53 protein-coding genes and 2 tRNA genes (2 of these 55 cut by a window edge) are annotated in these 56372 nt (G+C 71.8%); 20 read left to right on the top strand and 35 right to left on the bottom strand.

The features are described 5' to 3' along the window. From ABZ464_RS16940 to ABZ464_RS16930, 3 genes are all read right to left on the bottom strand, one after another. Positions 1–289 carry the 5' end (the start) of an O-antigen ligase family protein gene (locus ABZ464_RS16940; protein WP_359277105.1) on the bottom strand. It extends 1010 nt beyond the left edge of the window, so 289 of the gene's 1299 nt are visible here — the first part of the coding sequence; it begins with the start codon at positions 287–289; its stop codon lies off the left edge, out of view. 8 nt (positions 290–297) lie between these two features. Further along, positions 298–1662, bottom strand: coding sequence for an exopolysaccharide biosynthesis polyprenyl glycosylphosphotransferase (locus ABZ464_RS16935; RefSeq protein ID WP_359277412.1), 1365 nt, complete (start codon positions 1660–1662; stop codon positions 298–300). Positions 1663–1724: 62 nt separating this feature from the next. Next, positions 1725–2900 carry a glycosyltransferase gene (locus ABZ464_RS16930; protein WP_359277102.1) on the bottom strand — a complete coding sequence of 392 codons (1176 nt, stop codon included), beginning with the start codon at positions 2898–2900 and terminating at the stop codon, positions 1725–1727. A 449-nt stretch (positions 2901–3349) separates the two neighbouring features. On the opposite strand from ABZ464_RS16930, the gene ABZ464_RS16925 reads away from it, so the two are divergent. The 7 genes from ABZ464_RS16925 (at position 3350) to ABZ464_RS16895 (ending at position 7332) form a co-directional block, all read left to right on the top strand. Further along, entirely contained in the window at positions 3350–3589 is a 240-nt protein-coding gene (locus tag ABZ464_RS16925) for a chaplin (protein ID WP_359277099.1), read from the top strand. Between the two features lie 78 nt (positions 3590–3667). Further along, positions 3668–3958 carry a hypothetical protein gene (locus ABZ464_RS16920; RefSeq protein WP_359277096.1) on the top strand — a complete coding sequence of 97 codons (291 nt, stop codon included), beginning with the start codon at positions 3668–3670 and terminating at the stop codon, positions 3956–3958. A gap of 134 nt (positions 3959–4092) precedes the next feature. After that, positions 4093–4596, top strand: a complete 504-nt coding sequence (locus tag ABZ464_RS16915) for a DUF5949 family protein (RefSeq protein WP_359277093.1) — start codon at positions 4093–4095, stop codon at positions 4594–4596. Positions 4597–4602: 6 nt separating this feature from the next. Continuing rightward, on the top strand, positions 4603–5211 hold the full coding sequence (locus ABZ464_RS16910) for a vitamin K epoxide reductase family protein (protein WP_359277090.1): 609 nt from the start codon (positions 4603–4605) through the stop codon (positions 5209–5211). A gap of 120 nt (positions 5212–5331) precedes the next feature. Next, positions 5332–5850 carry a hypothetical protein gene (locus tag ABZ464_RS16905; RefSeq protein WP_359277087.1) on the top strand — a complete coding sequence of 173 codons (519 nt, stop codon included), beginning with the start codon at positions 5332–5334 and terminating at the stop codon, positions 5848–5850. A 137-nt stretch (positions 5851–5987) separates the two neighbouring features. Then, positions 5988–6482, top strand: a complete 495-nt coding sequence (locus ABZ464_RS16900) for a tyrosinase cofactor (protein ID WP_359277084.1) — start codon at positions 5988–5990, stop codon at positions 6480–6482. Further along, positions 6466–7332, top strand: coding sequence for a tyrosinase family protein (locus ABZ464_RS16895; protein WP_359277082.1), 867 nt, complete (start codon positions 6466–6468; stop codon positions 7330–7332). The genes ABZ464_RS16900 and ABZ464_RS16895 overlap by 17 nt, the downstream gene beginning before the upstream one ends. A 116-nt stretch (positions 7333–7448) precedes the next feature. On the opposite strand, the gene ABZ464_RS16890 is transcribed toward ABZ464_RS16895, so the two are convergent. The 4 genes from ABZ464_RS16890 to ABZ464_RS16875 form a co-directional block, all read right to left on the bottom strand. Then, positions 7449–7799 (bottom strand): chaplin, encoded by a 351-nt coding sequence (locus tag ABZ464_RS16890; RefSeq protein WP_359277079.1) that lies wholly within the window; start codon positions 7797–7799, stop codon positions 7449–7451. A 141-nt stretch (positions 7800–7940) separates the two neighbouring features. Beyond that, a complete protein-coding gene (locus ABZ464_RS16885) occupies positions 7941–8219 on the bottom strand; it encodes a phosphopantetheine-binding protein (protein WP_359277076.1) in 279 nt (92 codons plus the stop codon). Beyond that, entirely contained in the window at positions 8216–9361 is a 1146-nt protein-coding gene (locus tag ABZ464_RS16880; protein ID WP_359277073.1) for an HAD-IIIC family phosphatase, read from the bottom strand. Before ABZ464_RS16880 ends, ABZ464_RS16885 begins: the two co-directional genes overlap by 4 nt. Continuing rightward, positions 9358–11256 (bottom strand): GNAT family N-acetyltransferase, encoded by a 1899-nt coding sequence (locus tag ABZ464_RS16875; RefSeq protein ID WP_359277070.1) that lies wholly within the window; start codon positions 11254–11256, stop codon positions 9358–9360. The genes ABZ464_RS16880 and ABZ464_RS16875 overlap by 4 nt, the downstream gene beginning before the upstream one ends. Positions 11257–11680: 424 nt before the next feature. Between ABZ464_RS16875 and ABZ464_RS16870 the strand changes: the two genes are divergently transcribed. Together ABZ464_RS16870 and ABZ464_RS16865 are read left to right on the top strand one after the other, a co-directional pair. After that, a complete protein-coding gene (locus ABZ464_RS16870) occupies positions 11681–12061 on the top strand; it encodes an S-adenosylmethionine decarboxylase (RefSeq protein ID WP_055639048.1) in 381 nt (126 codons plus the stop codon). A gap of 29 nt (positions 12062–12090) precedes the next feature. Further along, a complete protein-coding gene (locus ABZ464_RS16865; RefSeq protein ID WP_359277067.1) occupies positions 12091–12756 on the top strand; it encodes a 4'-phosphopantetheinyl transferase superfamily protein in 666 nt (221 codons plus the stop codon). Positions 12757–12762: 6 nt separating this feature from the next. On the opposite strand, the gene ABZ464_RS16860 is transcribed toward ABZ464_RS16865, so the two are convergent. Next, a tRNA-Arg gene (locus ABZ464_RS16860) sits at positions 12763–12839 on the bottom strand. An 81-nt stretch (positions 12840–12920) separates the two neighbouring features. After that, the gene (locus ABZ464_RS16855) at positions 12921–13118 is read right to left on the bottom strand and encodes a hypothetical protein (RefSeq protein ID WP_359277064.1); all 198 of its coding nucleotides are present in this window, start codon (positions 13116–13118) and stop codon (positions 12921–12923) included. A gap of 159 nt (positions 13119–13277) precedes the next feature. On the opposite strand from ABZ464_RS16855, the gene ABZ464_RS16850 reads away from it, so the two are divergent. From ABZ464_RS16850 to ABZ464_RS16840, 3 genes are all read left to right on the top strand, one after another. Continuing rightward, positions 13278–13457: a hypothetical protein gene (locus ABZ464_RS16850; protein ID WP_359277062.1), complete on the top strand. Its 180-nt coding sequence runs from the start codon at positions 13278–13280 to the stop codon at positions 13455–13457. Between the two features lie 159 nt (positions 13458–13616). Next, positions 13617–13976, top strand: a complete 360-nt coding sequence (locus ABZ464_RS16845) for a hypothetical protein (protein WP_359277410.1) — start codon at positions 13617–13619, stop codon at positions 13974–13976. A 76-nt stretch (positions 13977–14052) separates the two neighbouring features. Further along, positions 14053–14199, top strand: coding sequence for a hypothetical protein (locus tag ABZ464_RS16840; RefSeq protein ID WP_359277059.1), 147 nt, complete (start codon positions 14053–14055; stop codon positions 14197–14199). Between the two features lie 27 nt (positions 14200–14226). Here the strand turns inward: ABZ464_RS16840 and ABZ464_RS16835 are convergent, their stop codons facing one another. From ABZ464_RS16835 to ABZ464_RS16825, 3 genes are all read right to left on the bottom strand, one after another. Continuing rightward, positions 14227–14802, bottom strand: coding sequence for a VOC family protein (locus tag ABZ464_RS16835; protein ID WP_359277057.1), 576 nt, complete (start codon positions 14800–14802; stop codon positions 14227–14229). A 71-nt stretch (positions 14803–14873) separates the two neighbouring features. Continuing rightward, on the bottom strand, positions 14874–15428 hold the full coding sequence (locus ABZ464_RS16830) for a YciI family protein (RefSeq protein ID WP_359277054.1): 555 nt from the start codon (positions 15426–15428) through the stop codon (positions 14874–14876). Positions 15429–15507: 79 nt separating this feature from the next. Beyond that, positions 15508–16086: a hypothetical protein gene (locus ABZ464_RS16825; protein ID WP_359277051.1), complete on the bottom strand. Its 579-nt coding sequence runs from the start codon at positions 16084–16086 to the stop codon at positions 15508–15510. Positions 16087–16281: 195 nt separating this feature from the next. Between ABZ464_RS16825 and ABZ464_RS16820 the strand changes: the two genes are divergently transcribed. Then, the gene (locus tag ABZ464_RS16820; protein WP_359277049.1) at positions 16282–17421 is read left to right on the top strand and encodes an ABC transporter substrate-binding protein; all 1140 of its coding nucleotides are present in this window, start codon (positions 16282–16284) and stop codon (positions 17419–17421) included. Between the two features lie 56 nt (positions 17422–17477). Here the strand turns inward: ABZ464_RS16820 and ABZ464_RS16815 are convergent, their stop codons facing one another. After that, the gene (locus ABZ464_RS16815) at positions 17478–18527 is read right to left on the bottom strand and encodes a macro domain-containing protein (protein ID WP_359277046.1); all 1050 of its coding nucleotides are present in this window, start codon (positions 18525–18527) and stop codon (positions 17478–17480) included. 241 nt (positions 18528–18768) lie between these two features. Here ABZ464_RS16815 and ABZ464_RS16810 point away from each other — a divergent pair, with 241 nt between their 5' ends. Next, positions 18769–21249, top strand: a complete 2481-nt coding sequence (locus ABZ464_RS16810; protein ID WP_359277044.1) for an SIR2 family protein — start codon at positions 18769–18771, stop codon at positions 21247–21249. A gap of 19 nt (positions 21250–21268) precedes the next feature. Here ABZ464_RS16810 and ABZ464_RS16805 read toward each other — a convergent pair whose 3' ends face one another. The 4 genes from ABZ464_RS16805 to ABZ464_RS16790 form a co-directional block, all read right to left on the bottom strand. Continuing rightward, the gene (locus tag ABZ464_RS16805; protein ID WP_359277041.1) at positions 21269–22687 is read right to left on the bottom strand and encodes a thioester domain-containing protein; all 1419 of its coding nucleotides are present in this window, start codon (positions 22685–22687) and stop codon (positions 21269–21271) included. A 271-nt stretch (positions 22688–22958) separates the two neighbouring features. Then, entirely contained in the window at positions 22959–23420 is a 462-nt protein-coding gene (locus ABZ464_RS16800; protein WP_359277038.1) for a single-stranded DNA-binding protein, read from the bottom strand. Between the two features lie 268 nt (positions 23421–23688). Further along, a complete protein-coding gene (locus ABZ464_RS16795) occupies positions 23689–25578 on the bottom strand; it encodes a YfjP family GTPase (RefSeq protein ID WP_359277035.1) in 1890 nt (629 codons plus the stop codon). Positions 25579–25581: 3 nt separating this feature from the next. Further along, positions 25582–27186, bottom strand: a complete 1605-nt coding sequence (locus tag ABZ464_RS16790) for a dynamin family protein (RefSeq protein ID WP_359277032.1) — start codon at positions 27184–27186, stop codon at positions 25582–25584. A gap of 321 nt (positions 27187–27507) precedes the next feature. On the opposite strand from ABZ464_RS16790, the gene ABZ464_RS16785 reads away from it, so the two are divergent. From ABZ464_RS16785 to ABZ464_RS16765, 5 genes are all read left to right on the top strand, one after another. Beyond that, positions 27508–27580 (top strand) — tRNA-Arg (locus tag ABZ464_RS16785). Between the two features lie 1072 nt (positions 27581–28652). Further along, positions 28653–29384, top strand: coding sequence for an L-2-amino-thiazoline-4-carboxylic acid hydrolase (locus tag ABZ464_RS16780; protein ID WP_359277029.1), 732 nt, complete (start codon positions 28653–28655; stop codon positions 29382–29384). Between the two features lie 253 nt (positions 29385–29637). Beyond that, entirely contained in the window at positions 29638–31302 is a 1665-nt protein-coding gene (ettA, locus tag ABZ464_RS16775; RefSeq protein WP_359277026.1) for an energy-dependent translational throttle protein EttA, read from the top strand. A 6-nt stretch (positions 31303–31308) separates the two neighbouring features. Beyond that, complete coding sequence (locus ABZ464_RS16770; protein ID WP_359277023.1) at positions 31309–31719, top strand: thioesterase family protein; 411 nt, start codon at positions 31309–31311, stop codon at positions 31717–31719. After that, the gene (locus ABZ464_RS16765) at positions 31716–32396 is read left to right on the top strand and encodes a hypothetical protein (RefSeq protein WP_359277021.1); all 681 of its coding nucleotides are present in this window, start codon (positions 31716–31718) and stop codon (positions 32394–32396) included. Before ABZ464_RS16770 ends, ABZ464_RS16765 begins: the two co-directional genes overlap by 4 nt. Before the next feature lie 18 nt (positions 32397–32414). Here ABZ464_RS16765 and ABZ464_RS16760 read toward each other — a convergent pair whose 3' ends face one another. The 6 genes from ABZ464_RS16760 to ABZ464_RS16735 form a co-directional block, all read right to left on the bottom strand. Next, entirely contained in the window at positions 32415–33857 is a 1443-nt protein-coding gene (locus ABZ464_RS16760; RefSeq protein WP_359277019.1) for an SLC13 family permease, read from the bottom strand. Then, positions 33854–34768 (bottom strand): NAD(P)-dependent oxidoreductase, encoded by a 915-nt coding sequence (locus tag ABZ464_RS16755; RefSeq protein WP_359277016.1) that lies wholly within the window; start codon positions 34766–34768, stop codon positions 33854–33856. The genes ABZ464_RS16760 and ABZ464_RS16755 overlap by 4 nt, the downstream gene beginning before the upstream one ends. A 200-nt stretch (positions 34769–34968) precedes the next feature. After that, positions 34969–35820, bottom strand: a complete 852-nt coding sequence (locus tag ABZ464_RS16750) for a class II fructose-bisphosphate aldolase (RefSeq protein ID WP_359277013.1) — start codon at positions 35818–35820, stop codon at positions 34969–34971. Beyond that, complete coding sequence (locus tag ABZ464_RS16745) at positions 35811–37202, bottom strand: four-carbon acid sugar kinase family protein (RefSeq protein ID WP_359277010.1); 1392 nt, start codon at positions 37200–37202, stop codon at positions 35811–35813. The genes ABZ464_RS16750 and ABZ464_RS16745 overlap by 10 nt, the downstream gene beginning before the upstream one ends. A gap of 160 nt (positions 37203–37362) precedes the next feature. After that, positions 37363–38064, bottom strand: coding sequence for a FadR/GntR family transcriptional regulator (locus tag ABZ464_RS16740; protein ID WP_359277007.1), 702 nt, complete (start codon positions 38062–38064; stop codon positions 37363–37365). 166 nt (positions 38065–38230) lie between these two features. Next, entirely contained in the window at positions 38231–38635 is a 405-nt protein-coding gene (locus ABZ464_RS16735) for a globin (protein WP_359277004.1), read from the bottom strand. 114 nt (positions 38636–38749) lie between these two features. Here ABZ464_RS16735 and ABZ464_RS16730 point away from each other — a divergent pair, with 114 nt between their 5' ends. Beyond that, positions 38750–39769 (top strand): methyltransferase domain-containing protein, encoded by a 1020-nt coding sequence (locus ABZ464_RS16730; protein ID WP_359277001.1) that lies wholly within the window; start codon positions 38750–38752, stop codon positions 39767–39769. A 21-nt stretch (positions 39770–39790) separates the two neighbouring features. On the opposite strand, the gene ABZ464_RS16725 is transcribed toward ABZ464_RS16730, so the two are convergent. The 12 genes from ABZ464_RS16725 to ABZ464_RS16670 all read right to left on the bottom strand — a co-directional run. After that, positions 39791–41539: an FHA domain-containing protein gene (locus ABZ464_RS16725; RefSeq protein WP_359276998.1), complete on the bottom strand. Its 1749-nt coding sequence runs from the start codon at positions 41537–41539 to the stop codon at positions 39791–39793. Between the two features lie 48 nt (positions 41540–41587). Then, positions 41588–42934, bottom strand: coding sequence for a VWA domain-containing protein (locus ABZ464_RS16720; protein ID WP_359276995.1), 1347 nt, complete (start codon positions 42932–42934; stop codon positions 41588–41590). Positions 42935–43019: 85 nt separating this feature from the next. Continuing rightward, positions 43020–44315 carry a PP2C family serine/threonine-protein phosphatase gene (locus tag ABZ464_RS16715; protein ID WP_359276992.1) on the bottom strand — a complete coding sequence of 432 codons (1296 nt, stop codon included), beginning with the start codon at positions 44313–44315 and terminating at the stop codon, positions 43020–43022. Beyond that, entirely contained in the window at positions 44316–47141 is a 2826-nt protein-coding gene (locus tag ABZ464_RS16710; RefSeq protein WP_359276989.1) for a tetratricopeptide repeat protein, read from the bottom strand. It lies immediately after the preceding gene. Between the two features lie 2 nt (positions 47142–47143). Further along, the gene (locus ABZ464_RS16705) at positions 47144–48469 is read right to left on the bottom strand and encodes a hypothetical protein (protein WP_359276986.1); all 1326 of its coding nucleotides are present in this window, start codon (positions 48467–48469) and stop codon (positions 47144–47146) included. Between the two features lie 72 nt (positions 48470–48541). Further along, the gene (locus ABZ464_RS16700; RefSeq protein WP_359276983.1) at positions 48542–49573 is read right to left on the bottom strand and encodes a glutamate ABC transporter substrate-binding protein; all 1032 of its coding nucleotides are present in this window, start codon (positions 49571–49573) and stop codon (positions 48542–48544) included. A 14-nt stretch (positions 49574–49587) separates the two neighbouring features. Next, positions 49588–50961 (bottom strand): hypothetical protein, encoded by a 1374-nt coding sequence (locus ABZ464_RS16695; RefSeq protein WP_359276980.1) that lies wholly within the window; start codon positions 50959–50961, stop codon positions 49588–49590. A gap of 154 nt (positions 50962–51115) precedes the next feature. Beyond that, entirely contained in the window at positions 51116–52087 is a 972-nt protein-coding gene (locus tag ABZ464_RS16690) for a BadF/BadG/BcrA/BcrD ATPase family protein (protein ID WP_359276977.1), read from the bottom strand. Beyond that, positions 52078–53343 carry a 6-phospho-beta-glucosidase gene (locus tag ABZ464_RS16685; protein ID WP_359276974.1) on the bottom strand — a complete coding sequence of 422 codons (1266 nt, stop codon included), beginning with the start codon at positions 53341–53343 and terminating at the stop codon, positions 52078–52080. Before ABZ464_RS16685 ends, ABZ464_RS16690 begins: the two co-directional genes overlap by 10 nt. A gap of 6 nt (positions 53344–53349) precedes the next feature. Further along, complete coding sequence (locus ABZ464_RS16680; protein ID WP_359276971.1) at positions 53350–54243, bottom strand: carbohydrate ABC transporter permease; 894 nt, start codon at positions 54241–54243, stop codon at positions 53350–53352. A gap of 1 nt (position 54244) precedes the next feature. After that, on the bottom strand, positions 54245–55186 hold the full coding sequence (locus ABZ464_RS16675) for a sugar ABC transporter permease (RefSeq protein ID WP_359276969.1): 942 nt from the start codon (positions 55184–55186) through the stop codon (positions 54245–54247). Between the two features lie 2 nt (positions 55187–55188). Continuing rightward, positions 55189–56372, bottom strand: partial view of an ABC transporter substrate-binding protein gene (locus tag ABZ464_RS16670; RefSeq protein WP_359276967.1) — the 3' portion only. Its footprint extends 169 nt past the window's final position; 1184 of the gene's 1353 nt are visible here — the last part of the coding sequence; the start codon falls outside the window, past its right edge; the stop codon is at positions 55189–55191.

Below are 56372 nucleotides of genomic sequence, written 5' to 3'. Positions count from 1 at the left end.
GGCCGGTCAGCCCCTCACCCGGCGAGGACGCCCCCGTCGCGGCGAGCGCGAGCCCCGCCACCGGCAGCCCCAGCACCACGGCGGCCGTACGGGACAGGGGGCGCCGCCGCTGCCGTACCAGCAGGACCAGGCAGAACAGCACAGCGAGCGCGGAGACCGCGTCCGCCGGCCCGGCGCCGCCCTCACCGCCGGGCGGGACGGGCAGGGCCAGCAGGGCGATCACGGCGACGACCGGCAGCACCGGCGACAGGGACCGGGCGGCGCCCGGCAGGGGCAGCACGTACGTCATGGGCGGGCTCAGCTCCCCGTCGGTCGCACGAGGGCGGCCGCGGTGCGCATCAGGATGCACACGTCCTGCCACAGCGACCAGTTGTCGATGTACGCGTTGTCGAACCGGGCCCGGTCCTCGATCGAGGTGTCGCCGCGCAGCCCGTACACCTGGGCGAGCCCGGTGATGCCGACCCGCATCCGGTGACGGGCCGCGTAACCCGGGTAGGTCTGGCTGAACTGGCCTACGAAGAAGGGCCGTTCGGGACGCGGCCCGACCAGGCTCATGTCGCCCCGCAGCACGTTCCACAACTGGAGCAGCTCGTCCAGCGAACTCTTGCGCAGGAACCGGCAGAACGGGTTCATCCGCACCTCGCCGGCCACGCTCCAGCGGGTGGCGGACTCGTGCTCGTCGACCGGCCGGTGGGTGCGGAACTTCAGCAGCGTGAACGGAAGCCCGTCCTTGCCGATGCGCTCCTGACGGAAGACGACCCCCGGCCCGTCGGTGCACCGCAGCACCGCCGCGCACACCAGCAGCAGTGGGCTGATCAGCAGCAGCAGCGCCCCCGAGACGGAGATGTCGAGGAGCCGCTTGCCGAGGCTGCCCCGCTGCCCCGACCCCAGGTCCAGCCGACGGCAGTCGAACCCGGCGAGCTGCTCCCGGCGGGTGTACGAGGGCGAGTCGGCGTCGACCTCCCACACCGTGCACCCGGAAGCGGACAGCGCCCGCAGCAGCGGCCCCTGCTTGGAGCGGACGCCGGGGTGGACGCACAGGACGTCCCGGACACCGTTCTGGATGAGGGCCCGCTGCACCTCCTGGCCGGTGGTCAGCACCGGCAGCCCGTCGGCGCCGTCGGCCCGCTCCGCGACCACGCCCACCGGCCGCACCCCGCAGCGCGGGTGGCGCAGCAGCGCGGCGGCCACCCGCTGGGCGGTCGCGGCGGGCCCGATGACGAGCGCGGCGCGCGGATGCCGGACCATCGCCCGGCGGCGGCGCAGATGGACGAGCGCCCGCCCGGCGCAGGCGGCCAGGGCCTGCGCGGCGAAGCCGGTGGCCAGGGTGTGCGCGCTGAGCGCGTGCGCCGGCTGCCAGGCCGCGGCGAGCGCCCCGAGCGCCAGCCAGACCACCGCGATCCGGCCGCAGACGGTGGGCAGTTCGTCCAGCACCCCTCTCACGGGTGGCCGCCATCGGGGCCGCACCGCTAAGGCCAGCGCCGCCAGCACGGCCATCAGGGCCCGGTGGTGGCCCACCCCGAGCAGCACCGCCCCGCCCGCCAGCGCGGCCAGGCCGTCGGCGAGCAGCAGCAGCGGGGGCGCGGCGGCGCGGACCGGCGGACGCCGGGCGGGGAACCGGAGGCCCGCGCCGGTGCTCTCCGGGCGGGGGATGACCGACAGGGGCGGATAGCCGCCCTGGACGCCGGACGGGGTGACGGTCGATTGCGCAGTGCTTTCCGCGGTCACGGGTGGATGGACTCCCTGGACTCGGTGGGCACGACCTGCGGCGCGGGCCTCGGGCGCAGCAGGTCGCGGTACACGTCCGCGACCGCGGCTGCCGTACGCCGCACATCGTGCGTGGACAGGACGTGACGGCGCCCCTGCTCACCGAGCGAGGTCCGCAGCGGCGCGTCGGACAGCAGGGCGGCGACGGCCCGGGACAGCCCCGCCGGATCGTCGACGGGCACCAGACAGCGGGGGACGAGCGCGGCCGGCAGGCTCTCCCGGGCGCCGTCCGTCTCGGTCACCACCACCGGCCGTCCGCAGGCCAGCGCCTCCAGCGGGGCGAGCGCCATGCCCTCCCAGCGGGAGGGCAGCACCACCAGGTCGGCGGCCCGGTACCAGGGGACGGTGTCGTCGACGGCACCCGCGAACAGCACCGACTCCGGCGCCCCGGCCCGCAGCCGCTCCCCGTCCGGCCCGTCCCCGACGAGCACCAGCCGCGCCCCGGGGACCTTCCGCACGACGTCCGCCCAGGCCTCGAGCAGCACGTCCTGCCCCTTCTGCCGGCACAGCCGTCCGACGCACACCGCGAGCGGCGCGGCCGGGTCGACATCCGGCAGCAGGGCGGCGCGTACGGCGTCGGCGGCACCGGGACGGAACCGCTCGGTGTCGACGCCGTTGGGGACGACGCTCCACCGGCCGGTGATCCCGGCGCCGAGCCCGGTCGCGCGCTCCGCCTCGCTCACGCACACCAGCCGGCCGGCCCAGCGGGCCCCGAACCGCTCCCAGCCGAGGGCGAGCGCGGCGGTGGTCCCGCCGACCGCCTCGAACGACCAGGCGTGCGGCTGGAACACGGTCGGGATCCGCCCCCGCACGGCGAGCCGGCCGGCCAGCCCCGCCTTCGCACTGTGGGCGTGCACCAGTGCGGGGCGTGCCTGGTCGAGCAGGCGTACGAGCCGGCGTACCTCACCCGGCAGCGACGGCCCGGGGGACCGGGTCGCCTCCCAGCGCCGCACCCGGGCGCCCAGTGCGCGCAGGCCGTCGGCGAGGGCGCTGTCGGGGCAGGCCACGGTGACGTGCAGCCCGGCCGCGAGCTGGGCCCGCGCCAGGTCGGTGACGACGCGGGCGACGCCGCCGTCCACGGGCTGGGTGAGATGCAGGACCCGGGTTCCGACGTCGGGTTCTGGCTGGTGCATCGCGCGGTTTCCTCGCTCATGGTGGCGCTCGGGACGGGCGGGAACGCGCCGACGTCTTCGTCCGTGTCCCGGTGGCCGCGAAGAGCGCCCCCGGTCCACGTCGCGTCCCGGTGGAAAACGAGCCTGAACGTCCGCTGGTCACCACCGGGTCGCAACCCGCGCCGAGATCGAACACGTCACCGCAACGGCCCACGGCGTGGGCGTGCGCCGGGATGTGCGCCGCCGGAGCCGCCCCGGCCCGCTGATCACCGTGTTCAACACATCGTCGGATGGGTAGACCGGTCGGCCGGACGGCGGGACGGGAGGGGTGCGGCCGGGTGACGGTCGGCCATATGAGCGAATCAGTTCACTCCTTTGGCGGCACAACCCCGGGCGGCGCAGCGCGTTGACACAGCGCCGGGCATCCCCGCCCGGGTGATTGGTGTCAAAACCCCAAGGAGCACTTCTCCATGTCGCGTATCGCGAAGGGCCTGGTCCTGACCTCCGTTGCCGCTGCGGCCGTCGCCGGCGCCTCCGGCATCGCCACCGCCGACAGCGGTGCGCACGGTGTCGCCGAGCACTCCCCGGGCGTGCTCTCGGGCAACGTCGTCCAGGTTCCGGTCCACATCCCGGTCAACGTCTGCGGCAACACGGTCAACATCGTCGGTCTGCTGAACCCGGCCTTCGGGAACACCTGCGTCAACGACTGACGTCACGTCCTCGTCGAACGGCCGCCCTCCCCTCCGGGAGAGCGGCCGTTCGACGTCAGCAATCTCGAAAGGAACCCGATGAAGTCCCTCAAGGCCGCAGTCGTCGTCGCGGGGTCCGTCGTCCTCGCCGGCGCCGCCGCACCCGCGTTCGCCCACGACACCGCGGACCTCACGCCCACCAGCCTCGACGGCGGCGTGAACACCCTCACCAAGGGCGATCTCACCGCCCGGGACGTGATGCCGCTCCAGCAGCAGTCGAACGCGCTCGACACCGAGAACAAGGGCTCCCTCCTGAACACGGTCAACGGCGCGGCGAGCGCCCTCAACCAGCACACCCAGCTTCTCGGCGGGCTCCCCCTGAACGGCTGACGCACCCCGTCCGCAGGGCCGGTCCCGTACGGGCGGGACCGGCGTCCCTCGTTCGTGTGGAGCACCACCCGGGCGTCCCCCGGTCGGGTGAGAACACCCCCGTCCGCCCGCCGCGGCGCTTATAAGGTCGCGCGGTGACCTCAACCCCAAGCACAACCCGCCCCTTCAGCGTGGCCGACCTGGGCACCCTCGTCGTGATGCCGTGGAGCGGCGAGGGCCCCGACGGCAGCGACATGCCGTACCTGCTCGCCTACTCCCTCGGCGACGCGGCGGACGGCGGCGCCGAGACCACCGCCGTCGCCATCGAGCGTCTGCTCGCCGACAACGGCCTGCCCGTCGGCGGCGACCTCGTCGACGGCACCGAACGGCCCAGCCTGCCGGTCACCCTGCTCGTCATGGCCGGCGCGGCCGTCCTGAACATGCCGATGCTCAACGCCCAGTGCGTGCCCCCGCCCGAGTGGCTCGACGCCGTCGAGGCCCGCGGCTACGCCTACCTCGTCTTCACCACCCGCCCGTGGCCCGAGGGCGTCCCCGGCAAGGCCGTCGAGCCCGAGGCGCTGGCCGCGTTCGCGGGCGCCGAGGAGACCCTCACCGCGGCGGCCCACATCGTGCTGCCCGCCCGCAGCCTGCGCGGCTGACCCCCGGTGGCCCCGGCCGAGCACAGCGGGACGGCGGGTGCGACGGGCGCCGGCCGCGCCTACGCCGTGCTGCTCGTCCTGTGCGGCGCGGCCGGGCTGCTGGCCTCCTGGGTCATCACCCTCGACAAGTTCAAGCTGCTGGAGGACCCCGGCTTCACCCCGGGCTGCAGCCTGAACCCGGTGGTGTCCTGCGGCAGCGTCATGAAGAGCGACCAGGCCTCGGCGTTCGGGTTCCCCAACCCGATGCTGGGCCTGGTGGCCTACGGCATCGTCGTGTGCGTCGGCATGAGCCTGCTGGCCGGCGCGGCCTTCCCCCGCTGGTACTGGCTCACCTTCACCGCCGGCTGCCTCTTCGGCGTCGGGTTCGTGTCCTGGCTGCAGTTCGAGTCCCTGTACCGGATCAACGCGCTGTGCCTGTGGTGCTGCCTGGCCTGGATCGCCACGATCGTGCTGTTCTGGTACGTCGTCTCCCTCGACGTACGCCGGGAATTCCTGCCGGCGCCACCGGCCCTGCGCACCTTCTTCGCGGAATTCACCTGGGTCCTGCCGCTGCTGCATCTCGGCATCGTCGGAATGCTGATCCTGACCCGCTGGTGGGATTTCTGGACGAGCTGACGATGTGGTCGTGGCAGTACTGCGGCAACCGGGGGAATTGTGCGCTGAAGGCGATTTCCGGCTCGTTACCCGCTACGGACGCACAGCCCCCAGAACTTGACGAAAGGGCCCGTACCCGAGATGAAGCCGACCACCCGAGGAACCCTCGCCGCCGTACTGACGTGTGTGGCCGCCGCGGCCGGAGCCGCCGCCGCGACCCCCGCCGCGGCGATCGGCACGGTCCCCGTCCCCGTCCCGCTGAACGGCCTGGAGAACTCCCTCGGCATGGAACTGCCCGAGATCGGCGGCGAGATCCCGCTGCCGGCGCCGGGCTCGCCCGAGGGACCGCGCTATGTCGAGGGCCGGCTGATCCCCGAGCGGGCCGTCCCGCAGCTCCCCGTCGGCGCCGGTCTGCCCGGCGCCGGCGTCCGGGCGCCCCTGCCGCAGATCCTCGGAAACGGCTTCGACCACCTCGGCCTCGACGTCCCCGCCACCGACCTGCGCACCCTCGGCCCCGGCCTGGCCCTGGACGCCCCGCTCACCCCGCCGAACCCCGACAACTTCGGCCTGCCCGACCCGAAGCTGCCCCAGGCGGGCGTGCTCACCCCCGTCCTGCAGGCCGTACCGGCCGCGAACCTCGGCCTGGGGCAGGGCCTCTAGCACCCGCGCGGACGACGGCACCGTGAAAACGGGCCCGGACGGTCTCCCGTCCGGGCCCGTCCGTGTGCTTCGTGGTGACCCGGGGGGCCGCCGGGCGGTTACCGCTACGGACAACCGCACACGAGGAGGAGCACCCCATGGTCGTCAACGCCGACGGAGTACCCGTACCCACGAGGCAGCCCGGGCCGACGAGAGCCGGTACCCGGCGGGAGCTGCTGCGCGGGCTGCTCGGCGTCGCCGCCGGCCTCGCGCTCGTCCCGGTCGTCGCCGCCTCCTGGCCCCCCGACCCGCTGGACGGCACCGGCGACACCGGCGACACGGCCGGCACCGGCTTCGACGAGATGTACCGCGGCCGCCGTATCCAGGGCGTCCTCACCCCGCTCGGCCGCTCGGCCGCCGACGGCGCCCAGTGGGAGGTCACCGTCGACGGCCGCCCGCTGCACCTGATGCGCCGGGCCGACGGCACCTGGCTGAGCATGGTCGACCACTACCGCTCGTACCGCACCCCGCTGGAGGCCGCCCGCGCCGCCGTGGACGAGCTCGGACCGGGCGAGATGCTGCGCGAGAGCGACGACCCGGCGGACGGCGGCCGCCTGCACGACATGGGGGGACGCCATGGTCTATACGCGTAAGGACGTCAGCACACTGACCGTCGGCGAGCGCCAGCGGTTCGTGAAGGCGATGCTGGAGGTCAAACGGCGGGGCGAGTACGACGAGTTCGTACGGATGCACATCGACTACTACGTCTCCGACGGCGAGGGCGGCCTGCGTACGGCCCACATGGCGCCCTCCTTCCTGGCCTGGCACCGGCGCTTCCTGCTGGAGCTGGAGAAGGCGCTGCGCCGGGTCGACTCCTCGGTGACCGTGCCGTACTGGGACTGGACGCGCGACCGCACCGCGACCGCCGCGCCCTGGACCGCGGACCTCCTCGGTGGCAACGGACGTTCCTCCGACCGTCAGGTCACCACCGGGCCGTTCGCCTACGCCACCGGCAACTGGACCCTCAAGGAGAACATCACCGACGGCGAGTTCCTCACCCGCGACCTCGGCCGCGCCGCGAACCCCATCGAGCTGCCCACCCCGGCCGAACTGGAGTGGGCCCTGAAGGACCCCGTCTACGACACCGCGCCCTGGGACTCCACGGTCACCGAGGGGTTCCGCAACAAGCTGGAGGGCTGGGGCACCGGCCGGGGCAGCGCCGCCTGGCGCAACCACAACCGGGTGCACCGGTGGGTCGGCGGGGAGATGCTGGGCGGCGCGTCCGTCAACGACCCCGTGTTCTGGCTCCACCACGCCTTCATCGACCTGGTGTGGACCCGCTGGCAGGCCCGGCACGGCAGCCACCGCTATCTGCCCGCCGAACCGCCCGGGCCGGCGAGCCGGCAGTACCGCCGGGTCGTCGCCCGCAAGCAGAAGCTGCCGCCGTGGAATGTGACCCCGGATCAGCTGGAGGACGTGTCCGGGATCTACCGGTACGCGTAGGTCTGTAGGCCTGTAGGCCTGTAGGCGTTAGACCCACAGGCGGAGGGCGCGTGGACGCGCGAGAGCCCCGGCGCTCGAGGTGCCGGGGCTCTGCCGATGCGTGGGGGACGCGTGCGTCAGTCGCCGTAGCCGGCGCCGCCGTGCTTGCCGCCGCCGTTGCTGGAGCTGCTGCCGTGGCGGTCGTGACCGTAGTCGCCGCCGTGCTCCTTGCCGCCCTTGTCGTGGCCGCTGACGTTGGCGCAGGTGTTGCCGAAGGCCGGGTTCAGCAGGGCGATGACGTTGACGGTGTTGCCGCAGAGGTTGACCGGGACGTGGACCGGAACCTGGACGACGTTGCCCGACAGGACACCCGGCGAGCCAACGGCCGCACCCTGCGCACCCGCGTCCGCCATGGCCAGGCCGGCCCCACTGACCACCGCGGCGCCGGTGCCCAGGGCAACGGCCGCCACCTTCGCGATGCGAGACATCACGTTCTCCTTAAGTGACTCGGTTCGCGCGACAGCAGGGAACGCCGTCGCACACGCCGTTCAACGCGGCCACCCCGGCCGGGTCACGGCGCGTCGGTCCGGATCACCCTTTTTGAACAGGAGAGACGTACAGACGGGTGCCTAGGCGGACCGGAGGTGTGTCGCCACGAAGCCGGCGAGCGTGGCGATGGACTGCAGGCTGTCCAGGCTCAGGTCCAGCGCGGCGACGTCCACGCCGAACCGGGCGTCGATCGCGCCCAGCAGGGTCACCCCGGCCAGCGAGGTGAGCGCGATCTGCGGGCCGAACAGCTCGGTGTCCGCGGGGAGTCCGCCCACCCATTCCGGGTCCAGCCGGGCGGCCCCGGCGATCATCGAGCGCAGTTCCCGCTCCACGCCGGCGGGGTCCTGGATGTCCGTCACGCCTGGGCGTCCTCTCGGTCGGATACGTGCAGATAGGGGGGCGGCTGCGGGAGATCGCCGTGCAGCGGGCGGCCGAGGACGGCGGAGTCGGCCGTCGCGCCCTCGGTGTCGTCCATCCGGCGCAGGCCCGCCTGGCGCAGCAGGATCCGCATCTCCAGGTTGGCGTCCGTCGGGCGCAGGGTCACCCGGAACTCCTCGGCGCCGGCCCGCCGGGCCCGTTCCATCAGCCAGAACAGGAAGGCCGCCGCCGCGCCCCGCCCGGCGACCCGACAGGAGAGGGCGAGCAGCGGGACGGACCAGGTGGCGGGGGCGGTGCTGGGGCCGGTGCCTGTGCTGGTGCTGGGGCCCGTGCCCGTGCCCGTGCTGGTGCTCGTGCCGGTGCCGGTGCGGTCCACGAGTGCGGCGCCGATGATGCCGTACGCGCCGAAACGGTCCGTCATCCGTGCCGTGTACAGCTCGTGCCCCTCCGAGGCGGCCAGCTCGCGCAGCCGGCCGGGGGTGAGGCCGGAGGAGTTCAGCCGGTGGGTGCGGGCGGCGAGCTCCAGGGCGCGCGGGATCTCCTCCGGCGCGGCCGCGCCGACCGTGAGCCGCATGGCGCACCAGCTCAGGAACTCCTCCCGGCTGCCCCGGAAGCGTTCGCCCTCGGCCCGGCGGGCCTCCTCGGTGCGGTAGCGGTCGACCCGGGCGCGTGACTCGGGGGTGACCTCCCGGCCCTCGAACGCGGCCAGCAGCGCGGGCACGTCCTCGGGCGCGAGGGTCCGTACGGCGGGCAGCAGGGCCTCGACCTCGGCGCGCTCGTAGGGCGAGTCGTCGACCAGGACGAGGGCGTCCACGGCGATCCCGAGGTTCTCGGCGATCCTGCGCAGCGACTCGCTCTTGTCCTGCCAGGACACCTGCGGGGCGAGGAACCGCTCGCGCACCTCCGGCAGGCCGGCCGCGAGCCGGTCGAGCACGGCGGGCGCGCTGCGGCTCGCGATGCTGCTGAGCACCCCGCGGGCCGCGAGCGCGTCGATCGCGGCCAGCATCTCGGGGCGGGGGACGGGTGGTTCGTCGGTGGGGGACTCGACGGCGATGTCGTCCCAGAGGGTGCCGTCGAGGTCCCAGACGACGCACTTGACGTGGTCGGCGTCGACGGCGGTCATCGTTCACCCCGGGGCAGGAACAGCTTCATCGAGAGGCTGGTGGGGTCGAAGCCGAACTTGCGGTAGACCGTGCGCATCGGGACGTTGCCGACATGGACCCGGCCGGTGACCTCGGTGATCCCGCCCGCCAGGCAGAACTCCAGGCCCGCGGTGAGGAGGAGTTCGGCGACGTCGCTGCGGTTGTCCACCGGGGAGACCGCCAGGGAGCGGAAGTTGGCGTAGCGGTCGCCGGTCATCGCGTTCTGGTTGATGCTCACCCAGCACCAGCCGACGGGGTCCTCGCCCGGACGCCCGGCGACGATCATGCCCTCCTTCGACTTCTCCATCGCCTTGCCGAGGCGGGCCGCCCAGCGGACCGGGTCGTCGATGGCGTCCTCGCCGAAGGAGACCCGGGCGATCTCGGCCTCGAACGCCCCGATCGCCGGAAGATCGCGCTCGTCGGCCTGCCGGGTGAGATAGGGGTACGCGCGCTTCTGAAGGGCGGCACGGTCCTCGGGGGCCGGGGGGTGCCAGCCGATGGTGCGGGTGGAGGGGCTCGAGGGGGTGATGGGGCTCGAGGGGCTAGCGGGGGTGGCGGGGGTGGCGGGGGTGATGGGGGTGGCGGTGCCGACGGGGGCGGGGGCGCTGGCGGTACCGGCGGGGGCGGAGGGGCTGGCGGGGGTGAGGGGGTTGGCAGGGCCGGCGGTGTCGGTGGGTTCCGTCGGCGGGGCCTCCGAGACCAGCCGTCCCGGCCGGAACGGCCCCTTCCCGCAGTTCGGGCAGCCCTCGGCGCGCAGGGCCGCGACCGCGGCCCAGCGGGCGCCGGGGCCGACGCGCACCTTGTGGCCACAGGCCACGCACTCGTACTCGCGCTGCCGGGTCCGCTTGTCGCCCGTGTACAGGGGGCCGCCGTAGTCGCCCTGGCGGGAGGCGGTGGAGGTGGTGGTGAGGAGCTGCTGGAAGAAGCCGACCCCGCCGAGGATGCCGCTGCCCTCGTACTCGTTGAAGTTGCGGATGTAGCCGTTGGTGACCAGGCCCAGGCCCATGATCTCCCGCTGGACCTCGAGCATCTCGTCCGGGCTCTTGCCGCCGAAGGAGAAGAAGATGCTGTGCGCGGGACCGGGCCGCAGCCCCTCCACGGCGCGGGACAGGAAGAGGCGCGCGCCCTCGGGGGTGTACGGCGGGTCGGTCATCGCGACGTCGTGCCGCCCGTGCAGCTGCTCGGGCAGCGGCTGGCGCAGATCGTGCTGCACCGTCTCGACACGGGTGCCCAGCCCCCCCGCCACCTTCTGGATGTAGTCGAGGATCTCGGCGGAGATGTCGACCACGGTCACCCGCTCGACGATCGGCCCGCCCAGCACGTCGCCCACGACGGCCACGGCCAGCGACACCAGGTCGTCGTCGCCGATGAGCAGCAGCGAGCCGCCCGGCAGGGCGCCCGCCGTCAGCAGCGCCAGCACCCGGCGCACCTTGGTCTCGGCCGTGCAGTGCGACTGGTCGATCGCCATGTCGGCGGCGGGACCGGACTCCATGAGCGCCCGCAGCCGTCGTACGGCCTCGTCCAGCACCTCGGGGATCACCAGCTCACGGCCGTCGCAGGTGCGGCAGGTGGCGTCCATGGTGAGGTCCATGCCGAGCTCGGCGACGAGGTCCGCACCGGCCTCGGTCAGCCGGGACGGGCGCTCCTTGGTGACGAGACCGCGGCGCCGCAGCTCGTTCCCCAGGGCGGCCACGATCGGCACCGGCAGACCGGTGGCACGGCTGAGGTCCTTGGTGGAGGCGGGGGCCAGACGGCGCAGCGCACGCAGCACGGACCGCACTCCGGGCGGGCCCTCCTGAAGCCGGACGGCGTCCGCGACTTCCGTGAGCAGTTGATCGGCGGTGGTACTCCGGGGGTGCCGACGCGCGTTCGTCACAATGCTGCTCCAGGGAAGCTGATGGATTCCGGGGGTATCGAGTATACGGGCTGGTAGGCGCCCCGATCGGACTCGGTACGACGGCCGGGAATGCGAATGGGCAAGAGGAATTCCGGCGACGATCCCGCACTGTTCCGGCGGACGGCATTCCACACCCCTGGGCGGAAAGGTTTACCGGAATTCACCACATCGCTTCCCGGTATCGTCCCGACATCGTCCCGGCAGTGTTTCCGGTCGAATATGCCCCCGGTCTTCGCGCCCCCTTGACGGGACGTGCTCGCGAGCCCCATAGCGCCCCGGATGCTAGGCTTGGCCCGACCGAGCGCCAGTCACCGGCCTCGCGACCTTCCTCTTCAGCCGCGCGGACCAGCGCTGATCTATCTGAAAGGAGACGGGGGCAGCGGTTCCTCACCCCCGGTTCCCCATGACCAACTCCACCGACCTCGCCACCGAGGGTATAAACGTCGACGATCTGTGCTCTTATGCCGTCGACGTATGGGTGAGCGACCACAGCATCCTGACCGACGAGGAGCGCCTCCTCCAGGTGCTGCGCACGGCCGCCGAAAAGGGAAACGCCACGGTACTCGGTGAGGCGTCGCACGTTTTCCCGAACGGCGCCGTGACCGCCATTCTCCTGCTTTCCGCCTCGCATCTGAGCATTCACACCTGGCCCGAATTCAGCCTGGCGAACGTCGACCTGCTCGCGTACGGCCGGCTGAACGGCGAACGGATGATGCAGAGCGTGGAGCTCGGCCTTTCGCCGACGAAGATCAACGTGACGCGCATGCTGCGCGCCGTGCACTAGTTCCTTCCGCACTCTCCCCGGTCTCCGTCGTGCATTCCGTGCAGGTCTCGTGGGCGCGCTCGGCCGACGCCCACGAGGGGCTGCTGGAAACACTCGCCCCCGTGGAGCGCGCCCGCTACGCGGCGACGGTGGACCCCGCCGCCCGGAACCGGTTCCTCGTCGGCTGCGCCCTGAGCCGCCGGCTCCTGGGCGAGCTGCTCGGCGTACCCCCCGGGGACGTACCCCTGCGGCGGGTCTGCCCGACCTGCGGCGGACCGCACGGCAAGCCCCGGCTGGCGGTCTCCGCCGGGTACGACTTCTCGGTCACCCACAGCGGCGACGTCGTCGGTGTGGCCGTGTGCCGGGGCGCGGAGGTGGGCCTGGACGTCGAGGAGGCCCACACCGCCCTCGACGTCGACGCCGCGGCCCGTACGGCTCTCTCCGCCCGTGAGTCGGCCGCCCTGTACTCCCTGCCCCCGGTCGAGCGTAAGCCCGCCTTCCTGCGGATCTGGACGCGGAAGGAAGCGGTGCTCAAGGCGCTTGGCGTGGGCCTGGGCGCCCCACTGCGGGAACTGGAGGTGTCCGAGCCCGGCGCCGCCCCGGCGGTGCTCGCATGGCCGGATCTGCTCGCCGACCACCCACGGGCGACCCTCATGGATCTCACCGTGGACGGCATCCATCCGGCGGCGGTGGCGGTGACGCCCGCAGGCGCCTGAGTGGCGTGTCTCCGGCAGAACTCGAACCTGCGGCCAAGCGCTTAGAAGGCGCCTGCCGTGTCCGCCGCGCACTGGCCACTGACCTGGGAAGCCGCCCCTTCGACACGCATTCGACACGTCCGGGAGCCGTTCTACAACGCTGACGGCTTCCCGGCTTCCCCGATCTACGGCCGCCGGTAGGCCGAGGGATCGACGCCCGCTTCCGGCGTCCTGCTGAAGGACACGTAGGCGGGATGCTCAGGGTCTCCCACCTGCATGAGGGCGAAGAGATCAAGGTCATGATTCACGAACCTGTGGAGGTATTGGAGGAACAGCTCCAACTCGTCGTCCGACAGCCGTTCGTCGTGCCTCTCGTTTCGCATGAGGTCAGGGTACGAGCCGAGAGGCCAGGGGGGACGAAACGGCGTGACTGCGCGGGGCTGCTGGGCGATGGACGCATCCCAGTCACGAAGTGCTGGCCGGTCTCGCTCTGATGCGGCCCCGGGAGGAGCATGAGAGAAGAGCTACCAATGGAGGCCGCAATGAAAACCGGAGCCTCAGATTACGACCGCTGGCTGTACTCCCACACTCCCTCCCAGGCCGAGGGCGAGCGCGACGAACCAGCCGAGCGTGCGGCCATGGAGCAGCACCCCGATGTCCCCAGGACCGAACCGTCCCAAGCGGAGGGTGAGCGGGTGGATGACATGATCGCCGATCAATGATCAATGAACGGCGCATACCGCGGAGCCCCGGCATCGTGCGACGGGGTCCCGGGGCCCGACGACGCGGTCACGTCCGCTGGTCAAAGACTGCTTCGTCCCGAAGCAACTTGGGGTCGCGGTACCTGGCTGCCGTACCGCAAGATCCAAACGGGGGTGACCATGGAACGGCATGTGCTGGAATCGCAGTTGGCCGGTGATGACGAGGCGTCCGTGAAAGCTCTGGCCACCCTCCGCAGCGGCGCCACCTACTGGGTGGCAGATCGGGCACAACCCGCGGGCCGGCATGCCGGAGTCTTCAAGCGCCGTCTTCAGCGCATGCGGATGCACGGACTCGAACCTCTTGGGCTGGAACGAGCAGTGCAGCTCATCCGCGAACATGGCCGGCCCGTGCGCACAGGGCTGATCGACTCTGCCGATCGGACATGGACCACTCTGCTCTTTCTCACCGAGGACGGCAGCGCACTAGTGGCCTGCGCCGGCTGGCCACTGCCGCTGGTTGTCAGGGAGCCACCGCTTTAGGAGTTCGATCCATGGGCCGTGCGGGCTGCTCGGGCACCTGCTCGCCGACCCATTCGGAATCCAGTCCGGGGGAGCCATGGCACTGGTCCGCAAGGGATCACGACGGATCGTCGTCGACGGCACGGCCCACCACTGGCGGCTGCGAGGCCGGCCGACGTACTTCCAGGCCCTGGCTTGGGCGCCGTGCACCTTCGCGGTCGAGCATGCGGACACGCCGGCATGACGCTCGTGGTCACCATGACAACAGGGCTCATGAGGCCTCCTGAGTCGCCCCATCTTGCCGGACGGCGCCAAGTGTCGGCGGTCTTGTAGGCGCGCTGCTGCGTCCGTGGCGGCGGCCGCTGAGCTCGGTGTCGAGTGTTTCCTGGGCCACGCGCATGGCCTCGGCGTACACGGGGTCCCGCAGCCGCTTCCACATCTCGTCCTCGGAGACGTCCTCGATGCGGCCGACCACCCACCAGATGTTGCCGAACGGGTCCTTGATTCGCCCTCCGCGCTGTCCGAACGCGCTGTCGGCCAGAGCCGTGACGACCTGACCACCGGCGGCGACGGCTCGTGCGAACGACGCGTCCGCGTCGGCGACGAACACACGGAGCAGGCTCGGCAGGGCGGGCCAGTCCGGGTGTCGGTCGAAGGCCAGCACGACGGTGTCGCCGACTCGGATCTCACCGTGGCCGATCAGGCCGTCCTCGGTCGAGACTCGTGCGAGCTCCTCACCGTCGAAGGCTTGAGTGACGAAATCGAGAAAGGCCCCCGTGTCGTCGGTGACGACCCAGGGGGCGACGGTGGTGTAGCCCTGCGGCGCGGCGGTGGTGTGATCGGTCATCGCGGTCCTCCCACGGCTCGTGAGCGATTGCCCGACAGCCACGGTAGGGGCGCGATAGGCCCGTCTCTGTCCTAATTGCCCGTCCGGCCGCCGGACTGCCACGGGTGGATCTCGATGTCCGCGTACCGGTCCGGGGACAGGACGGCGCGTGCCGTTTCCGGGTTCGGGGCTCGTACCAGGGCCGCCGTGCCCAGCCAGGTGTTTCCGTCGTCGGAGAGCAGGGGGCCGTAGGCGATCAGCTCGTCCCGGTCGGGGGGCGGGGTGGTGTCGGCGGGCGCGCCCGAGCCCAGACCGAGTACCAGGAATCGGTTGCCGCCCGTCAGCCCGCCGGGGAATTCCCACATCGTGCGCCCCAGCATGTTGTGCCACCGCCGCAGCAGTACGTCCCGGTACACACCGGCCTGGTAGCCGGGCTCCTCGAAGGCGAACGCACGGGCGGCTGCCGGGGTGGCCAGGTCGACGATGTGCACACTGCCGGTGGGCACCCCGTCGGCAGCGGAGAGCGTCGGCCCTCGGGCGATCATCTCCGCCGCGTACCGATCCATGTAGGACCAGTGGTCTTCGAGCAGCTCCTGGCGCAGCGCCAGTGAGCCGGGCCGGTCACGGTGGTAGCAGAAGAACTCCATGCCCGACAGTCTTTCGGCCCCCGGGTACCCGGTACAGCGGATATCGGCGGGACCGATGTCGGCGCGGTCCGGTGGCCGGTCAGCAGTCGATGTCGGCCGCGCCCCCGCCGAGGACCGGATCGGTGGCCGTGCCGTTGACCCGGAGGACACCGCCGTCCGGCCCCCAGTCCAGTTCGTATCTGCCCGCTTCGACGGGTCGGTCGCCGTCGTCGACCCGCCAGGATCCCGCCGTGCCCAGGGCCAGGCCGGTGCGGCCCACCGCGTAGGCCTCGCCGTTGCCGGCCATGAGGAAGGACGTCTCCCGCACCACGGCGGTGCAGCCGTCCGGCCCTTCCGGGGGCAGCACGTGGTACCGCACGTCGGAGATCAGGTCGTCCAGCGCTCCCGCCGCGATGCCGAGCACTGCCGTGCCGATCAGCAGACCGATGCCGAGCTGTGCCCATCCGTTTCGTTTCGGCCGGAGCCCCGGAGCGGCCGTCGGGCGGGCCGCCCGGGTGAGGGTCCAGCGGAGGAGGAGTGCCGTGGCGAGGAGCGCCGCGCTCACCGCCCAGCCGGGGACCACCCGCCCCCGTACGACCAGCAGAAGGCTGCTCCAGCTCGCCACGGCGGCGAGGGCCAGACTGCCGGTGCCCAACGCCGTGGAGACAGTGGGCGACAACCTCGTACGGTGCTGTGCGGATGCTTCGGTCACAGCGGGTACGACGGTACGGCGGCGCCGACAGTTGCAGCGGGCCCGATGCAACGAGGCTGCCGGAGAAGGTCGTTGGCGGCTCGGCTACGCTCGGTGTCGCTGACGATCACTCAGCGATCCGGGCATGCCGCGACCGAATCGACGCTCGGGAGACGCCACCCCATGCATACGCCGCCGTCGTCGTCACCCTCATCGTCATCGTCATCGTCATCCGGAGCCGAGCAGGCCGACCCGTCCGCCGTCCGGATCGGCGCGCTCGTGCCGCTGAGCCGGCCCGGCTGGGTCGAGGCGGGCCGGCACCTGCTCGCCGGACTCGACCTGGCCGTTCGCGAGGTCAATGACGCCGGCGGGATCGCCGGACGGCCGCTCGAACTGGTGGTCCGGGACACCGCGGCCGATCCGCAGCGGGCCGTGGCGGCCGTGGACGAGCTGGCGGGCCTGGGTGTGGCCGCCTTGGCCGGGGAGTACCACAGCGTCGCCGCCCGCGCCGCGGCTGCCCGGGCCGACGCCCTCGGGCTGCCGTTCCTCTGCTCGTCGGCGGTGCTCGACGCGCTCACCGAACAGCCGACGGACTGGGTCGCGCGCCTGGCCCCGGCCCAGTCCCACGGCTGGCGGATCTACGCGGACTTCCTCCTCGGCGCGGGCCATCGCCGGATCGCCGTGGCGGCCGAGCCGAGTGTCTACTGGGCGTCCGGGACCCGCGTCCTGCGGGACCACCTCGCTCCGCGCGGCGGCAGGGTCATCGAGCTCGACCTGCGTGCGCTCGCCCCGGCGGCGGTGGGCGACCTGCTCGTCGAGCACGGCGCGACCGCCCTCCTTCTGCTGGTCGGGCACCCGGAGCCGGCGGTGTCGATCGTCCGCTCCGTCCGCCGCGACCAGCGCCTCGCCGAGGTCACGATCGGCGCTCCGGCGGGGCAGCCGGAGTTCGGCTCATGGGCGACGGCGCTGGGCGACGACGGCTCCGCGATCCCGTTCCTGCGCTATCTGCCGGAGCGCCTCGGCCCGCTGGGCGCACGCGTCGAGGCGGCCCTGCGTGAACGGCTGGCCGAAGCGCCCTCCTTCGTCGCCTTCGAGGGCTACGACACGATCGCCGTCCTCGCCGATGTGCTGCGCTCGCACGGCGTGGACCGGGCGCGCACTGCCGCTTCCTGGCCGCGCGTCGCGGTCGAAGGCACCCGCGGGCCGATCCGGTTCTCCCGCACGCCGGGCATCGGCGTCCGGCAGTGGGCCTGGCCGCCGGTCCAGGTCGTCGACCGCGACCCGGCGGAGCCGACCCGCTTCCGGATCCTCCGCACCGGCTGAGCGATCCCGGAGTCCGGCGGCTGTCCCCAGGGCCGGCGCGTGTCGTTCGAGGCAGGTCACCGGTCCTGCGGCGTGAGTTCCTGTTCCGCTTCCAGGGCGGCCCTGCACACGGCGGCCTGGACGTCGGTGTGGGCCAGCAGGTACACGATGCGGATACGCGATGCCGGGTGGGAGCGGAAGTAGACCACGGTCGACGACAGCAGGCGTTCCGCGGTCTTGCGCAGGTCGCTGTTGCCCCCACCGGTCCCGAGGAGCGGCAGCACCACCGAGCGCAGCGCCTCGCCCTCCGCGGCGAGACGGTCGGCCTCCGTGAGGATGTTGCGGACACACCGCTCCAGATCCATGACCTGTCGATAGCCGGAAGTGGGTTCTCCCTCGACCGCGGCGACGTGCAGGATCCGCTGGACCTGGTGGCTCTCCCGCAGTTCTCCCGGTCCGGTGACCAGGACCTGACCGGCGGTCACATAGGAGCGGCCGGCCATGCGCTCGGCCAGCTCCGCGGCGATGGTGTCCTGGACGAGGTGACCGGCGTCGTCCCGGCGACCACCGTGGTAGCGGATCGCCGCGGACAGGGTGGGCTCGTCGACGCGGGACATCTCCATCCGCGTGTTCTCCGAGTTCACCCACACATCGGCGCCCAGGATGTCGGCCAGGTTCCCGGTGACCATCCCCACGCGATGCCGCTGGTCGCCCCGCAGGGGCCGTTCGTACCGCGTGCACGGGGCGACCCGGGGTGGCGCGTCCTCGGAGCCGTGCTCGGCCAGCAGTTGCCTGCGCAACGCGGCGTTCTCCCGTCCGAGCTTCTTCAGCTCCGCCGCCGCTTCGTCGTGTCGGCGCGTCCTGGCCAGCCAGGCGAAGGACGCCAGCATGAAGAACGCGGCGAAGCCGGCGGCACCACCGAGCCCGAACCCCAGCGCCCGGCCCTCGGTCAGGGAGTCGGGGAAGACGGAGAAGAGGAACAGCGCCGCCGCGAGCGAGTAGAGCAGGATCACCGGGAGTTGGAGGGCGTACTGGCGCTCGCTGCGACGGGGCGAGGACGACCAGATCTGCAGCCCGACGCCGGAAACGGTGAAGACCGCCGTGATGATCAGGTGCAGCGGACTCATCGGTGACAGCCCCCGGGATCGATGGCGCGCCGCTTTCCCCGTGCGGCGGCGGGCCGCCCATCCTATCGACCGGTTCCGCAGGTGTGTGTCCGGGCCCGCGCGAACTGTGGCGGTCCGAACCGCAGAAGTACGGCACGCGTAAGGCGTTCCTCGCTAAACTGATGGGCGGAGTTCGGAGTGCCGTGATAACTGGCCCTCAGGTCCGGCATCGACTCCATCAACGGGAGACAAGGGCATGCCGATGAGCGATTCAAAGCTGGGTCTCAGCGCCAAGGATCTGAAGTCTGCGAGAAACGCTGCGAGAGGTGGCGAATACCATCTCCTCCTTGGCGCCGGGGCAAGCAAGGGAGCCAGCAACAGCAGGGGCGCGCTCCCCGACGCGAAAGGGCTGGTCTCCGTCCTCGGAGAGGAATTCAAGAACGCTCGGATCACCGACTCGATCTCACTTCATCGGGCATACCAGCGAGCCCTGGTGGTCAGCTCGCCCGAAAAGGTCTGGCGCTTCCTGAAGTCGGTCTTCTCCGGAGCCGAACACGATGAATGGTTCCACAAGCTGGCCATCATGCCATGGAACCGAGTATGGACCCTCAATATCGACGACGCATTCGAGAACGCCTTCGAGGCGGCCAGGGAAAAGACCCGCCGACGGCTGCGGACGGTGAACTTCGACGACCCGTTCTCGGAGACGGGCGGTCTGGAAGTCGTGCATCTCCACGGGCATGTGATCGGACCGAACCCGAAAGGCCTCATTTTCTCACTGACCGAGTATCAGCAGCTCGCCAGTGAGAAGCGCGTCTGGAAGCAGGTGCTGGACGGGTGTCTGAGCACCAAGCCCTTCGTCGTCATCGGGGCGAGCATTCTCGGGGATCCCGACGTGGAGGCGGCCCTGCTGGGATCCTCGCCCTGTGCCACCGCGCCATCGATCATCGTCGACCCCGGAATTCCGGAAGACAACGCCTGGGAACTCGAGGCGCGCGGATACAGGATCGTCCGCATGACCGGAGAGGATTTCCTCGAGGCCTGGGAGGAGGAGCTCGGTCTCGACGAGGCGTCCCTGCGGGAACTCGAGGACGCCCAGATGCTCTCCATTCCGCAGTTCTCCCGCCTCCAGACGAACCGGTCCGCCCCCTACCCCAGGGCACACGATTATCTGGGAGGAGACGCCCCCGTCTGGAGGGATGTGCTGGACGGCAACGTCTCGGAGCTCGAATGGATGAAGGCGGTGCGGCGTGACTTCACTCAATGGCTGAGTGACGAATCCGCAGGATCACGGCTTCACATCATCTACGCCCCGAGGCTTTCGGGGGCGTCCAGCGGCCTTCTGCTGTCGGCGCGCAGTTTCATCCGAAGTCATGTCGATGTCTTCATTTTTGACGGATCATCAAGGTTCGACGCCGACCTGATGATCAAGTCCTGCCGCGACGGACGGCCGACGGTCCTCCTCATCGACTCGGGCGCAGACTTCGCCAATGACGTCGACGAGCTCCTCAACGCCGCGGCGCAGGACAGCAACGTGCGCATCTACGTCACCGTCACCGAGGATCCCCGGAATCACCTCCGGATGGAGGGGCGCCTTTCGGGCGACTACCCCCGTATGGTGACAAGGGTGCCGAACAAACTCGGGCACAAGGACGCTCAGCAGATCGTCGGACACCTGGAGAAATTCGGCCGTCTCGGGGCACTCGAAGGGGTACGACACCAGGACCGGGTGAAGCAGCTCAAGGGGCGGGACATCTTCTCCGCGCTGGTGGACGTCGAATACGCCACGGGGTTCCGGAAGAGGATACAGGCGGAGATCAAGGAGCTTGACGCCACCTGGAAGAAGAACCTGGTCCTCCTGCTTTCTCTCGCAGCTCAGGGCGCCCGCCCGGTAGGAGTCCTGGAGGCGTCCATTGCCGTGGGGCAGCGAAACAGCGAGCTCGCCGAATCCCTCAAGAAGGACGGGCACCTGGGTGCCCTGATCGAGCAGACCGGAGAAATCCTGCTGGCCCGGCAGCGAGGGAACACGGTGGACGCGGTGATCTCGGACATGTCCGAGCGCGCCGCCTTCAAGAAAGTACTCGCGACCGTCCAGAACCTCTCCCCCCTCGCCACCCGGGCAAGTCTGCATGAGCGCAACCGGGGCGCACGCCTGGCCGGCTACTTGATGACGGTGAGCCAGTTGCGGAAGAACTTCCCGACCGTGGAGCTGGAATCAGAGTTCTTCTCCGAACTCCTGCCGATCTTCGGAGACTGGAACGCCCGATTCTGGGAACAGCGGGCGAAATACGCCAAGGGGCAGCGGCGATGGGAGAAGGCCGACTCCTTCGCCGGCAGAGCGGTCACTCTCTACGACGACGTCTACACCAGGACCACCCATGGCACGATCCTTGTGAATCGAGCCGAGGACCTGGCGGATTCAGGCGATCCCAAGTGGTGGGACTTCTACCGGCGCGGCCGCCTGCAGTTCGAGACGGCGATCGACCGCGATCGGCTCAACCGCGTCACGCGATTCGCCTACCTCAACGCGACCTTGGATCTGCGGAAGGCGCTGAACGGAAGCCTGGCCGACGACACCTCGTCCACGGCACCCGCAGAGAACGTCTACGAGGTGATCACCGACTGGGAACGCGAATACATGACGCTCCGGCTGTCCCTGTCCGGCCAGGAGAACCTGGAATCGGCACGCCGCGCAGAATCCCTCTCCCAGCGATGGGAATCCCTCAAGAGGGAAGCGGAATAAGCCTGTCGCGGCGAACCCCTCAGTCCTGCGCCCGGTTCTCCTTGCGACCCACCAGCAGCAGCGCCGCCCCTCCGATCACCACCAGGCCGATGGCCGTGCCCGCGATGATCGGGGTGGCGCTGGAGCCGCCCGTCTCGGCGAGGTTGGTGTCGGTGGCGGTGGTGCCGCCGACGGTGGCCGGGCTGGGGTCGCTGAGGGTCTGGGTGGTCAGGTCCGAGGTCTCCGCGGTCCGGGTCCGGCAGTCCAGGAGGCCGGTGAAGCGGGACTCGGCGCCCTGGAGGCCGGTGATCGTGAAGTCGTAGGGCTGGTCCTCCTGGAGCGGGATCGTCACCGTCCGGGAGGCGCCCGCCGGGATGGCGTGCTCGGCGCCCATCAGGTCGAAGGTGAAGGCCTCGTCGCCCTGGTTGGCCACGGTGATGTCCACACCGCTCTCGGCGCAGTTCTTCGCCGCCGACAGGGCCGGTACGGCACCCTGCTTCGCCCAGCTCGCGGTCGCCGTCGCCGACACCGTCGACTCGCTGGAGCCGGCCAGGATCTGGGTCTGGCTGCGGCTCTCCGAGGTGAAGGCACGGCCGACCGGGATGGTCGTGGAGGCCTGGACCGTCAGTTCGGCGGAGCCCGGCTCGGCGTCGGCGGGGACGTCGAAGAACAGCTCGCTGCCGTCCCTCGCGGTCGTGACCGGCTTGCCGTCCCTGCCGACGATCCGCACCCCGGTGATACCGGCGTCCACCGGCGGTGCGACCGTCACCGTGCTCGCGCCCGTGTGCACCGTCACCGGTCCGATCGGCTCACCGGGGTGGCCCGAGACGGCCGGGGCGTCGAGCGTCAGGGACGCCTGCGGCTCGGCCGTGTCCCGGGCGGCCTTCTGGAGATAGTCCGCGAGCTGTTCGGCCTGCGGGTCGACGGCGTCCACGTCCGCGTCGTCCGAGTAGCGCCAGATCGCCACCTGGGTGCCCGCCGCCGCGTCCTGCTCGGTGAGTCCGCCGGCGATGCCGGCCTTCGCCGCCAGCGAGGCCAGATCGTTGACCTGGGGGTAGGAGTTCTTCAGGATCCAACGGATCCGGCCCGCGTCGTCGTTGGCGCCCAGCGAGGTGCCGCTCGACGGCGTCTCCTGGTACTTGGCGTCCCGCTGGGTGGGGTTGTGCAGGTCGACGCAGTAGGTCTGGAGGGTGCCGCCGCCATCGACGGACATCTCGAACAGGCCCGCCGAGATCTCCTGGTCCCCGCCGTCGTCATGGAGGACCGCCGCGCCGTACGTCTTGAGGCCGCCCATGGTCGCGGTGGCTCCGCCCTGGGTCTGCGTGGTCTCGTCGGCGGCGGCCGAGCCCGCGGACGCGATCATGCCCGCGGCGGCGACGAGTCCGCAGACCAGTGTCGACGCGGCGAAGCGGGCAGCGCCGCGCGGACGCGCGGACGGCGCCGAGAACGAAGAAATCAACGCAATTCCCCTTCGAGCAGGACTCGTTGACGTGGGGGTACGGTCCCGCCAGCGGAATCAGAAGCCCCGTGAGCCACGATCGGCATCCTAGAGACGCCCGCGCACCCGGTTTCCCGGTCATGTCATCGGATGGGTGATCCGACTCGGAATCGTTATCCCCAAGATCGTCAACAGGCGTGCCGTGCGCGGCGCTTATCGACAAATCCACCGGGCAACGCGGATGGATCCGCCGATAAGCCGCCCACCGGTCAGCTCGGGGCACCGCCCGACATCACGTCACCGCCACCGCTTCACCGAGCTGTTGGGCTCCCGGTGCCGGTGTCTCCCAGTCGGGTTCGGGCCGGGCGGGGGCGCCGACGACGGCCGGCTCGGGCCTGACCGAGCGTCGGAAGGCCGAGGTGCCGCGTGCGATGTCGTGACCGATCGACACCGCGTCGATGTCGGCCGAGGTCCAGTTCTGCTGCCCCTCCCGCGTCTCCGTGCGCACCTTGAGCCGGCCCTGCACGATCACCGGATCGCCGACGTTCAGCGACGCCGACGCGTTCACGGCCAGCTGCCGGTTGGCCCACACCGTGAAGAAGTTGGTGTGCCCGTCGGCCCAGGCGCCCTTCTCGCGGTCCCAGTAGCGCGCGGTCACCGCCAGCCGGAACCGCGCCGACGGTCCCGCCGCCAGCTCCCGGTAGACCGGCTGCGTCGCCACGTTCCCCACCGCGCACACGATCGTCTCGTTCATCGTCGAACCCCTCCCGGACACGCGTACGGGCCCGTCCCGTACGGCTGCGGTCGTCGCGTCGACCGCGTCCTTCGCGATCGCCGCACGGCCAGACTGCCTCCGCCGGGCCGGGCCCGCCGCGCCCTGTGGATCACCGCGCGTCCGTGGACAACTCCACCACCCGGACGAGTGAGCCCCGGTGATCCACTTGTGGATCACTCCCCAGCCTGTGGATCACGCCTCGCACGCCGCCTGCAGCACGCCCCGGCACTCACCCGCCCGGCCCGGCTCAACGCGCTGCCGCCCCGGCCCCCGCCCCCACCACCCTCCCGTACTGCTCCCGGACCTCCCGATACCGCAGCAGCTCCGCCGCCAGAGGGTCCAGGACCCGGGCCCGGCCGCAGCCGGCGGCGGCCTCGCGCAGACGCCGTTCCGCGTCCTGCCCGTACCGCCGGGCCGGGCCCCGGGCCGCCAGCCGGCAGCTCCACTCCACCAGCGGACCGCCGACGATCCCGGCCACCATCAGCAGCACCGGCACCCCCAGGTTCGGGTCCATGACCCCGGCGATCTGCCCCACCAGCCACAGCCCGCCGACGACCTGGAGCAGCGTCATGGCCGCCTGCGCCAGCACGGCCACCGGCCACCACCCCGGTCGCGGTGGCCGCCCGGGCGGCAGTCCGGCCCGGGCGGCCAGCTCGTCCAGCGCCTCGGGCAGCCCCTGGGAGCCGCGTACGGCCGCCTCCCGCACCGCCTGCGCCCAGGGCGCGGGCAGCCCGCCGGAGGCCCGCTCGGACACCGTCCGCACCGCCTGCTCGACGCGCTGGCGGGCCGTGGCCTCCTCGTCGGCCTGGGTGCGGGCCGGGAACCGGCCGGTGATCGGGTCCACCTCGCCCTGGCACCACCGCCACAGCCGCAGCCACGGTGTCCCGCAGGCCCGGCCCGCGTTGCGCAGCCAGGCGCGCTCGGCGGCCTCGCCCGCCGCGGTGGCGCCCACCGCGTCCGCGAGCCGGTCGGCGAACTCCTCCCGTGCCTCCTCGCTGAGCCCGGTGCGCTGCCCGGTGACGTAGACGGGCCGCAGCCGGGCCGCGGCGGCGTCCACGTCGGCCGAGACCCGGCGGCCCGCCGCACCGCGCTCCGCGACGAACTGGCCGAGCAGCTCGCGCAATTCGCCGACGCCGTCCCCGGTGAGCGCGGACATGGCGAGGACGGTGGCGCCCGGTTCGCCGTACTCGCCGAGGGCGATGCCGTCCTCGTCGAGGAGCCGCCGCAGATCGTCGAGGACGAGTTCCGCGGCCTCGCCGGGCAGCCGGTCGACCTGGTTGAGGACGACGAACATCACCTCGGCGTGCCCCGCCAGGGGCCGCAGATACCGCTCGTGGAGCATGGCGTCGGCGTACTTCTCCGGGTCCACCACCCAGACGACCGCGTCGACCAGCTTCAGGATGCGGTCCACCTGCTCGCGGTGCGCCACGGCGGCGGAGTCGTGGTCGGGCAGGTCGATCAGGACGAGCCCGCGCAGCTGGGCCTCCGCCTCCGCGCTCTGCGCCGGCCGTCTGCGCAGCCGGCCCGGGATGCCGAGGCGGTCGATGAGGCTGGCGGCGCCGTCGCTCCAGCTGCACGCGATGGGCGCGGCGGTCGTCGGGCGCCGTACGCCGGTCTCCGAGATGGGCACCCCGGCGAGCGTGTTGAACAGCTGGGACTTGCCGCTGCCGGTGGCGCCCGCGAGGGCGACGACGGTGTGCTGCCCGGAGAGCTTGCGCCGCGCCGCCGCCTCGTCGAGCACATGGCCGGCCTCGGCGAGCGTCCTGTTGTCGAGGCGGGTGCGGGACAGGCCCACGAGTTCGCGCAGCGCCTCGAGCCGGGAGCGCAGGGGGCCGTCGTAGACGGGCGGGCCCCCGGCAGGCGCGGCACCGGTCCGGACCTCCACCACGGCGGCCTGTTCGCCGCCCGCACCCTCGTTCACCCGGCGCGCGATGAGACCGTCGTCCCACGCGCCGACCGCTTCGGCGACGGGGTCCGTGGCGGCGCCGCCGGCCTCCGCGCGGGACGCGGCCTGCCCAGGGGCCTCCTCGGCGGCGTCCTTGGACTTGCGTTCCGTGCGATCCGTCTGGGCCGTGCGTTCCGTGCGATCCGTGCGATCCGTGCGATCCGTGTGGTCCTCGTCAGTGACGGCGGTCACCGGTCACCTCTCCTTCTGCAGTACGGACAGCGCGGCGATGAGTTCGGCCTGGGGTTCGGCGTGGACGTCGAGTCCGTCGAGGGGGGCGAGGCGGCGCTCGCGTTCGGCGTGCAGGACGCGGTCCAGGTGTTCGGTGAGCAGCCGTCCGCCGCGGTCGCGCAGCCGCAGCGCGCCGTGGGCGCCGAGCCGTTCGGCGAGGCCCTCGCCCGCGGTGCGGGCCCGGCGGCCGCCCAGCAGGGCGGTGGCGACGAGGGCGGCGATCGCCTCGGGGTCGGCGGCGCCGCGTTCCAGGGCGCGCACTTCGTCCTCCGCGTACTCCTCCAGCTCCCGCCGCCACCGTCGTACGGCCATCCCGATGCGGTGTTCGGCGTGTTCCGGGGTGGACTCGGCGTCCGTCAGGGCCGGTGCGGCGGAGGCGGGTTCGCGGCGCCAGGCCTCGTCGACGCGTTCGTCGGCGGCGGTGACGGCGCACAGCAGCAGGGCGGCCAGGCTCTCCGCCAGGGCGTCGAGGAGTTCGCCCGCGGTGCAGTCCAGGGGGAAGGCCCGCCAGCGTTTGAGGGCGTCCCCGGCGAGGACGGCGCCGTTCTGCAACCGGCCCCGCACGCGCGCGTACTCGCTGTCGTACGCCTTCTCCACGGTGGTGGTGAGCCGGAGCGCGGCGGCGTACTGCGCGGCGGCGGCGCCGGCGAGTTCCGGCATCCGGGACTTGAGGGAGTCGAGGACGCCGTGGGCGGTGCGGGCGAGGACGTGGTGGCGGGCGCCGGGGTCCTGGGCGTGGTGGACGAGCCAGGTCCGCAGCGGGGCCACGGCGGTGGCCGGAAGCAGCCCACCGCCCCAGGCGGACTCGGGGAGTTCGGGGACGGTGAAGCGGGGTACCTCGCCGAGGCCGGCCTTGGTGAGCAGGGCACCGTACTGCCGGGACACCTCGGCGACGACCTGGTGGGGTACGCGGTCCAGGACGGTGACGAGGGTGGCGTCGTACTCCTTGGCGGTGCGCAGCAGATGCCAGGGCACGGCGTCGGCGTAGCGGGCGGCCGTGGTGACCATCACCCAGATGTCGGCGGCGCAGATCAGTTCGGCGGCGAGGGCGCGGTTGTCGGCGATGAGGGAGTCGATGTCGGGGGCGTCGAGGAGGGCGAGGCCGGGCGGGAGGGTCTCGGCGGTCTCGATGCGCAGGACGCGCCGGCCGTCGTCGCCGGGCGGCAACAGGTCGTCCGTGGACTCCTGATGGGGCACCCACGCGCGCGTGAGGCCGGGCAGGACGCGCATACCGCTGAACCAGTGATGGTCCTCCGGATGGCAGACCAGCACCGGGGTCCGGGTCGTCGGGCGCAGCACCCCCGCCTCGCTGACGCGCCGCCCGACCAGGGAGTTGACGAGGGTCGACTTGCCCGCGCCGGTGGAGCCGCCGATGACGGCCAGGAGCGGCGCTTCGGGCTGTCTGAGGCGGGGCACCAAGTAGTCGTCGAGCTGGGCGAGCAGTTCGTCGCGGTTGGCACGCGCGCGTGGCGCCCCCGCCAGGGGCAGCGGGAAGCGTGCGGCGGCGACACGGTCGCGCAGGGCGGAGAGTGCGTCGAGCAATTGAGGCCGTACGTCCAAGGTCACCACATGCGAAGAATGCCCAATTTTAGGGGATTTATGAAGCATATAGGCATGTCTGCGCGCCGATAGGACACAAGGGACGGAAGGGGCGACTGGGACACAGGCACAGCCCAGGCATAACGAGTGCACAACACCCGGGTCGCGAGACGCCAAAAGCGATGCACGATTCGCACCTGCCTGCGATTATCAGGACCGCTTCACCGAACCTCCACATTGAGCCACGGAGGCGAAGCAACCGGGACAAGGAACCGGGAGCCCTATCCTTGTCCCCGGCAACGTCACGGATCGCCCCACACCCGGGCAGCACGTACGAGGCCACCCCATCCGGCCCCCGTAGCTCAGTGGATAGAGCAGGCGCCTTCTAAGCGCTTGGCCGCAGGTTCGAGTCCTGCCGGGGGCGCAAGTCTCCGCCCTCCCTCCGGGAGGGCATTTTTGCTGTTCAGGGCATGTTTCACGCGACACGACAAGCCCCGGACACCCCCCTGACGATCAAGGGGAGGTTCCGGGGCGGTCCGGCTGTCACCGGGCTTTCGCGGGTGGCCCTGTCGAATACGTGTCGAAGTTCTCGGCGGGAAGACTCAGCCCGCGTCGGTCGGCTCGGGAAGCTCCCCCGCGGCCTCCAGCCGCCTTTTCAGGCCAGGAAGCCGCCCCTCGAAGCACCGCGTGTATGTGGCCGGCAGCACCGGACGCTGTTCCCGGCCCATTCGGCCACCTGGGCGGGTGGAATTCCGTCATTGAGCCACTTCGTGAGGCGCGAATGACCGAGCCCGCGTGGGATGCCCCGGCACGGTACGCGTGTCGCCCTCGGCACGACCCTTGAGGTCACGTTCCTCGTGGATCTCCCCGGTGTCGGTCCACTGCTTGCCGATCTCCGGTGTCGCCGTGTGCATCAGCAACTCGCGCCAGGTCTCGGGCGTCGGGGCCAGGAGGCGTCACGTCCTGTACCCGCATGGCTACGGCTTCCTCCGGCCGCAGGCCGCAGCAGTACAGCGCGGCGAAGAAGGCGTGCTGCCGCTTTCCGCCACGCGGCCTGGTCCGCGTTCATCAAGGACCGCTTGTCCACGGCGTTGCTGGTCTTGGTGACAGCCGTCGACTCCTTCCCCTGGGGAGGAGGTTCGTCCGCAGAACGCGCCGCCCGATCGCGTGCTTCATGACGACGTCGAGGACCGGCGGTGCCGCAAGCACGTGCCCGAGCAGTCCGCACGGCCCATGGATCGCCGGCCGTGCTCGCGGAGAAGCCGCACCATTCATTCCAGCCCGGGAGGTTCGACGCCGTGCAGCTGCATGCGAGGAAGTTTCGTCGCCACCGGCCAACCCCGGCAATCGCCCGCGCACGGCGCTGGGTCGCGTCCGGATAGGCCCGGCAGTACGCTCTTTCACAAAGTCGGGGATCGAGGAACGGGGCCGAAGCCCCCATCGAGGTCGCACCCCTTTGGCCGTCTCTGATCGCGATCAGTGGGCAGGGTGACTTTATGAACGCCATCGACAAGGCAATCGGAGCAGAGGCCCACTGGTTGATGGGTCGCGTCATGCCCCGCAAGTTTCTGGGCGAGGTCCGCAAACACCTCCACCATGTGGCACCCGATCGCGAGGGCGAGCTGATCGACGCGATCCGCGCGCGGGCGGACGAAATCGTCGACGCGGACGAGGACTTGGCCACCGACGGATCGTCGAAGGGTGCGCTGGCGATCGGTGCGGTGGTACTGGCCGCCTTCGAGAAGCTGGTCCCCCTGTTCGACGGGGACGAACGGCGTACGATCCGCTATCTCCAGCACGCGATGAGCCCGGTGCTGAGGCGCCCGTACGACATGACCTTCTCGACGCTCAACGAGCGGGACCACGCGCTCGACAAGATCGAGAAGACGTGCCGTGTGATGGTGAAGCTCTACCCCGCTCACTTCGAGTTCGACTTTCAACGACCGGAGCCTGGCCTTTTCGAGATGAACGTCAGGCGCTGCTTCTGGCGCGATTTCTTCGCCCGCCACGACGCCACGCCCGTCACGACGGTGATGTGCGCGTTCGACGTGAACTTCATGAAGGCGATCGACCCCGCGGTCAGCGGACTGCGCGCCGAACGTACCTCCCTGCTGTCACTCGGCGACAGCAGGTGCCGTTTCGCCGTCCTTGAGACCGACGACCCTCTCAGCGGCTACAGCGACGCTCTCGAAACGCGGTTCGTCGACGACAGGGAAGGCAACGGCTGACGGGCTCGTGCTCAAACGATCGCAGCTTCCCCAGCGGCGCGGCTTGCTGAGGTTCAGGCGGCTGAATCGAAGGTGTCCGTCGTGGGCCAACCGGCCGGACCGGGACCGACAACGACAGACGTCCCGCACCTGTCAACGGTGAAAGACCAGGTCAGCGCCCCCGGCCCGAACGGGTTTCCCCCCAGGGGTAGCCGTCCGGCAAGATGGGGTGTATCTGCCCACTGCCAGATTTCAAGCTGCCGGACGGTTTCTCTTGGCTGAGTACATCTACACCATGCGCAAGACGCGCAAGGCACACGGCGACAAGGTCATCCTTGACGACGTAACGCTGAGCTTCCTGCCCGGCGCGAAGATCGGTGTGGTCGGCCCGAACGGCGCCGGTAAGTCCACCGTTCTGAAGATCATGGCGGGGCTGGAGCAGCCCTCCAACGGCGACGCGTTCCTGTCGCCCGGATACAGCGTCGGCATGCTGCTCCAGGAGCCGCCGCTCGACGAGTCCAAGACCGTCCTGGAGAACGTGCAGGACGGCGCCGCCGAGGTCATGGGCAAGCTCAAGCGGTTCAACGAGGTCGCCGAGCTGATGGCGACCGACTACTCGGACGCGCTGCTCGACGAGATGGGCAAGCTCCAGGAGGACCTCGACCACGCCAACGCGTGGGACCTGGACACCCAGCTGGAGCAGGCCATGGACGCCCTGGGCTGCCCGCCCGGCGACTGGCCCGTCACCAACCTCTCCGGTGGTGAGCGCCGCCGCGTCGCGCTGTGCAAGCTGCTGCTGGAGGCCCCCGACCTGCTGCTGCTCGACGAGCCCACCAACCACCTGGACGCCGAGTCCGTGCAGTGGCTGGAGCAGCACCTCGCGAAGTACCCCGGCACCGTCGTCGCCGTCACCCACGACCGGTACTTCCTCGACAACGTCGCCGAGTGGATCCTGGAGCTCGACCGCGGTCGCGCCCACCCCTACGAGGGCAACTACTCCACCTACCTCGACACCAAGGCGACCCGCCTCAAGGTCGAGGGCCAGAAGGACGCCAAGCGCGCGAAGCGTCTGAAGGAAGAGCTCGAGTGGGTGCGGTCCAACGCCAAGGGGCGTCAGGCCAAGTCCAAGGCCCGTCTCGCCCGGTACGAGGAGATGGCGGCCGAGGCCGACAAGATGCGGAAGCTGGACTTCGAGGAGATCCAGATCCCGCCGGGCCCGCGGCTCGGTTCCATCGTCGTCGAGGTCAACAACCTCTCCAAGGCCTTCGGCGAGAAGGTCCTCATCGAGGACCTGTCCTTCACCCTCCCGCGCAACGGCATCGTCGGCGTCATCGGCCCGAACGGCGCCGGCAAGACCACGCTGTTCAAGATGATCCAGGGCCTCGAGACCCCGGACTCCGGCGACATCAAGGTCGGCGAGACCGTCAAGATCTCGTACGTCGACCAGAGCCGCGAGAACATCGACCCGAAGAAGACCCTGTGGGCCGTCGTCAGCGACGAGCTCGACTACATCAATGTCGGACAGGTCGAGATGCCGTCGCGGGCGTACGTGTCCGCCTTCGGCTTCAAGGGCCCCGACCAGCAGAAGCCGGCCGGCGTGCTCTCCGGCGGTGAGCGCAACCGCCTCAACCTCGCGCTCACCCTCAAGCAGGGCGGCAACCTGCTGCTCCTCGACGAGCCGACCAACGACCTCGACGTGGAGACGCTCTCCTCCCTGGAGAACGCGCTGCTGGAGTTCCCCGGCTGCGCCGTGGTCGTCTCCCACGACCGGTGGTTCCTCGACCGGGTCGCCACCCACATCCTCGCCTACGAGGGCGAGTCCAAGTGGTTCTGGTTCGAGGGGAACTTCGAGTCGTACGAGAAGAACAAGATCGAGCGGCTGGGTGCGGACGCCGCCCGTCCGCACCGCGCCACCTACAAGAAGCTGACCCGGGGCTGATCGATCTTGCGGCACATCTACCGCTGCCCGCTGCGCTGGGCGGACATGGACGCGTACGGCCACGTCAACAACGTGGTGTTCCTCCGCTATCTGGAGGAGGCCCGCATCGACTTCCTGTTCCGCCCGGAGAAGGACTTCCAGCAGGGGTCCGTGGTGGCGCGCCACGAGATCGACTACAAACGCCAGCTCGTCCACCGGCACTCGCCCGTGGACATCGAGCTGTGGGTCACGGAGATAAGGGCGGCGTCCTTCACCATCACCTACGAGGTGAAGGACGACGACCAGGTCTACGTCACCGCGTCGACGGTCATCGTGCCGTTCGACTTCGCGGCACAGCGACCGCGCCGGATCACGGCGGAGGAACGCGAGTTCCTGAACGAGTACCGCGACGACGCCGAGGAGGCCGTCGCCGCATGACGGTGCTCCACCTCGCCGACGAGGGGGAGGCGGCGGACCTCGCGGCCTTCCTCTCCCGGCTGCTCCACTACGACCGTGGAGCCGCGGTGCGCCTCCAGGCGGCCGGGACGGCACTCGCCGTGTTCGGCCGGCCGCCCTCCTTCGAGGTGCTCGCGATCCGTGCCGTACGCCTCGCCAAGCCGTACGAGGACGGGCTCGACGTCACCCTGGACGCCACCGTGTCCGCGGGGGAGCTGCTGGAGGCGGTGGACGAGAGCGCGGCCACGGCCGCCGTGCCGCCCGCCGTCACCGGGCCGCCGTGGGCCGGTGTCCTGCCGCCGCGCGGCGGCTGGCGCGCCGAGCCCGGACTGCCGGCGCCCGACGCGCTGCGGGCGCTGGTCGGCGCGGCCGTCGCCGAGTTCCGGGGCCGTACCGAGGAACTCGCCCCCGAGGGCCGTACCCGCGCCGCACTCGACCGGATCGGACGGGAGATCTGGTCCCGGACGGTCGGCGACACCGGGCTTCCGGTACGGGCCGTGCACGCGGCCCAGTCCCTGGGGTTCCTGCGTCCCTCGGCCGGGGCGCGGGACCTGGCGCTGCTCTCGCTCGGGTCCTGGCTGCGCCTGCGCACGCCGTACGGCTCGATCGCCGTACGACGTGCGGGTTCGCTCGGGACCCTGGACGTCAGCGTCCGCTGACGTCCGGCGCCGCCCCGGTCACACCAGGGGCCACAGCGCGGCCGTCAGACCGAAGCCGATGAAGCCCATCGTGGTCGTCAGGACCGTCCAGGTGCGCAGTCCGGTGGCCACGTCCAGGCCGGTCAGCCGGGTGAACATCCAGTAGCCCGCGTCGTTGATGTGCGAGACGGCGAGACCGCCCGCGCCCATCGCCAGGGCGACCAGGGAGAGCTGGCCCGTCGACAGGTCGGCGCGCTGGAGCAGCGGGGTGAGGATGCCCGCCGTCGTGATCAGCGCCACCGTCGTCGAGCCCTGGGCGGCACGCAGGGTGAGCGCCGTGAGGAAGCCCAGGAAGAGGGCGGGCAGCCCGGTCCGGTCCAGGACGTCGGCGATCGCGTCGCCGATGCCGCTCGCCACCAGCACCTTGCCGAAGACCCCGCCCGCGCCCGCCACCAGGATCACCATGGCGACGGAGGGGAGCGCCGAGCCCATCACGTTCGCGATGTGCGCGCGGTCCCAGCCGCGCCGGGCGCCGAGCAGGTACGCGCACAGCGCCACGTCGATCAGCAGGGCCACCATCGGGGCGCCGAGGACGGTGAGGACCGCGCGGAGCGTGGAGCCCTCGGCGAGGAGGTTCTGGCCCAGGGTGCCGGCCAGGATCAGCAGGATCGGGGTGACGATCAGGGCGAGGACCATGGCGAAGGAGGGGGCGGGCGGGGCTGTCTCGGTGGTCGTGGCGGGGGCCGGCCGGGTGAGGACGGCGGTGCCGTGGCCGTCGTCCGCCGCGGGGACCGAAGGAGCGCCGGAGGCCGAACCGCCGGTGGGCTCCTCGCCGTAGACCTCCGCGTACACCGCCGGGTCCATCGGGTACTCGCGGCGGGTCATCCGGCGCGAGACCAGGTAGCCGAGGAGGACGACGACCGCCGTGACCGGGATGCCCAGCAGCAGGACCAGGCCCTGGTCGGCGCCGATGGCCTGGGTGACGGCGACCGCGCCGGGGTGCGGGGGCAGGAAGGCGTGCACGGTGAGCATCGCCGCGCCCATCGGGAGGGCGTAGACCAGGAGCGGCTTGCGGGAGGCGCGGGCCACGCCGTACGCGATCGGCATCAGGATGATCAGTCCGACCTCGAAGAAGACCGGGATGCCGAGGACGAAACCGGCGACCGTGAGCGCGAGCGGGGTGCGCTTGGAGCCGAAGCGGTCGATGAGCGAGTGGGCGAACGAGGCCGCGCCGCCGGAGAGTTCGATGATCCGGCCGATCATCGCGCCCAGGGCGATGATCGTGGCGATGTGCCCGAGGGTGGAGCCCATGCCCTCCTCGATGGTCTTCACCAGGTCCGCGGCCGGGACTCCGGCGCTGAGCGCGACGCCGATGGAGACGACGACCAGGGCGACGAACGGCTGCACCTTGGCCCGCAGGATGAGCAGCAGCAGGGTGGCGACGCCGATCGCGGCGATGAGGAGGAGAGTGGTGTGGCTCATCTGGTGCCTCCGGTGGTGGGCGCCTTCGGGGAGAGGACGGTGACGACCGAGGAGTCGTCGTGTGCGGCCAGGCCGGCGGCCTCGCCGAGGAGGTAGAGCTGCTGGGCGGCGGAGGCGAGCGGGACGGGCACGTGGGCGTCCTTCGCGATGCCGGTGACGATGCCCATGTCCTTCACGAAGATGTCGAGACGGGACTTCACCTCGGGGGCGGCGCCGTCCGCGTACGTCTCGACCATGCGGGGGCCGCGGTCGGCGAACATGAACGAGCCCGCGGCGCCGTGCCGGAGGCTCTCCACGACGGTGGCCGGGTCGAGGCCGAGGCCGCGGGCCAGCGCGATCGCCTCCGCTGCGGCGGCGATGTGGACGCCGGCGAGGAGCTGGTTGATCGCCTTGAGGGACTGGCCGTCACCGGGGCTTCGGCCCACGACCGTGAGGGTGGAGGCCAGCAGGTCCAGGACCGGGCGGGCCAGATCGAGGGCCTTGTCCTCGGCTCCTACGACGATCAGCAGATCGCCGTCGCCGGCGCGGACCGGGCCGCCGCTGACCGGGGCGTCGACGGTGAGGACGCCCTGCTCGGCGAGGCGGGCCGCCGTGGCGCGGGCGGCCTCGGGGCCGACGGTGCTGGTGAGGACCACGACGGCGCCGGGACGGAGGGTCCCGGCGACACCGTCCGCGCCGAAGAGGGCGGCGTCGACCTGGGGCTGGTCGCGTACGGCGAGGAGGACGACGTCCGCGTCCCGGGCGGCGTCGGCGGGGGTGGGGGCGGGGGTGCCGTTCGCTGCCGCGAGCTGGTCGAGACGGGGTTGGGAGATGTCGTAGGCCGTTACGGGGAGGTGGGCGGCCAGACGGGTGGCCATGGGGAGGCCCATGGCACCGAGGCCGATCACTGCGGTGCGGGGACGGGGGGTCATCGGGGGTGGGGCCTTTCTGGGGAGCGGTGGGGAGGGGTACGGGGGAGGGGTAAGGGGGAGTGGTGTGCGGGTTTGGCCGGTGCTGGGCGGGGGTGGGTGTCGCTCGCCCGCGCTTGCGGGGTGGGCGCAGCTGCGCAAGCCGAAGGGGCGCGGGGAACTGTGCGAACGGCCCACGACGGCCCGCAGGTGAACGGCTCGGCTCAGCTCAGTGCGTTGATCACTCGCGATGCTGCCGCAGCGACAGCCGATCGGCCCGCCGACCACACGCTCACCGCGTCCGAACCGGGGAGTGCCGAAGGGAGCGCCGCCGCCGTCGCCTCGAGGTACGCCCGGCGCAGCTCCGCGTTGACGTTGATCTTGGCGACGCCCCGGGTGAGGGCCGCGCGGAGCTGCGGTTCAGGGACGCCGCTGGCACCGTGCAGGACCAGCGGGACGGGGACCGCGGAGTGGATCGCGGACAGGCGGTCCAGGTCGAGGCGGATCGGTGCGGCGGTGAAGCCGTGGACGTTGCCGACCGCGACCGCCAGCGCGTCCACGTCCGTCGCGGCGACGAACTCCGCCGCCTGGGCCGGGTCGGTCAGCGCGGCCGCGCAGGCCGTCGCGTTCGTCGAGACGTCCTCGTCGCCCGGCAGCGCGCCCAGCTCGGCCTCCACCCAGGCGCCGTGGTCACGGGCCCGGCGGACCGCCTCGCGGGTGAGGGCGATGTTCTCGGCGAAGGGGAGGTGGGAGCCGTCGACCATGACGGAGGTGTAGCCGGCCTTCAGACAGGCGGTGATCTCGTCGAGGTCGCGGCTGTGGTCGAGGTGGACGCCGAGGCGGGCGGAGGAGCCGGCCGCCGCGTCGAGGGCGAGCCGCATGAGGGGGTCGCGGCCCGCGTGCTGGAAGGGGCTCGAACCGGCCTGGATCAGTACGGGATGGTGAGGGTGCGCCTCGGCCGCCGCGACGATTCCCTGGACGGTCTCCAGGTTGTAGGCGACGAAGCCGGGCAGCGCACGGCCGTCGGCGTGGGCGGTGGTGAGGGCCTTGAGGCCGTCGGGGCCGGTCAGCAGCATCGGGCGGCGCTCCTGAGCAGGGCGAGCGCGTCGGCGAGGGCGTCGTCGCCGCCGACGTTCCCCGCGAACACGATGTAGGGGGTGCCGGCGGCCGGGCCGTCGACGGGCTGCCAGAGCGAGACGATGCCGGGCAGCAGGGTGCCCCGGGCCCGGGCGCGGCGGATCTCCAGGCCGTGGGTGGCGGTGTCGCTGGAGGTGATGCCGCCCTTGGCGATGACGAACGCGGGGCGGCGGGCCGCGGTGATCAGCCGGACGGTCTCCACCAGCGCGGCCGAGACGCTGCGCGAGATCGCGAGGCTCTCGTCCGGGTCGGCGGCCGTGACGACCGTACGGGTGGTGCGGACGACCGTGTCGGCGGTGGCCATCGCGCGCGCGGCGGCCTCGGCGGTCTCGTGGATGTGCGGGTCGCGGCGGGCGGGGTCGAGGAGCCGGGTGACGTCGAGTTCGAACTCGGCGATGTCCGTCGTCGTCTCGCGCAGCCGGTTCAGCTGGCGGGTGGTGAGGCCCACGTGCGAGCCGACGACGATCAGGCCGTGCGGGGCGTCGGCGCGCAGGGGCGCGAGTTCGGGGGCGGTGAGCGGGGGGTGGGCCGGCTGGCCGGCGCGGGCGCGGACGAAGGAGGGGCCGACCCGGTGCAGGAGCCGGGTGCCGTTCTCCTCCGCCTCGGCCAGGGCGAGCGCGAGGACGCGCAGATCGTCGTCACAGACGGCGTCCACGACCGCGGGGGCGCCGTCGCGGAGCCCGGCGAGCAGACCGGCGACATGGCCGGGGCCGCCGGTGCGCAGGTCGGTGAGGGTGATGCGGAGGACCTTGTCGGAGGGGACGCGGCCCTTCGTCTTCTCCTCCACCCAGTCGGGCAGGGCGGAGGAGGTGTAGCCGAAGGTGGCGTCGCGGGCGAACTCGCTCTCGCCGACCGGCAGAAGGCCCTCCGGGGTGCGCATCCAGTGCACCGAGTCGACCGTGAGCCGGCCCGCCTCGATGTACGCGGGGACGAGGACGACTCCGTCGGGGGCGGCGCCGGTCGCGGCGAGCTCCTCGGCGAGGACGTCCGTCTCCAGGGGGAAGTGGCCGCGAAGGGTGGAGTCGCCGCGGGAGGCGATGACGTACGGGACGCCCTCGGCCCGCGAGGCCTCGTGCAGGGCGCGGGCGATCTCGCGGTTGCGGGTGGCGGCGTCCTGGGGGGAGAGGCTGCGGGTGTTGGTGAGGACGAAGAAGGCGGGGCTGTCCTGGCGCAGGGCCCAGCGGAGGTCGTCGGTGGTCCAGGTGGTGAGGACCGGGATGTCCTTGACGGTCTGGGTGCCGGTGGGGTCGTCGTCGAGGACGGCGAGGCGGGGGGCCGTGGTGAGGCGGGCGGCCACCTCGGCGGGGGCGACCGTCCTCACTGGGGGGATATATGCCATTATTTCGGGCTCGGGAAGGGCATGACGGGGTAGGGACATGGCGGTTCCTGGGATGGGGTTCCTGGGCGGCTACGACGTCAGGGACTACGACGTCAGGGACTACGACGTCAGGGCCTACGACGCAGCGGTTACGGCGTAGGCGCTACTGCTGCTTCATCACGTGGGCGCGGTAGTCCGTCGCCGTCTGGTGCATATGGGCGTTCATCGCCTCGCGGGCCTTGTCCGGGTCGCCGGATTCCAGGGCGCGCAGGACCTGTTCGTGGTGGGCGATGGCGTTGACGCGGATCTGGGGGACGGCGGAGGTCTCGCGGCGGCCCTCGGCGAGGAGCGCGCCGAAGGGTTCGAAGAGGAGCGGGACGAAGAGGTTGCCCGTCGCCCGCATCACGGTGGCGTGGAAGTCGATGTCGGCCTGCACGAACTTCTCGGTGTCGTGCTCGTCGGCGGCCTCCCGCATGGTGGCGAGATGCTCGCGCAGCTGGGCGAGATGGGTCTCGTCGCGGCGGAGTGCGGCCAGTTCCGTGGCGCCGTTCTCGATCAGACGGCGGGCCTCGATCAGACGCTCGGACAGGGAGGAGTGGGAGGAGTGGGAGGAGTGGGACGCGGCGCGCACCACCGGCTCCAGCGCGGTCCAGCGGTCCGGCGGGTTCACGTAGGTGCCACGGCCGCGGACGACCCGTACGACGTTCTGCGCGCGCAGCTGCTTCACGGCCTCGCGGACGGTGAGCCGGCTCACGGAGGCCTGCTCGGCGAGCTCGCCCTCCGGGGGGAGCGCGGCGTCCGGCGGGTGGGTGCCGTCGATGATCTCGCTGAGCAGGCGTTCGGCGAGGTCTTCGGAGAGCGACATCGTGGGGCCTCCGGCGGGCGGGGTGCGGGTCTGGAGCCACCGTACAGTCGTTGGCTGGAGATCTGACGTCAGACATCTGATGTCTCGACGGGGGTAACCATGACAGCGGGTCGGGGGCCCGTCAATACCCTTACGGGATTTCTGTCCGGTTACGGCAGGGGGACCGTCAGTCGGCCGCGTTCACCATCGACGCCGCCGCGTACGTCAGGTAGTTCCACAGCGTCTCCTCGTGCTCCTCGGAGAGCCCGAGCTCGTCGACCGCGTCCCGCATGTGCCTCAGCCACGCGTCGTGTGCCGCCCGGTCGACGACGAAGGGGGCGTGCCGCATCCGCAGCCGCGGGTGGCCGCGGTTCTCGCTGTACGTCGTGGGACCGCCCCAGTACTGCATCAGGAACAGCGCGAGGCGCTCCTCCGCCGGGCCCAGGTCCTCCTCGGGATACATGGGCTTGAGCAGCGGGTCCTCAGCTACTCCCTGGTAGAAACGGTGGACCAGCCGGCGGAAGGTCTCCTCCCCGCCGACCTGCTCGTAGAAGGTCTGCTCCTGAAGCGTGCCGCGCCGAATCTCTTTCACTCCCCCATGGTCTCAGACGGGGGGACCGAGGACGGAAGGCTTAGGACCCCCGGGCTGTCCGACCGAGCCCCCCGGCCGCTCGCCTCGCCCTCCGTTCCGCCGCACAGTGGAGGCATGGGTGGGCTCGACCTCGACCGCGGTCTCGACGACCTCGCCGCCTCGGCGCGGGCCGCGATGGTGCGCGCCGTCGAGGCGAGCGGGGCCTTCGCCGCCGATCCGCGCTGGCGGGAGGCGTTCGGGGCGGTCCCGCGTCACCTCTTCGTGCCGTACTACTACGTGAGCGCGGCCGGCGGCGCCGGCGGGTTCGAGCGGCGCTGGGGCGAGAGCCCCGACCCGCGCACCCGGGAGCGATGGGTGCGCGGCGCCTACGAGGACACCCCGCTGGCCACCCGGCTGCGCGACGGAGAGCTGCTCTCCTCCAGCAGCCAGCCCTCGCTGATGGCGCTGATGCTGGCCGAGCTGCGGGTCGAGCCCGGTGACCGGGTGCTGGAGATCGGGGCGGGCACGGGCTACAACGCGGCGCTGCTGTCGTACCGGCTCGGCGACGACCACGTCACCACCGTCGACCTGGACCCGGAGATCACCGAGTCCGCGCGCCGCCACCTCGCCGCCGCCGGCTACCACCCGACCGTCGTCACCGGGGACGGCGCGCGCGGAGTACCGGAACGCGCCCCCTTCGACCGGATCATCGCGACCTGTCGGCTCGCCTCGATCCCGCGCGCCTGGATCGCCCAGTGCCGGCCGGGTGCGCTCGTTCTGACCCCGCTGGCCACCGGCCTGGTCGCGCTGACGGTAGGGGACGCCGGGCACGCCGAGGGGCACTTCCTGCACACCCCCGCCTACTTCGTGCCCCTGCGCGGGGCGAGCCGCCCGGCACCCGAGCCGACCGCGCTGAGCGGGGTGCCGCGCCGGGCGAGGGAGAGCGACCTGTTCCGCTTCCTGCTGTCGCTCACCCGGGGCAGCCTCGAACCCCGGGAGGCGTACGCCCTCTGGGAGCGCGAGGGAATGCCGGACCGGCGGCGCTACGGCGTCACGGTCGGCGTGAGGCACGCCTGGGCGTGGCTGGACCAACCGGAGGGGCCGTACGCCTGGCCCCTGCCGGGCTCGTCGGGGGCGCGGCTCGTCGAACCGTAGCCCCCGACGTGCGGGCCGTGCTCAGCCCCGGCGGATCGTGATCGTCGTCCAGGCGCCCACGTGCACCCGGTCGCCGTCCTGCAGCGGTACCGGCACGAACGGCTGGATCGGTTCCTCGCCGCCGTTGACCGTCGTACCGTTCGTCGAGTTCTGGTCGACGACCGCCCAGGTGCCGTCCGGCTGCTGGACCAGGACCGCGTGCTGGTGCGAGACGCCCGGGTCCTCCGGTGGCACCGACAGGTCGATGTCGGGGGTCTCACCGGTGGAGTGCCGGCGGCGGCCGATGGTGACCTGGTTGCCGGTGAGCGTGCGCTGCTGCTCGGGCGAGTACGCGGGCAGGTTGAGCCCCGCGGCCTCCGGGCCCGAGCGGTGCATCATCGCCATGAAGTACGCGCGGTCCGGGCCGATGGTCGCCGTCCAGGTCGCCGGCTGTTGCGGGAACGCCGGGCCGGGCGGGGGCGGAGCCTGCGTGGAACCGGGCTGCGGGTAGCCGTAGCCGCCGCCGGGCTGTGGCGGTGCCTGGGTGGAGCCGGGCGGCGGGTAGCCGTAGCCGCCGCCCTGGCCGGGACCGCCCTGGCCGGGGTGCGACGGCGGGGAGATCACCCAGTCGTCGTCGGCGCCGCCGAAGCCCGGGCCGCCGGGCTGCGGCCGGCCGGTCTCCTGCGGGAACCCGGGCGGGGCCGTCCGGCCTCCGGGACCGGGCGGCTGGAAGGCCTGCGGAACCCCGGGCCCACCGGGGCCGCCGGGACCGGGCGGCGGGGGCACCGGACGCGAGGGATCGGGACCGTAACCGGAGGGGCCACCGGGGCCGCCAGGACCGCCGGGACCTGCGGGTTCACGGCGGAAGGGGTCCGAGGGCGGACCGGACGGCTCACGGCCGAAGGGGTCGGCGGAGGGCCGGCCACCGGGACCGGAGGGCTCCCGCCCGAACGCGCCGGGACCACCGGCCGTACCACCGGGCCCGCCGGGACCGGACGGGTCGCGCCCGAAGGCGCCGGGACCGCCGGCCGTGGCGCCGGGCTCCCGCCCGAACGCGCCGCCGGGCGGGCCGCCGGGTTCGCGTCCGAAGCCACCGGGCCCACCGGCCGGACCGCCGGGCTCACGTCCGAACACATCGGCACCACCCGACGTACGCCCGGGCTCCCGTCCGAAGGCACCGGGACCACCCGGGCCACCGGGGCCACCGGGCTCGCTCCCGAACCCGCCGGGTCCACCGGCCGCCGGACCGCCGGGCTCCCGCCCGAACGCACCGGGACCACCCGGGCCACCGGGCCCACCCGGCCGGGACGGCTCGCCGCCGAAGGGCGGTATCGGCTCGGCGGGGCGGTTCACCTGCGAGGGCCGTGAGCTCTGGTAGTCGAAGGAGTCGCTGCCGCCGAAGGAAGGCGGCGGCCCCTGGAAACGCCCACCGGGACCACCGGGACCACCGGGACCGCCGGGACCGCCCGGGCCGGGGGCCGGCGGGCGCGGGGCGGCCGGGGTGTACGAGGTCGCCGTGTTGGTGAGGAAGTTCCACCGGCACTCCTCGCAGAACGGCGCACCGCCCTCACGGGGCGTACGGCACTGCGGGCAGAGTTCCGGCTCGTGGTGCGGCACGGACGACAGATGCCGTCCGCCGCCGGGCTGGGTGCCCTGCGGGGGCGGGAAACCGTAACCGCCCGCGGTGGGCGGGGGCGGCGGGGGCGGAGGTACGGCACCGGCCATGCGGTGACCGCAGACCTCGCACCAGTCGTCGGAACCCGACTGGTGTCCGTTCGGGCAGGTCGGCATGTCGGCGCGTCCCCCTCTCTCCTTCGGTGACCTCGTGGTCGTCCGACGTCACTTCTTTACACGAACAGTCTTTGTGGACCGGGTCTCGAGAGTCATCTCGTCGGCCTCCGCGACCTTCGCCTTCAGTCGCACAGTACCTGTCGTGGCGTCGACCACGTCCACCACCTTCGCAAGCAGTTTCGCAGTATCGGCGTTCCCCGAGACGCTCGCGAGCTGGACGGCGCGGCCCAGTTTGGCCGTCGCTCCATCCATATCACCTGATTTGCGCAGGTCCAGCCCCTGCTGGATGACCTGTGCCAGTTCGGCCTGACCCGTGTAGTGCGCGACCTGCGGATTGATCGACGTCGAGGCCGCCATGTCGTCGGTCCACACGGCCCGTACGAGCCCCTGCGCGCCCAGGTTCTGCACCGAGCCGTCCGCCTGCGGGACCACCAGCGAGACCCGTGCGGCCAGCATCTCCTGGCCCACGCTCGCGACCGGGACCTCGACACACACGTGGTAGTCGCGGGACTCGTCGCCCCAGGAACCGGTGGGGTAGTCGCCCGCGCGGGGGCCGGCCTCGGTGCGGCGGTCGGTGAGCTGCTCGACGGTCGGCGCGACCTGCTTGACGAACTTGATGGTGGTCCCGAGGGGGGTCCACAGGCGCAGCGCGACGTCCGCGACCTCCTTGCCCATCGCCGTCTCCATCATCTGCGTGAAGTCGGCGGCGAGACCGGTCGGGTCGGCGACGATGTCGGCGGTGCCGAGCAGGGCGGAGGCGATCCCTGTGACTTCTTTCACTTCCCAGTCGGTGCCCACGCCACGGGCGTCACAGGTGAACCGGCCCGCGCAGTCGTCGAGGGCGGCCTTGAGGTCCTGCGGCGACTCGTGCTCGTTGCGGCCGTCGGTGAGCAGGATGCCGTGCCGGATGCCGACCTCGGCGGAGGACAGCAGCCGGTCGGCCAGCCGCAGCCAGGTGCCGATCGCGGTGCCGCCGCCCGCGCTGAGCCGGCGCAGCGCCTGCTTGGCCTGCTCGCGGGTGGTGGCGTCGGCCACCGCGAGCCGGCCCCCGCCCGGGTACACCTCCTTGGCCACATGGGTGCCGCCGATCAACGCGAAGTGCACCCCGTCGCGCAGGGTGTCGACGGCCGCGGCGGTGGCGTCCCGCGCGTTGCGCATCTTGGCCGGCGGGTAGTCCATCGAGCCGGAGCAGTCCACCATGATCGCCACGGCGGCGGACGGGCCCTGACCGGGGCTGTACAGATGCGGTGCGGTGACCGCCGTGCCGACGGTGCCGCCGCCGGTCGCGGTCACCGTGACGATCGCGTTGACCTCGCGGCCGCCCTCCGGCAGGTATTCGTTCTGGTAGACGTCCACCGAGAACTGCGGCACGTTCGATTTCGAGAAATTGGCCATGGCTGATCGAATCCCCCTCGCAAGGTACGGACCGGTCCCCTCCGGCCCGTGGGCGTGTCACCCGTAGATGTCCCCGTGTGCGCCCTCAGGCGTGTTCTGCCCCCTGCGGCGGCGCGGGGAACGGTACGACGGCCACTGTTACGTTGTCGTGGCCCCCGCCGTCCAGGGCGTGACCGACGAGGACCTGGGCGCAGTGCAGCGGTCGTACGGCGGCGTCCAGGGGGACGACCTCGGCCATCTCCTCGGCCGCCTCCGCGTAGTTCCACAGGCCGTCGGTGCACACCACCACCACGCCCGGACGGTCCGGCTTGAAGGAAGCGGTGTGCGGCTCCAGTTCGTAGGCGTCGGCGCCGAGCCAGCCGGTGATCGCGTGGGCGCGCTCGTCGGCGTAGGCCTCCGCCTCGCTCATCAGGCCCGCGGCGACCATCTGCGCGGCCCAGGAGTCGTCCTCGGTGAGCCGGGCCGGGGGTGTGGCGCGGTCGGCCGGGACCCAGTAGGCGCGGCTGTCGCCGACCCAGCCGACGACCAGCAGCCCCGCGGTGACGACCGTGCCGACGAGGGTGCAGGCGGGGGAGTTCTGGTGCGGGGTGTGCTCGCGGGCGGTGGCGGGCTCGCCGGCCAGCGCGTTGACCGCGGTCGAGGCGGCGACGATCGCCTCGTGCATCGCCGCCTGAGGATGGGTGCCCTGGGGCAGGGCCGCCAGCAGCGACTCGCTGGCCGCCCGTGCCGCGGCCATCGAGGCGTCGTCGGGGCGGGTCGCCGAGGAGACGCCGTCGCAGACGATCGCGACGAGCGCCGGGGAGCCGTCGGGCAGCGTGGCGCGGCCGAGGCCGAAGGAGTCCTCGTTGCGGTGGTGGCGCAGACCGCGGTCGCTGACGGCGGCCACCGGGCCCGACTCCAGCTCCATGTGGTCGCGTTCGCGCGGCTGGGCGTGCCCGCAGTTCTCGCAGTACCCGTCGTCGTCGACCCGCCCGGCCCGGCAGGCCACGCACACCTTGACCGCGCCGGCCTCGGCGGCGACCCGCGGATCCGGCGCCTGCAACGGATACTCCTCGGGCTCCGCGGGCCGGTCGAACCGGACCCCGGCGGCGGGCGGTGCGGGTGTCGCGCTCGCCTCGACCCCCGGTGCCGGTACGGGCGTCGGTGCGGCCGTCGGTGCGGCCGTCGGGGCGGTGGCCCACCCGGCCAGCGCCGCCGGAGCAGCCGGAGCCGTCGGGGCGGCCGTGCCGTTCATCGTGAGGGTCGGGTGGTCGTCCGGGCGGTGCGGCACGACCGACAGGTCGAATCCGCACGCGCCGCAGTAACGGTCACCCGCGTCGAGCGGCTCCGCGCAGCTCGGACACGTCGGCAGGGCGGCCTGCCGGGGCATCTGGGACATCAACTACACCCACGTCCGGGGGCGGTAACGATTGGCACGTTCCACCAGGTCGATCCTCTCCTCACCGCGTGTCGCCAGCCGGGCCAGCGTGCGGTACGAGCGCTCCAGGCCGAAGCGCAGCCCCCGCTCGTCGAGTTGAGCGCCGAGCAGCGGCCGCCGGGCGTCCGGGCCGGCGCCCTGGCCCCCGGAGAGTATCCAGTCCAGCGCGCAGCCGAGGACTTCCGCCGACAACTGCTCCCGCCGCGTGGGGTCCAGTCCGTACGCGTCCAGCGCCTCGACCTGCGCCGCCGCCGCGGTGAGGTCCTCCTGGAAGGGTACGTCGGCGGCGACCGCCGTCCGCTGCCTGAGCCGCGCCCGCACCGCCGCCACCCGCGCGGCCGTGTAGTGGATGGACGACTCCGGTACCGACTCCAGCGTCCGTACGGCACTACGGCGGTCCCCGGCCGCGAGCTGCACGCGCGCGAGGCCGAACGCCGCGCTCACATAGCTCGGGTCGGTCGACCACACCAGCCGGTAGTACTCGGCCGCGTTGTCCAACTGGCCCAGCACCTCCGCGCACAGACCGAGCGCCAGCTTGGGCGCGGGCTCGCCCGGGAAGGCGTCGTAGATCGCGTCGAAGGCGAGCGCGGCGCCCGCGTGGTCGCCGGTGGCCAGCGAGGCCACGCCCCGGTACCAGACCACCCGCCAGTCGTCGGGCCGTTCGCCCTCCAGTGTGCCGAGGGACTGCAGGGCCGCCTGCTGGTCGCCGTTCTCCAGCCAGGCGCGGACCTGCCGCAGCCGGGTCTCCACGGACGGCGCCGGCGCGGCCGTGAGGGCCGTGATCACCTCGCCCGGCGCGGACGCCGAAAGCCCCGCCAGGAAACCCGCGTTGGGGTCGGCGGGGTCCACGTGCGGAACGGGCAGCGCGAGCCCGGCGGCCGGCGCGGCGACGGTCCGCACCAGCGCACCGGAGGAGTTCCCGGACGCGGAGGGAAGAGCCGGGACGGGACCACCGGCGACCGAGGCACCCGTGGCCGGGGCGACGGAACGCGAAGCACCGTGAGCCGAGCCGCCACCGGCCGAGCTACCGCCGGCTGAACCGCCGCCGGCCGAGCCGCCGCCGGCCGAGCCGCCGCCGGCCGAGCCGCCGCCGGCCGAGCTACCGCCGGCTGAACCGCCGCCGGCCGAGCTACCGCCGGCTGAACCGCCGCCGGCCGAAGCGCCGCCGGCCGAGCCGCCGACAGCCGAAGCGCCGCCGGCCGAGCCGCCGACAGCCGAAGCGCCGACAGCCGAACTGCCGGTAGTCGAGCCGCCGTTGGGCGAAGCTCCGGTCGTCGGGCCGCCGAACCGGCGGCGTGGGACGACGGTCCGGGTGCCCAGCCGCGACACCTCCCCGTCCAGCTTCGGGAACAGCTCGCTGTCCGTGACCCTCACCTCGGGCCCGAACAGCGTCGACAGGGCCGGCCGGGCCTTGCCGCTCTGCACCGAGACGACCTCCCGCAGCACCCCCGTGAGCTGCTCGGCCATCTCCTGCGCGGAGGCGAACCGGCGGGCCGGGTCGGGATCGGTGGCCCGCACCAGCAGCCGGTAGAACGACTCGTACCGGCGGAAGACCTCGATGTTGTCCGGGTCCGGCAGCGAGTCGACGAAGACCGTCGTGTAGCCCTGGAAGTCGAAGGTCAGGACGGCCAGCGTGCGGCCGACGGTGTAGAGGTCGCTGGCCACCGACGGGCCGACCTCCGCGACCTCCGGCGCCTGGTAGCCGACCGTGCCGTAGATGGCCGACTCCTCGTCGTCCATCCTGCGCACCGCGCCCATGTCGATCAGCTTGAGCTGGTCCTCGGTCTGGATCGCGTTGTCGACCTTGAAGTCGCAGTACAGCAGATTGCGGCTGTGCAGATGCCCGAGCGCCTCCAGGGCCTCGATGCCGTACGCGCAGGCCTGCTCCACCGGCAGCGGGTCCCGCTTGCCGTCGGTGCTGCGGCGGGTGTTGGCGATCTCCTTGAGGGACTTGCCGCCGACGTACTCCATCACGATGTAGCCGTCGAGCGAGCCGGTCCGCTGGTCGAGGTGCTCGACGAAGTTGTAGATCCGCACGATGTTGGCGTGCTCGATCTCGGCGAGGAAGCGCCGCTCGGAGATCGCGGCCGCCATCGCGTCCTGGTCGCCGGTGTCCAGCAGGCCCTTCAGCACCACCCAGCGGTCCGAGACCGCCCGGTCCACCGCGAGGTAGATCCAGCCCAGACCGCCGTGCGCCAGACAGCCCGCGACCTCGTACTGGCCGTGCACGACGTCCCCGGACCGTAGCTTCGGCACGAACGAGTACGGGTTGCCGCACTTGGTGCAGAAGCCCTCCGTGCGCCCCGGCAGCTCACCGCGCGAACGGCCCACCGGCGCACCGCAGTCGGAGCGCGAGCAGAACCGCTTGCGCTCGGGCACCTCCGGGTCGTCCAGCACCATCGCGCGCGGGTCCGGGCGCGGCACCTGCGGCACCGACACCAGACCGACCCCGAGCCGCGCCCGCCCGGAGGAACCGGCCGACGAGCCGGAGCTGCGCACCGACACCGAGCGGCCCGTCGACTTGCCCGACAGGGAGCGCGAGAGCCGTCCCGACACCGAGCGGCGCGACTTCGCCGACTGCGACGACGTCCGCGCACTGCGCGCACTGCGGGAACTGGCCGGGGTGCTGGAGCTGCCGCGGCTCCCGCCGGTGCCGGCCGGGCCGTCCAGGCCTCCCGCCGAGACGACCGGGGCGAGCCCGCACGTGTCGCAGTACAGCTCGCCGCCGCCCACGTCCTCGTACGCCCCCTCGCAGCCCGGCCGCTGACACGTCTGCCCCGCCTGACTCATGGCTACCGCTCCCCCCTGTGGTCCTGAGGCCCGCCCTGCTCCGGTACGCGCGGGGCGGACAGCAGTTCGGCGGCCGCCTGCTGGTAGCGCAGGACGGCCTGTTCGGCGACGCGCAGATCGCAGGGCGCGCTCCACAGCATGCGGCGCGCCGCGTCGTAGCGCTCGATGAGGAACGGGTCCTCGGCGAGGCCGTGCCGGGCCACCTTCGCCTTGTACGCGTCGAGCCGGCCCCGCAGCTCCGCCCGCACCGCCAGCGGCGCGGTGACCGCCGTGAGCGACTCACGGGCGCGCAGCAGCTCGTCCTCCGCCTTCTGCTCCAGCGACTCCAGGAGCGGGGACAGCCGGTGCCACTGCGCGTGCCGGCGGTACTCCGCGGCCGTCGCCAGCTGCTCCTGCAGCACGGTCGGCGGTCCGCTGACCACCGGCACCTCCGTCGCGGCGATCTTCGCGAGGACCTCACCGCGCGCGGTGCGCGCCTCGGCGAGTGTGCGGTCGGCGCGGCTGAGGACGTCCCGCAGCCTGACCAGCCGCTGCTCGGCGTCCTGCCGGACCGTCAGAACGGCGTCGATCTCCCGCCGTACGTCCTCCAGGGCGCGCGCCTCACGGTCGTACACCGTGGTGTCCGGACGGCCGCCGCCGGGCGCCGAACTGCCCTGCGTCGGCACCCAGTACGCCAGCGGGTCCGACACCACCTCCTCGCGCAGCCGGGTCAGCGTGCCCGTGATGCGCTCCAGGTCGTCGCCCGCCGGGTGCTCGCCCGGGCGCACGCCCACCGAGTGCGCGAGCTGCCGGGTGCGCTGGAGCTCCGCGGCCAGTAAATCGATCCGCGCGGGCAGCGCCGACCACACCGCGTCGGCGGCGACGACCATGTCCAGCGACGAGGCGTACAGGTCGTTCATCGTGTCGACGAGGGCGGCCAGGGAGAAGCTCTGGCTGAGCTTGCCGGTGCCGACCAGCGTCGGCGCGTTCGCCGTGGCCGTGGCCGAGCCGGCGACCGTGACGGACTCGCCGCGCAGCAGCTCCGTCAGCTCCACCAGGTCCTCACGGCTGGACCAGCGGCGGCGCGAGCGGATCTCCCGCGCGGAGCGCAACGCGTCCGTGTACGCGTCGAAGTACGCCCACAGCAGGGTGATCTGCGCCTCCGCGGACGTCCAGCGCCGCTCGGTGACCCCGGTCAGCCGGGCGCCCTCCAGGAGCCGTCGGCCCGCGTGGTCCTGCAGGGCGAGGAGCGAGGTCTCGATCGCCTCGTGCTCCGCGCCGAGCCGCGCCAGCGCACGGTCGACCTCGTCCCGGTCCATCACCGGCCCGGGGGCTCCCGTGACGCCCATCGATCACCTCTCCGCTGCTGTGTGTTAGGTCGTTGGTCCGGTCCGTTGCCCGCCTGCCCGCCTGCCGGTCCGTCAGCTCTTGCGCAGGTACACGGGAGCGGGCGGTTTCGACAGCCCCGCGTCGGGGCCCAGTGTCGCCGACAGCCACCTGTCGTACGACGTCTGCCAGCCGTCCGCCCGGTACTCCACGAGGATCCGGTTGACCCGGCTGACCAGATCGCTCGCCTTCGCGTTCATCGCCACGCCGTAGTACTCGGTCGTGAACGGGCCGCCCTTGAGCGTCACCGTCGGATCCTGGGCGGCCTGGCTCGCCGCGAGCGCGCCGTCGGTGACGACCGCGTCGACCTCGCCGAGCTGGAGCCGCACCAGGCAGTCCAACTGGTTGGGGACGACCGTCTCCAGGTTGACGTTCTTGGGTATGCGGCCCGCCTTGCGGTCCTCGGTGAGCTGGCCGTTGGCCGTCGAACTGGCCGCCGTGCAGACCTTCTTGCCGGCCAGTGTGCCGTCGTAGCCGTCGATCTTCGAGGACTTGGGGGCGAGGACCTGCTGGCCGGTCTTGAAGTACGGCGCGGAGAACGCGACCTGGCCGATGCGCTTACAGGTGATCGTCATCGTGCGGACGACCATGTCGACCCGGTGTTCCTGGAGGGCCGGGATGCGCTGGTTGGTCGGGATGGCCTTGAACTGGACGGCCTTCGGGTCGCCGAGGATGTCCCGGGCGATCCGGCGCACCAGGTCGATGTCGAAACCCTCCAGCTCCGCACCCGCGTTGTTCGGGTCGCGGTAGCCCCAGCGGTAGCTGTTCTGGTCGACGCCGACGATCAGCTTGCGCTTCTCGCCCTTGCGCGCCTTGATCGCGGCGATCGTCGCGCCGTCCGCGCCGGACGGCGGCAGGGTCTGCTTCTCCGGGTCCGTGCACTCGGAGTCCGCCGCCGCGGTCCCCTCGGCGATCCGCGGGCCCGCCAGGCCCGTCGAGCCGTCCCCCCGGGAGCCGGTGGTCAGCGGCAGCAGCAGCACACAGGTCAGGGCGAGGGCGCAGACGACCGCCATCGCCCCCACGCCGCCCCAGCCCCTCAGACCGTCCCGCACACGTCGTGCGCGCATCGTCACGCCCCCTCTCACCGGTACTCCGACAGCCTGCGGCCGACGCCGAGGACCGCGCCCGCCGCACCCAGCACCGCGAGGACGGCCGCGCCGGCCGTCAGACCGGTCATCGCGTCCAGACCGTCCCCGGCCGCCTGCTGGAACTCCTTCTGCTCGTGGTCGAGCGCCTTCTCCAGGTTCTCGTCGACACTGGCGAAGCACTCGGCGGTCGCGCCCTTGTCGCCGATCACCAGGGCCAGCGCCTGCTCGTAGTTGCCGTAGTCGTCCTGCTCGCGGGCCGAGGAGTGGCGCTCCTTCCACACCTCCATGTTGCCCTCCGCCGAGGTGACCGGCTTCTCGCCCGCCTGGTCGTCGGCGAGCTTCGCCGCCCGCGCGAGTCCCGCGCCGAGGGCGTTCATGTCGGTGGTGAACTCGTGGTCGTACTTGTCGACCGTCTCCTCCTTGCCGTCGACCGTGATCGTCTCGGTCTCGGCGCCGCGCGCGACCAGCGTGAGGTTCTCGTTGCCGCGCGCCTTCAGGGACGCGATCCGCGCGTCGTGCAGCACGGTCAGGGAGCGGACGCCGTGGTCGTAGGAGTCGTTCAGTCCCGCGCGCGCCACGCTGTGGCCGATGACGAGCCACAGCAGGACGACGGTGGCGGTCGCCGTGGCCGCGACCAGGCCGTGGTTCAGGACCCGGTTCGTACGGCGGTAGTTGCGGTGCTGGGCCCATGCCAGGGCGGCCAGCGCGAGGACGCCCAGCGCGATCGCCGCCCACGGATAGGGGGTGGCGTCGGCGTAGTCGTCCTCGAGGCGCTGGTTCTCCTTGGTGTAGAGCTTCTCCGCCTCCGGGAGCATCTCGTCCTGCATCTTCTGGTTCGCGTACCGCAGATACGCGCCGCCGACCGGGAAGCCCTGACGGTTGTACGTCCGCGCGCGCTCGACCAGGCCCTTGTACTCCGGGAGCAGGGTGTTCAGCTTGGTGATGGCATCGGCGGAGGGGGAGTCCGGGTCGGAGCTGTTGGCGGCCCTGACCAGTTCGGCGGCCGCCTTGTCGATGTCCTCCTCGTACTGCTTGCGGGAGGTGGCCGTCTCCTGACCGCCCGCCAGGAAGCCGCTGGAGGCCGCCGTGTTGGCGTCGGCCAGGGAACGGTAGATGTCGGCCGCGGCCGCGCTCAGCGGCTGGCTCTTGTGCAGCACGTCGTCGGCCGCGGCGGCGCGGTCGGCGGTCTGCCAGGCGGTGACGGCGCCGAAGGCGACCACGAGGAGGGCGAGGACGGCGCCGATGATCCGGAGCCGTCCCGGCTCCGTCGTCGCGGCGGCGCGGGCCTTGTCGACGCCCTCCGCGAACGCCGTGCGGCGTGTGGGCGTCGGTGGCGGTGCTGTGCTGGTCGTTGGCGGGTGTGCCACGTTCTGACCTCCCCCATGGTCATGCCTCGCCGCAAGTATCGCTGGCGGGAGTGACAATGCGCACCGGCCTTCACTGGATCTTGATCAGATCGCAGTCACCCCTGTTCATGAATACGTCGTGGGCGTGTGTTCGGTTCCTTTCACGCGGTTCCTTTCACGCCCCGAAGAACTCCCTTACTCTTCCCTGAGCTTTCGCCCCCGACTCCATCCGGTCCAGGCCCAGCAGGGCCGCCCCCAGCACCGGGCGCGCGCTTACCACCCGGGCCACCGCCTTCGGCGCCCGCGCCTGAAGGCGTTCCCGGATTCCGTCGTCGAGTTGGCCGTGACCCGCCGTCAGGACGCCGCCGCCCAGGAGGACCGGGGTCTCCTCCGCCAGGAGGTCCAGCCGGGTCAGGGCCACCGTCGCCATCGTGACGACCTCCTCCGCCAGGCGGTCGACGATCGCGCGGGCCACCGTGTCTCCCTGTGCGGCCGTCTCGAACAGGACGGGGGTCAGTTCGTGGCGGCGCAGGTCCGGGATCTGCTCCAGGTGGAGGGCCTCGATGAGGGCGTACATGTCGGGGCGGTCGAAGTGGGCGGGGAGGGTGCGGATCAGGGCGGTGGCGGGGCCTCTGCCGTCCGCCGCGCGGGCCGCGTGCCAGATCGCCTCCTCGGCCAGCCCCCAGCCGCCGCCCCAGTCGCCGGAGAGGCGGCCCAGGGCCGGGAAACGGGCGGTGCCGCCGTCGGGGCGCATGCCGACGCAGTTGATGCCGGCGCCGCAGACCACGGCCACGCCCCGGGGGTCGGGCACGCCGGCCCGCAGGATGGCGAAGGTGTCGTTGCGGACGTCGACGGTCGTGCCCCACGCGCGCGCGTGCAGGGCCGCGGCCAGCTGCTCCTCCTCCACCGGCAGGTCGGCGTTGGCCAGACAGGCGGAGACATGGGCCACCGAGGTGACGCCGGCGGAGGCGTACGCGCGCGTGACGGTGTCGGCGAGGGCGTCCACGGCCGCGGTGACACCGACGGCGGGCGGGCGGAAGCCGGCGCCGCGGGCGGTGGCGAGCACCTCCCCGTCGGCGGCCACCACCGCCACGTCGGTCTTGCTGTTGCCCGCGTCGATGGCGAGGACGCTTGCGGTCAGGCCCACGCGAGGTGCTCCCGGTTGTGTGCGATCAGTCGGTCGGTCAGCTGGTCGGCGTACCCGTACTGGGCGATCAGGGGATGGGCGAGGAGGGCCTGGAACACGCGGTCGCGGCCGCCGCGCAGCGCCGCGTCCAGGGCCAGGTCCTCGTACGCCGTCACGTTCGCCATCAGACCCGCGTACAGGGGGTCCACGGGCGCCACGGGCAGCGGCGAGGGGCCCTTCTGACCCACCGCCGCCTGCACCTCGATCACCGCGTCGTCGGGGAGGAAGGGCAGTGTGCCGTCGTTGAGCGTGTTCACCACCTGGTACGGGCTTCCCGCCCCCGTGAGCAACGCCGCCACCAGGTCCACGGCCGCCTCCGAGTAGAAGGCGCCGCCGCGCTTGGCGAGCAGCTCCGGCTTCTCGTCGAGCGCCGGGTCGCCGTACATCTCCAGCAGTTGCCGTTCCATCGCCGCCACCTCGGCCGCCCTGGACGGCTTCGTGCGCAGCTCCTGTACGACCTCGTCGTGGGCGTAGTAGTAGCGCAGGTAGTAGGAGGGGACCACGCCGAGGCGGCGCAGCAGGGGGAGGGGCAGGCGGAGGTCGCCGGCGATCGTGTCGCCGTGGTCCGCGAGGAGGCCCGGCAGGACGTTCTCGCCCTCGGGACCGCCCAGGCGTACGCCGGTCTCCCAGGTGAGGTGGTTGAGGCCGACGTGGTCCAGGTGGACGTCGGCGGGCGTCACGTCCAGCAGGGCCGCGAACTTGCGCTGCAGGCCGATCGCCACATTGCACAGGCCGACCGCCTTGTGGCCCTCCTTCAGCAGGGCGCGGGTGACGATGCCGACCGGGTTGGTGAAGTCGACGATCCAGGCGCCGGGGTTCGTACGGCGGACCCGTTCGGCGATGTCCAGGACCACGGGGACCGTGCGCAGCGCCTTGGCCAGGCCGCCGGCGCCGGTGGTCTCCTGGCCGACGCAGCCGCACTCCAGGGGCCAGGTCTCGTCCTGCTCACGGGCCGCCTGGCCGCCTACGCGGAGCTGCAGCAGGACGGCGTCGGCGCCGTCGACGGCCGCGTCCAGGTCGGAGGTGGTGACGATCCGGCCGGGGTGACCCTGCCGGGCGAAGATCCGCCGCGCCAGTCCGCCGACCAGCTCCAGGCGTTCGGCGGCCGGGTCGACCAGGACCAGCTCCTGGAGCGGGAGGGTGTCGCGCAGCCGTGCGAAGCCGTCGATCAGCTCGGGGGTGTAGGTCGAACCGCCGCCTACCACGGTGAGTTTCATGCCTTGTTAACCCTTCACTCCGGTGAGGGTGACACCTTCGACGAACGCCTTCTGGGCGAAGAAGAACACGAGGATCACGGGGGCCATGACCAGCACGGTGGCCGCCATGGTGAGGTTCCAGTCGGTGTGGTGCGCGCCCTTGAAGGACTCCAGGCCGTACGACAGGGTCCACGCGCCCGGGTTCTCCGAGGCGTAGATCTGCGGGCCGAAGTAGTCGTTCCAGGCGTTGAAGAACTGGAAGAGGGCGACGGCGGCGATACCGGGTCTGGCCATCGGCAGGATGATCTTCAACAGGGTGCGCAGATCACCGCAGCCGTCCACCTTCGCCGCGTCCACGTACTCGTTGGGGATGGTCATCAGGAACTGACGCAGCAGGAAGATCGAGAAGGCGTCGCCGAACGCCAGCGGGATGATCATCGGCCACAGCGTGCCCGAGAGGTCGAGCTGCTTCGCCCAGAAGAGGTACATCGGGATGACGACCACCTGCGGCGGCAGCATCATCATCGAGATCACCAGCATGAGCGTCAGATTCCGGCCCCGGAAGCGGAACTTGGCCAGCGCGTACGCCACCGGGACCGAGGAGACGACTGTGAGGACCGTTCCCAGTCCCGCGTAGATCAGGGTGTTCTTCCACCAGGTGAGGAAGCCGGGGGTGTCGAAGACCTTCCGGTAGTTAGCCCATTCCCAGGTGTGCGGGATCAGGTCCCGGCTGAGCGCCTGCGAGTCGCTCATCAGGGAGGTCAGGAACACGAACACGAAGGGGAGGGTGAAGAAGAGGGCCGCGGCCACGCCGAGGGAGTGGATCGCGATCCATTCCAGGAGCGCCTTGCGGCGCGCGGTGCGCTCGGCGGGCGTGGCGGGACTCCTCAGCTCCGCCGGCCGCTCCAGTACTTGGGTCATGTCAGTCACCTGCCTGGATGAGACCGCCCCGGCGCCGCATCAACAGCGCGGTGAACGCCATCGACAGGACGAACAGGACCAGGGCCACGACACACGCGGAGCCGTAGTCGAAGCGCTGGAAGCCGAGGTTGTAGACGAGCTGGGGGAGGGTCAGCGTGGAGTGCTCGGGGTAGCCGGGCTCGAACATGGTCCCCGCGCCCTGGATCACCCCCGAGGCGACCTTTCCGGCGACCAGGGGTTGCGTGTAGCACTGCATGGCCGCGATCACGCCGGTGACGACGGCGAACATGATGATCGGCGAGATGTTGGGAAGGGTGACGAACCGGAACCGCTGCCACGCCGACGCGCCGTCCAGCTCGGCCGCCTCGTACTGCTCCTTCGGTACGTCGAGCAGCGCGGCCATGAAGATGACCATCAGGTCGCCGATGCCCCACAGGAACATCAGGGTGAGGGCCGGCTTGGACCAGTCGGGGTCGTTGAACCAGCCCGGGGCCGGGATGCCGATCTTCTCGAGGATCGAGTTGACCGGTCCTGTACCGGGGTTGAGGAGGAAGGCGAAGGCCATGGTGGCCGCGACCGGAGGGGCCAGGTAGGGCAGGTAGAAGAGGGTGCGGAAGACCCCCGTACCCGTCTTGATCTTCGTGATCAGCATCCCGATCCCGAGCCCGAACAGGACCCGCAGGGTCACCATGATCACGACCAGCCAGAGGGTGTTGCGCAGGGCGGGCCAGAAGAACGGGTAGGACTCGAAGACGTACGTCCAGTTCTTCGTCCCGCTCCAGGTCGGCGGCTTGAAGCCGTCGTAGTGCATGAACGAGAAGTAGACGGTCGAGATCATCGGGTACGCGAAGAAGACCGCGAAGCCGATCAGCCAGGGCGAGAGGAAGGCCAGGGTGCGCAGCGCCGACCGGCGGCGCTTCACCCGCAGGGTGAGGGCGCTCATCGCTACTTCGCCTGCGCGATGTCCGTGTCGATCTGCGCGGCGGCCTTCTTCAGGCCCGCCTGCAGGTCGGTGAGCTTGCCGCTCTCGTAGTCGTAGCCGAGCTGCTGGATGGTGGTGAGGTAGACGCCGCCGTTGACCGAGGCCGGAGCGGTGGTCGAGTTCGGGTTCGCGGCGATGTCCAGGAACGTCTTGAAGCGCGGGTCGTACTTCAGCTTCGGCGACTTCAGCGCGTCCAGCGTCGAGGGCACGTTGTGGATGGCGTTGGAGAAGTTCACCACCGCGTCGGTGTCGGTGCTGATGTACTTGACGAACTCCCAGGCCGCGTTCTGCTTCTTGCTGGTGGCGGCGATGCCGGCGATGGTGCCGGTGATGTAGCCCTTGCCGTACTGGTCCGCCTGGTCGTCGGGGACGGGCAGCGGGGCCACGCCGATCTCGAAGTCCGGCTTGGTGGCGAGCGCCATGCCGAGGCGCCACTCGCCGTCCAGCTGCATGGCCACCTGGCCGGTCTGGAAGGGGTGCTTGGGGCCCCACTCGTCGCCGAGGCCGGAGCGGAACTTCTCCAGCTTCGTGAAGCCGCCGAGGCTGTCGACGAGCTTCTTCTGGAGTTGCAGGGCGTCGGCGACGGCCGGGTCGGTCGCGACCGTCGACTTGCCGGACTTGTCGAAGTAGGTCGGCGAGAACTGGCCCAGGTAGTGCTCGGTCGTGGTCTCCCAGCCGTGGTAGTCCGGCATGAAGCCGAGCTGCTTGTACGTGTCGCCCTGGGTGATCGTCAGTTTCTTGGCGTCGGCCTCGAACTCGGACCAGGTCTTCGGCGGGCTGGTGATGCCGGCCTTCTCGAACGCGGTCTTGTTGTAGTAGAGGCCGTAGGCGTCACCCAGCAGCGGCACCGCGCAGCGGTCGAGCTGGTACTGGGTGTACTCGTTCATCGCCTTCGGGAAGGTGGCGTTCGCGTCGATGTCCGACTTCTTGAAGAACGGGTTGAGGTCGACCAGGGCGCCGGAGGAGCAGAACTTTCCGACGTTGGCGGTGGTGAACGACGAGATCACGTCGGGCGCCTTGTCGCCGCCCGCGCGCAGGGCCTGGTTGATCTTGTCGTCGGTCATGTTGCCGACGACGGTCACATGGATGTTGGGGTGCGCCTTCTCGAAGCCGGCGACCAGCGCCTTCACGGCCGCCACCTCGTTCG

The sequence above is a fragment of the Streptomyces sp. NPDC005820 genome (assembly GCF_040630255.1).
Taxonomy (GTDB): domain Bacteria; phylum Actinomycetota; class Actinomycetes; order Streptomycetales; family Streptomycetaceae; genus Streptomyces.
Note: the sequence above shows the minus strand (reverse complement) of the source record. Positions and strands in the feature narration are given on the sequence as shown.

Coding starts and splice junctions, on each gene's coding strand:
- ABZ464_RS16810 (WP_359277044.1), top strand. CDS start 18,769: ATGAGCGATTCAAAGCTGGGTCTCAGCGCCAAGGATCTGAAGTCTGCG.
- ABZ464_RS16880 (WP_359277073.1), bottom strand. CDS start 9,361: ATGACCGCCGTCGACGCCGACCACGTCAAGTGCGTCGTCTGGGACCTC.
- ABZ464_RS16800 (WP_359277038.1), bottom strand. CDS start 23,420: ATGAACGAGACGATCGTGTGCGCGGTGGGGAACGTGGCGACGCAGCCG.
- ABZ464_RS16730 (WP_359277001.1), top strand. CDS start 38,750: ATGGGTGGGCTCGACCTCGACCGCGGTCTCGACGACCTCGCCGCCTCG.
- ABZ464_RS16755 (WP_359277016.1), bottom strand. CDS start 34,768: ATGACCCCCCGTCCCCGCACCGCAGTGATCGGCCTCGGTGCCATGGGC.
- ABZ464_RS16750 (WP_359277013.1), bottom strand. CDS start 35,820: ATGCTGCTGACCGGCCCCGACGGCCTCAAGGCCCTCACCACCGCCCAC.
- ABZ464_RS16685 (WP_359276974.1), bottom strand. CDS start 53,343: ATGAAACTCACCGTGGTAGGCGGCGGTTCGACCTACACCCCCGAGCTG.
- ABZ464_RS16925 (WP_359277099.1), top strand. CDS start 3,350: ATGTCGCGTATCGCGAAGGGCCTGGTCCTGACCTCCGTTGCCGCTGCG.
- ABZ464_RS16740 (WP_359277007.1), bottom strand. CDS start 38,064: ATGTCGCTCTCCGAAGACCTCGCCGAACGCCTGCTCAGCGAGATCATC.
- ABZ464_RS16895 (WP_359277082.1), top strand. CDS start 6,466: ATGGTCTATACGCGTAAGGACGTCAGCACACTGACCGTCGGCGAGCGC.
- ABZ464_RS16920 (WP_359277096.1), top strand. CDS start 3,668: ATGAAGTCCCTCAAGGCCGCAGTCGTCGTCGCGGGGTCCGTCGTCCTC.
- ABZ464_RS16840 (WP_359277059.1), top strand. CDS start 14,053: ATGGCACTGGTCCGCAAGGGATCACGACGGATCGTCGTCGACGGCACG.
- ABZ464_RS16780 (WP_359277029.1), top strand. CDS start 28,653: ATGAACGCCATCGACAAGGCAATCGGAGCAGAGGCCCACTGGTTGATG.
- ABZ464_RS16765 (WP_359277021.1), top strand. CDS start 31,716: ATGACGGTGCTCCACCTCGCCGACGAGGGGGAGGCGGCGGACCTCGCG.
- ABZ464_RS16725 (WP_359276998.1), bottom strand. CDS start 41,539: ATGCCGACCTGCCCGAACGGACACCAGTCGGGTTCCGACGACTGGTGC.
- ABZ464_RS16710 (WP_359276989.1), bottom strand. CDS start 47,141: ATGAGTCAGGCGGGGCAGACGTGTCAGCGGCCGGGCTGCGAGGGGGCG.
- ABZ464_RS16835 (WP_359277057.1), bottom strand. CDS start 14,802: ATGACCGATCACACCACCGCCGCGCCGCAGGGCTACACCACCGTCGCC.
- ABZ464_RS16820 (WP_359277049.1), top strand. CDS start 16,282: ATGCATACGCCGCCGTCGTCGTCACCCTCATCGTCATCGTCATCGTCA.
- ABZ464_RS16760 (WP_359277019.1), bottom strand. CDS start 33,857: ATGAGCCACACCACTCTCCTCCTCATCGCCGCGATCGGCGTCGCCACC.
- ABZ464_RS16830 (WP_359277054.1), bottom strand. CDS start 15,428: ATGGAGTTCTTCTGCTACCACCGTGACCGGCCCGGCTCACTGGCGCTG.
- ABZ464_RS16930 (WP_359277102.1), bottom strand. CDS start 2,900: ATGCACCAGCCAGAACCCGACGTCGGAACCCGGGTCCTGCATCTCACC.
- ABZ464_RS16815 (WP_359277046.1), bottom strand. CDS start 18,527: ATGAGTCCGCTGCACCTGATCATCACGGCGGTCTTCACCGTTTCCGGC.
- ABZ464_RS16700 (WP_359276983.1), bottom strand. CDS start 49,573: ATGCGCGCACGACGTGTGCGGGACGGTCTGAGGGGCTGGGGCGGCGTG.
- ABZ464_RS16845 (WP_359277410.1), top strand. CDS start 13,617: ATGGAACGGCATGTGCTGGAATCGCAGTTGGCCGGTGATGACGAGGCG.
- ABZ464_RS16905 (WP_359277087.1), top strand. CDS start 5,332: ATGAAGCCGACCACCCGAGGAACCCTCGCCGCCGTACTGACGTGTGTG.
- ABZ464_RS16890 (WP_359277079.1), bottom strand. CDS start 7,799: ATGTCTCGCATCGCGAAGGTGGCGGCCGTTGCCCTGGGCACCGGCGCC.
- ABZ464_RS16705 (WP_359276986.1), bottom strand. CDS start 48,469: ATGGGCGTCACGGGAGCCCCCGGGCCGGTGATGGACCGGGACGAGGTC.
- ABZ464_RS16855 (WP_359277064.1), bottom strand. CDS start 13,118: ATGCGAAACGAGAGGCACGACGAACGGCTGTCGGACGACGAGTTGGAG.
- ABZ464_RS16720 (WP_359276995.1), bottom strand. CDS start 42,934: ATGGCCAATTTCTCGAAATCGAACGTGCCGCAGTTCTCGGTGGACGTC.
- ABZ464_RS16900 (WP_359277084.1), top strand. CDS start 5,988: ATGGTCGTCAACGCCGACGGAGTACCCGTACCCACGAGGCAGCCCGGG.
- ABZ464_RS16680 (WP_359276971.1), bottom strand. CDS start 54,243: ATGACCCAAGTACTGGAGCGGCCGGCGGAGCTGAGGAGTCCCGCCACG.
- ABZ464_RS16675 (WP_359276969.1), bottom strand. CDS start 55,186: ATGAGCGCCCTCACCCTGCGGGTGAAGCGCCGCCGGTCGGCGCTGCGC.
- ABZ464_RS16850 (WP_359277062.1), top strand. CDS start 13,278: ATGAAAACCGGAGCCTCAGATTACGACCGCTGGCTGTACTCCCACACT.
- ABZ464_RS16870 (WP_055639048.1), top strand. CDS start 11,681: ATGACCAACTCCACCGACCTCGCCACCGAGGGTATAAACGTCGACGAT.